The sequence below is a fragment of the Trichocoleus sp. ST-U1 genome, assembly GCF_039961835.1.
Lineage (GTDB): Bacteria > Cyanobacteriota > Cyanobacteriia > Cyanobacteriales > FACHB-T130 > FACHB-T130.
In genome coordinates this window covers 1-57,671 of sequence record NZ_JAMPJZ010000014.1, presented here as the reverse complement: position 1 = coordinate 57,671, position 57,671 = coordinate 1, and the positions used below count along the sequence as shown (strand labels likewise).

At 47.2% G+C, this 57,671-nt stretch carries 43 protein-coding genes (1 of these 43 running past the window's edge); 26 read left to right on the top strand and 17 right to left on the bottom strand.

The genetic code is table 11. The features are described from left to right. A protein-coding gene (locus tag NDA06_RS07985; protein WP_190686477.1) for a D-Ala-D-Ala carboxypeptidase family metallohydrolase crosses the window boundary here: on the bottom strand, positions 1-310 show its 5' portion. Its footprint begins 323 nt before the window's first position; only the first 310 of its 633 coding nucleotides appear in the window; the start codon lies at positions 308-310; the stop codon falls past the left edge of the window. Between the two features lie 123 nt (positions 311-433). Then, on the bottom strand, positions 434-1,873 hold the full coding sequence (locus tag NDA06_RS07980) for a radical SAM protein (RefSeq protein WP_190985997.1): 1,440 nt from the start codon (positions 1,871-1,873) through the stop codon (positions 434-436). Between the two features lie 107 nt (positions 1,874-1,980). Here NDA06_RS07980 and NDA06_RS07975 point away from each other — a divergent pair, with 107 nt between their 5' ends. The 3 genes from NDA06_RS07975 (at position 1,981) to NDA06_RS07965 (ending at position 4,851) form a co-directional block, all read left to right on the top strand. Next, positions 1,981-2,451: an ABA4-like family protein gene (locus NDA06_RS07975; RefSeq protein ID WP_190985998.1), complete on the top strand. Its 471-nt coding sequence runs from the start codon at positions 1,981-1,983 to the stop codon at positions 2,449-2,451. A 125-nt stretch (positions 2,452-2,576) separates the two neighbouring features. Then, positions 2,577-3,263, top strand: a complete 687-nt coding sequence (locus tag NDA06_RS07970; protein ID WP_190985999.1) for an ROK family protein — start codon at positions 2,577-2,579, stop codon at positions 3,261-3,263. A gap of 79 nt (positions 3,264-3,342) precedes the next feature. Next, complete coding sequence (locus tag NDA06_RS07965; RefSeq protein ID WP_190986000.1) at positions 3,343-4,851, top strand: TldD/PmbA family protein; 1,509 nt, start codon at positions 3,343-3,345, stop codon at positions 4,849-4,851. A 137-nt stretch (positions 4,852-4,988) separates the two neighbouring features. Here NDA06_RS07965 and NDA06_RS07960 read toward each other — a convergent pair whose 3' ends face one another. Together NDA06_RS07960 and NDA06_RS07955 are read right to left on the bottom strand one after the other, a co-directional pair. Continuing rightward, a complete protein-coding gene (locus NDA06_RS07960; RefSeq protein ID WP_190986001.1) occupies positions 4,989-5,474 on the bottom strand; it encodes a type III secretion system chaperone in 486 nt (161 codons plus the stop codon). A gap of 98 nt (positions 5,475-5,572) precedes the next feature. After that, a complete protein-coding gene (locus tag NDA06_RS07955) occupies positions 5,573-8,056 on the bottom strand; it encodes a DUF4157 domain-containing protein (RefSeq protein ID WP_242047466.1) in 2,484 nt (827 codons plus the stop codon). 323 nt (positions 8,057-8,379) lie between these two features. Here NDA06_RS07955 and NDA06_RS07950 point away from each other — a divergent pair, with 323 nt between their 5' ends. The 3 genes from NDA06_RS07950 (at position 8,380) to NDA06_RS07940 (ending at position 12,745) form a co-directional block, all read left to right on the top strand. Next, on the top strand, positions 8,380-9,726 hold the full coding sequence (locus NDA06_RS07950; RefSeq protein ID WP_190986002.1) for a metallopeptidase TldD-related protein: 1,347 nt from the start codon (positions 8,380-8,382) through the stop codon (positions 9,724-9,726). A gap of 409 nt (positions 9,727-10,135) precedes the next feature. After that, entirely contained in the window at positions 10,136-11,569 is a 1,434-nt protein-coding gene (locus NDA06_RS07945; protein ID WP_190986003.1) for an alkaline phosphatase D family protein, read from the top strand. Positions 11,570-11,749: 180 nt separating this feature from the next. Then, the gene (locus NDA06_RS07940) at positions 11,750-12,745 is read left to right on the top strand and encodes an L-lactate dehydrogenase (RefSeq protein ID WP_190437067.1); all 996 of its coding nucleotides are present in this window, start codon (positions 11,750-11,752) and stop codon (positions 12,743-12,745) included. Between the two features lie 325 nt (positions 12,746-13,070). On the opposite strand, the gene NDA06_RS07935 is transcribed toward NDA06_RS07940, so the two are convergent. Then, positions 13,071-13,196, bottom strand: coding sequence for a hypothetical protein (locus NDA06_RS07935; protein WP_277878396.1), 126 nt, complete (start codon positions 13,194-13,196; stop codon positions 13,071-13,073). 401 nt (positions 13,197-13,597) lie between these two features. On the opposite strand from NDA06_RS07935, the gene NDA06_RS07930 reads away from it, so the two are divergent. Beyond that, a complete protein-coding gene (locus tag NDA06_RS07930) occupies positions 13,598-13,792 on the top strand; it encodes an NblA/ycf18 family protein (protein ID WP_190412666.1) in 195 nt (64 codons plus the stop codon). 564 nt (positions 13,793-14,356) lie between these two features. Here the strand turns inward: NDA06_RS07930 and NDA06_RS07925 are convergent. From NDA06_RS07925 to NDA06_RS07915, 3 genes are all read right to left on the bottom strand, one after another. Further along, entirely contained in the window at positions 14,357-15,895 is a 1,539-nt protein-coding gene (locus NDA06_RS07925) for a serine/threonine-protein kinase (RefSeq protein ID WP_190412665.1), read from the bottom strand. 273 nt (positions 15,896-16,168) lie between these two features. Then, complete coding sequence (locus tag NDA06_RS07920) at positions 16,169-16,624, bottom strand: hypothetical protein (RefSeq protein ID WP_190412887.1); 456 nt, start codon at positions 16,622-16,624, stop codon at positions 16,169-16,171. Between the two features lie 244 nt (positions 16,625-16,868). Beyond that, the gene (locus NDA06_RS07915; protein ID WP_199300607.1) at positions 16,869-17,450 is read right to left on the bottom strand and encodes a hypothetical protein; all 582 of its coding nucleotides are present in this window, start codon (positions 17,448-17,450) and stop codon (positions 16,869-16,871) included. Between NDA06_RS07915 and NDA06_RS07910 the strand changes: the two genes are divergently transcribed. Continuing rightward, the gene (locus tag NDA06_RS07910) at positions 17,449-17,619 is read left to right on the top strand and encodes a hypothetical protein (protein WP_190437060.1); all 171 of its coding nucleotides are present in this window, start codon (positions 17,449-17,451) and stop codon (positions 17,617-17,619) included. The two genes, NDA06_RS07915 and NDA06_RS07910, sit on opposite strands and share 2 nt — an antisense overlap. A 58-nt stretch (positions 17,620-17,677) precedes the next feature. On the opposite strand, the gene rpsU is transcribed toward NDA06_RS07910, so the two are convergent. From rpsU to patD, 5 genes are all read right to left on the bottom strand, one after another. Beyond that, positions 17,678-17,860 carry a 30S ribosomal protein S21 gene (rpsU, locus tag NDA06_RS07905; protein WP_190412664.1) on the bottom strand — a complete coding sequence of 61 codons (183 nt, stop codon included), beginning with the start codon at positions 17,858-17,860 and terminating at the stop codon, positions 17,678-17,680. 33 nt (positions 17,861-17,893) lie between these two features. Further along, the gene (locus NDA06_RS07900) at positions 17,894-18,241 is read right to left on the bottom strand and encodes an RNA-binding protein (protein WP_190412663.1); all 348 of its coding nucleotides are present in this window, start codon (positions 18,239-18,241) and stop codon (positions 17,894-17,896) included. A 183-nt stretch (positions 18,242-18,424) separates the two neighbouring features. Beyond that, positions 18,425-20,083: an ABC transporter ATP-binding protein gene (locus NDA06_RS07895; protein WP_190986004.1), complete on the bottom strand. Its 1,659-nt coding sequence runs from the start codon at positions 20,081-20,083 to the stop codon at positions 18,425-18,427. 64 nt (positions 20,084-20,147) lie between these two features. Continuing rightward, positions 20,148-20,717, bottom strand: a complete 570-nt coding sequence (locus tag NDA06_RS07890; RefSeq protein ID WP_190412661.1) for a zf-TFIIB domain-containing protein — start codon at positions 20,715-20,717, stop codon at positions 20,148-20,150. Positions 20,718-20,883: 166 nt separating this feature from the next. Further along, a complete protein-coding gene (gene patD, locus NDA06_RS07885) occupies positions 20,884-21,273 on the bottom strand; it encodes a heterocyst frequency control protein PatD (RefSeq protein ID WP_190986005.1) in 390 nt (129 codons plus the stop codon). Positions 21,274-21,648: 375 nt separating this feature from the next. Here patD and NDA06_RS07880 point away from each other — a divergent pair, with 375 nt between their 5' ends. The 11 genes from NDA06_RS07880 to NDA06_RS07830 all read left to right on the top strand — a co-directional run bounded on the left by NDA06_RS07880 (position 21,649) and on the right by NDA06_RS07830 (position 39,067). Next, complete coding sequence (locus NDA06_RS07880) at positions 21,649-23,955, top strand: bifunctional (p)ppGpp synthetase/guanosine-3',5'-bis(diphosphate) 3'-pyrophosphohydrolase (RefSeq protein ID WP_190986006.1); 2,307 nt, start codon at positions 21,649-21,651, stop codon at positions 23,953-23,955. 105 nt (positions 23,956-24,060) lie between these two features. Then, the gene (locus NDA06_RS07875) at positions 24,061-25,047 is read left to right on the top strand and encodes a YegS/Rv2252/BmrU family lipid kinase (protein ID WP_190412886.1); all 987 of its coding nucleotides are present in this window, start codon (positions 24,061-24,063) and stop codon (positions 25,045-25,047) included. 487 nt (positions 25,048-25,534) lie between these two features. Then, positions 25,535-30,217: a response regulator gene (locus tag NDA06_RS07870; RefSeq protein WP_199324102.1), complete on the top strand. Its 4,683-nt coding sequence runs from the start codon at positions 25,535-25,537 to the stop codon at positions 30,215-30,217. Positions 30,218-30,279: 62 nt separating this feature from the next. Next, positions 30,280-31,212: a PleD family two-component system response regulator gene (locus tag NDA06_RS07865; protein ID WP_190986007.1), complete on the top strand. Its 933-nt coding sequence runs from the start codon at positions 30,280-30,282 to the stop codon at positions 31,210-31,212. A gap of 172 nt (positions 31,213-31,384) precedes the next feature. Continuing rightward, positions 31,385-32,218, top strand: coding sequence for a FecR family protein (locus tag NDA06_RS07860; protein ID WP_199299675.1), 834 nt, complete (start codon positions 31,385-31,387; stop codon positions 32,216-32,218). A 250-nt stretch (positions 32,219-32,468) separates the two neighbouring features. After that, on the top strand, positions 32,469-32,819 hold the full coding sequence (locus NDA06_RS07855; RefSeq protein WP_190412657.1) for a hypothetical protein: 351 nt from the start codon (positions 32,469-32,471) through the stop codon (positions 32,817-32,819). Beyond that, the gene (locus NDA06_RS07850) at positions 32,759-34,654 is read left to right on the top strand and encodes a diguanylate cyclase (protein WP_190986008.1); all 1,896 of its coding nucleotides are present in this window, start codon (positions 32,759-32,761) and stop codon (positions 34,652-34,654) included. The genes NDA06_RS07855 and NDA06_RS07850 overlap by 61 nt, the downstream gene beginning before the upstream one ends. A 492-nt stretch (positions 34,655-35,146) precedes the next feature. Then, entirely contained in the window at positions 35,147-35,761 is a 615-nt protein-coding gene (locus tag NDA06_RS07845; RefSeq protein ID WP_348251701.1) for a hypothetical protein, read from the top strand. Between the two features lie 184 nt (positions 35,762-35,945). Then, positions 35,946-36,119 (top strand): hypothetical protein, encoded by a 174-nt coding sequence (locus NDA06_RS07840; RefSeq protein ID WP_190528492.1) that lies wholly within the window; start codon positions 35,946-35,948, stop codon positions 36,117-36,119. Between the two features lie 95 nt (positions 36,120-36,214). Then, complete coding sequence (sir, locus tag NDA06_RS07835; RefSeq protein ID WP_190986742.1) at positions 36,215-38,197, top strand: sulfite reductase, ferredoxin dependent; 1,983 nt, start codon at positions 36,215-36,217, stop codon at positions 38,195-38,197. 300 nt (positions 38,198-38,497) lie between these two features. Then, positions 38,498-39,067, top strand: coding sequence for a general stress protein (locus NDA06_RS07830; protein ID WP_190528488.1), 570 nt, complete (start codon positions 38,498-38,500; stop codon positions 39,065-39,067). Positions 39,068-39,232: 165 nt separating this feature from the next. On the opposite strand, the gene NDA06_RS07825 is transcribed toward NDA06_RS07830, so the two are convergent. After that, complete coding sequence (locus NDA06_RS07825) at positions 39,233-41,686, bottom strand: ATP-binding protein (protein ID WP_347277056.1); 2,454 nt, start codon at positions 41,684-41,686, stop codon at positions 39,233-39,235. Between the two features lie 1,147 nt (positions 41,687-42,833). Between NDA06_RS07825 and NDA06_RS07820 the strand changes: the two genes are divergently transcribed. The 4 genes from NDA06_RS07820 to NDA06_RS07805 all read left to right on the top strand — a co-directional run bounded on the left by NDA06_RS07820 (position 42,834) and on the right by NDA06_RS07805 (position 50,593). Next, entirely contained in the window at positions 42,834-47,768 is a 4,935-nt protein-coding gene (locus tag NDA06_RS07820; RefSeq protein WP_199324202.1) for an ATP-binding protein, read from the top strand. A 759-nt stretch (positions 47,769-48,527) separates the two neighbouring features. Next, positions 48,528-48,707, top strand: coding sequence for a hypothetical protein (locus NDA06_RS07815; RefSeq protein ID WP_347275937.1), 180 nt, complete (start codon positions 48,528-48,530; stop codon positions 48,705-48,707). 191 nt (positions 48,708-48,898) lie between these two features. After that, complete coding sequence (locus NDA06_RS07810) at positions 48,899-49,936, top strand: alcohol dehydrogenase catalytic domain-containing protein (protein ID WP_190528484.1); 1,038 nt, start codon at positions 48,899-48,901, stop codon at positions 49,934-49,936. Positions 49,937-49,999: 63 nt separating this feature from the next. Continuing rightward, positions 50,000-50,593, top strand: coding sequence for a hypothetical protein (locus NDA06_RS07805; protein WP_190437029.1), 594 nt, complete (start codon positions 50,000-50,002; stop codon positions 50,591-50,593). A gap of 161 nt (positions 50,594-50,754) precedes the next feature. Here the strand turns inward: NDA06_RS07805 and NDA06_RS07800 are convergent, their stop codons facing one another. Continuing rightward, entirely contained in the window at positions 50,755-51,015 is a 261-nt protein-coding gene (locus NDA06_RS07800; RefSeq protein WP_190986744.1) for a hypothetical protein, read from the bottom strand. Positions 51,016-51,368: 353 nt separating this feature from the next. Here NDA06_RS07800 and NDA06_RS07795 point away from each other — a divergent pair, with 353 nt between their 5' ends. Beyond that, complete coding sequence (locus tag NDA06_RS07795) at positions 51,369-51,860, top strand: hypothetical protein (RefSeq protein ID WP_190687890.1); 492 nt, start codon at positions 51,369-51,371, stop codon at positions 51,858-51,860. A gap of 142 nt (positions 51,861-52,002) precedes the next feature. Here NDA06_RS07795 and NDA06_RS07790 read toward each other — a convergent pair whose 3' ends face one another. Both NDA06_RS07790 and NDA06_RS07785 read right to left on the bottom strand, forming a co-directional pair. Beyond that, positions 52,003-52,971 carry a polyphosphate kinase 2 family protein gene (locus NDA06_RS07790; RefSeq protein ID WP_190986745.1) on the bottom strand — a complete coding sequence of 323 codons (969 nt, stop codon included), beginning with the start codon at positions 52,969-52,971 and terminating at the stop codon, positions 52,003-52,005. Between the two features lie 382 nt (positions 52,972-53,353). Continuing rightward, positions 53,354-55,156, bottom strand: a complete 1,803-nt coding sequence (locus NDA06_RS07785) for an ABC transporter permease subunit (protein ID WP_190986746.1) — start codon at positions 55,154-55,156, stop codon at positions 53,354-53,356. Between the two features lie 415 nt (positions 55,157-55,571). Between NDA06_RS07785 and NDA06_RS07780 the strand changes: the two genes are divergently transcribed. Next, on the top strand, positions 55,572-56,639 hold the full coding sequence (locus NDA06_RS07780) for a restriction endonuclease (protein WP_190986747.1): 1,068 nt from the start codon (positions 55,572-55,574) through the stop codon (positions 56,637-56,639). A gap of 34 nt (positions 56,640-56,673) precedes the next feature. Further along, complete coding sequence (locus tag NDA06_RS07775; RefSeq protein WP_190986748.1) at positions 56,674-57,561, top strand: hypothetical protein; 888 nt, start codon at positions 56,674-56,676, stop codon at positions 57,559-57,561. The last annotated feature ends 110 nt before the right edge of the window (positions 57,562-57,671 follow it).

Genomic DNA, 57,671 nt, shown 5'->3' with positions numbered 1-57,671 from the left:
GATGGCGATCGCCATTAGGAATCGCGTCTGCCCACGTCAAGTCACCACCCGCAATGATCGGATCGTTCAGATGAATTTCTGACGAAGACGAATAGGTTGCCAAAGCCAACGGTTGACTACTTTTGAGTGTCAGTTTCTCCATCGCCTCCGGGGCAAGATCGGGGCTTGGGCCATTTAATAAAGCTTGGTGAAACTTCTCTAACTGCTCTGGGTGATTATCTTTGAACCATTGCTCAAGCTCATCAATCGCTTGATTTTGATGCTCTAAATTCTGATAAAACTTAAAGGCATTTGTTAGTTTGAACTCCATATCGGTCGCTCCCTCCAGCGGGCAATTCCCTAAATACCAGCCTACCGCGCAACCTGTACCACTATTCTCTTGTTTCCCAGCTGTAGGTCAGGGAAAACCCGCTCTGGAAGATTATAGAGACTTTTATAAAACTGGCATCTGCTCTTGTAGAACAGCTGCCTCCTCCTTAAGAGGTAACTTTTCTCGGGGTTGCGGGGATGGATGAGCGCCAAAACTGGTTAAAACACTTTCCAAAGTTGGCAGGCATTGAGTCACCTTCTTTGCCCGAATGATCCCGTCCCAAACTGGCTCCAACTTCTTCCACGCCCCAGCATAAACCAAATGCCGCATCCGGTCAGACCAACGATCCTTAGCCCAAGCACCTTGGAAAATATTACTCCAACGGTAAAAATCTCGATACGCTTGCCAGTAGCCTGCCTCTAGCACCTCCGGCGTCATCTTAGTTGGCTTGTAGACAACATGACGAGTATCGTATAAATCCCAGTTGGAATGAGTAATTCGTCCCTGCGCTGCCATGCGTTTGTACAAAGCAGTATCGGGATAAGGCGTCAAAATGTGAAACGTGGCAGTTTCTAGCCCTTGCTGCACCGCCCATTCAACGGTGCGCTCAAACACGGTTTCATCATCGTCATCCATGCCAAAAACGAAGCTAGCATTCACCATCACGCCCAAATCCCGCAAACGGCGAATCGCAGCGCTGTAATCTCGATTAAGATTTTGATATTTATGCTGTTCTTTGAGATTCGTCGGGTTAAGGGTTTCAAAGCCAACAAACAAGCTGCGTAAGCCACATTCGACTGCTTTTTCCAACAATCCCGGCTGCAAGATAGATTGTACCGTTGCGGCTGCTTGCCACACGCGCCCCATCCCCTTCATCCCCTCAAACAACGCGGCGGCGAATTCAGCGTTGCCAAACAGATGATCGTCGAGAAAATAAAGATGATGCCCTGGTAGCCGCTCAATTTCAGCCAGTGCATCGTCTACAGGTTGCGTATAGAAAGATTTACCGCCTTTAAAGAAAGCTTCTTTGTAGCAAAAATCGCAGGTGTGAGGACAACCCCGCGAAACGACAATGGAGTTCGGAATTAGGTAAAGATGGCGTTTAATTAAGTCGCGGCGAATGGGAGGAACGCCGAGGAGCGATCGCAGCTTCGACTGATACACTTTACCAGGGTGTCCCGCCCGGAAATCCTGGAGAAATTCAGGCCACGTATCCTCACCAGGGCCAAGAAAAATGGTATCCGCATGAGTCGCAGCTTCGTCTGGAAGTGAGGTAACGTGCAATCCACCCAGACAAATGTATGCGCCTTTTTTACGGTAATGGTCGGCTAATTCGTAAGCTCGGTAAGCTGAGGTGATATAAACCTGAATCACCACTAAATCTGGCTCATCATCTAAATCCAGTCGCTCAACGTGTTCGTCTTGCAGGATAATTTCATCATCTTCGCTGAAAAAACTGGCAATCGTCGCTAATCCCAGTGGCGGAAACAGCGAATATTTAATCGGTCGCCAGTGGGGGCTGAGGGCTTCAGTCAAAGCCGGTAAAATCATTTTGACCTTCATTCAGAAAGCTCCTGCGACGATTGGTAGGTTTCTGGGCACCGATTCTAACCGGCAATCTGCTTAACAGTCGCTTACGATGACGATAGTCAGGTTAATTCTTCATATCTATGACAATTGCTCAACTATTCAACGGCGCGAATCTGTTTGTTCTGCCTTTCTGGGCGCTAATGATTTTCCTACCCAACTGGGGCGTGACGAAGCGGGTGATGGAATCTTATCTCCCCTTTGTAGCTTTAGCAGCTTTATATGTGTATTGGTTTTTTACATCGATTACCCCAGAATCTGCTCAAGCCATGTCCAATCCTCAGCTAGCGGATATTGCTCGATTCTTTGCAGACGAAAAAGCTGCTGCGATTGGGTGGGTTCATTTTCTGGTAATGGATTTGTTCGTTGGTCGTTACATTTACTGGGAAGGACAGCGTACTGGTGTCTGGACAATCCACTCGCTGGTGCTGTGCTTATTTGCAGGGCCAATGGGACTGTTGTCTCATATTTTGACAAAGTGGGTGACAAATAAATTTTTCTTTCCAACTGGAACCGATTCCGTAGCTGCCTCGACTCCAACTTCACAGGCGTAAGAGAATTTTGGATTTTGGATTACAATCTAGCGGTGTAAAAAGGTTAGTTTTAACATTTGCACGAGTCGTAAATTGTCAATCTAAAATTCGCAATCAATTCATTATCAAATAGAGAGAATAGATGTATGCGTACCCTAGCGGTTGACATTGGCGGCAGTGGCATCAAGGTGATAGTCTTAGACGAAGCTGGAGAGCCACAGACCGAACGTAGTCGAGTAGAGACTCCAGCTCCAGCCAAACCGGAGCCTGTGATTGATGCGATCGCAAGTCTTGCTGCCGCAGCAGGTGAATTTGACCGCGTATCTGTTGGTTTTCCGGGTGTCGTGCGCGACGGGGTAACGAAAACGGCGGTTAATCTAACTCCAGAGTGGATTGGATTCGATCTGGCAACCGTGCTAGGCGATCGCTTGGGCAAGCCGGTACGGGTGGCAAATGATGCCGATATTCAGGGAATGGGAGCAATTTCCGGGAAGGGTGTTGAGTTGGTCATTACCCTCGGCACCGGCTTTGGTTCCGCCTTGTTTGTAGACGGGACACTGGTACCCAATCTGGAACTGGGTCATCATCCGTTTCGCAAAGGAGAAACTTATGAAGAGCAGATGGGGCGGGCTGCTTTGGATAAAATCGGGAAGGAAAAATGGAATAATCGTCTAGAAAAAGCGCTTGCATCTCTTCAGCATTTGTTTAATTACGATTCCCTTTATATCGGCGGCGGCGAAGCGAAAAAGATAACATTTGAGTTACCGTCAAATACGAAAATCGTGCCCAATGTGACAGGTTTATTGGGTGGAATTGCTTTATGGCGGGATTAGAATGAATTAGAAATGTAAAATTAAAAAAGAGTCTTTTTGCATTTAATTTTACATTTTTAGTTTTTAATTGGAGATCGCTATGGTACAAGCTCCTGCACCCATTTCTGAGGTTAAAACCCCAGGCTATACGACTGAATTGAGCGAACTCGCGATCAACCTGATTCGGAAAGCTGGGTGCGAGTACGGAGATGTCCGCTTTTGCTCCTACCGAACTCAGAATCTTTATGCACGCGATCGCTCTTTGAGCAATTTGTCAGACAATGTCAATTCTGGTTTTGGGGTGCGGGTGCTGCTAGATGGCGCTTGGGGTTTCGCTGCCAGCCATAACAAAACTCCGGCAGAAGTTGCCAGAATTGTTGCCTTAGCGGTAGACATCGCCAAAGCCAGTCGCCTTTCCCAACTAACGCGGGTGCAGTTAGTTCCTGTTGAAGCGCACCGGGATACTTACATCACTCCGATCCAGATTGACCCCTTTACGGTGCCAATTGCTGAAAAGGCAGAACTGCTGCTGAATGTGAACGAGCAGTTGTTGAATTATGGCGATCGCGGCATCAAAAAAGCCTATTCTTACCTCAGCTTCAGCCGCGAAGACAAAACCTTCGCTTCTACAGAAGGCTCTCTCATTCACCAAACAATCTACCGTAGCTATCCGGGATTTGGCTGTACAGCGATCGCTAATGGCGATGCTCAAAGCCGCAGCTACGAACGCCCACCTTTGAATATCGGTTATGAGCATATCGATAAATCAGATATCCTTAGCCAAGTCGAGCGGGTTGCCGAAGAAGCGATTGAGAAAGTTCACGCGCCTGTTGGCCCTTCTGGGATTCGTTCTACATTAATTCTCAAGCCGACTAACTTGTTTTTGACCATTCACGAATCAGTCGGACATCCTACAGAACTCGATCGCGTGTACGGCTACGAATCCAACTTTGCAGGCACTAGCTTTGCCACAACTGATAAATTAGGCAAACTGCAATATGCCGCACCTTGGGTGAATTTTAAATGCGATCGCACCCAGCCGGGAGGACGCAGTACCGCAGGCTACGACGATGAAGGAGTTGCTTCACAAGATTGGTATGTTGTCAAGGATGGCATTTTAGTAGACTATCTCACAGACCGCGAAACTGCCCATCGACTTGGACGCCCCAGCAGTAACGGTTGCGCCTATGCTGATAGTTGGTCAAGCGTGCCGATGGTTCGCATTCCTAATTTAGGGCTAGAACCAGGGCCAGAGGGAGGCAGCCATACCGCCACTTTAGCCGAGATGATTGCTGACACCGAAGACGGGATTTTAATCGACGGAATTGGTAGTTTCTCCATCGATCAACAGCGCCGCAATTTCCAATTTGGCGGCGATGCTTTCTGGAAAGTCGAGAAAGGGAAAGTTGTAGGGATGCTCAAAAATGTTACCTACCATTCAATGACAACTGACTTCTGGAATAGCGTGGATGCAGTTGGTTCCGCCTCAGAATGGATGCAGTGCGGTGCTAACAATTGCGGTAAAGGCGAACCGATCCAAATTGCCCAAATGACTCACGCCTGCGTACCCGTGCGAGTGCGCGATATTCAGATTGGCAGTTCCTCGTAATTTGAAATGGAGATGCGATCGCATCCCTATCATCTTCAATTTCTAAGGCGATCGCTATCTTCCTACAGAAAAAGTAGATTATTTTTTCTAATTTTAGATAATTTAACAGCAAAACTCCCGAAAACTCTGCCAATAATTTAATAATTTTGCTCTGAATGAATCGGTGCTAGCGATATTTCAGAACTAGCCATATTATTAATTTCTGGAAGAGCAGATAAAACTGCCGAGATAAATTTTTGAAATAAACGTTTAAATTCCTCTGGTGCGATCGCATCCAGCATCCAATGATGAACTGCCACCAGCAGATCGCTATCGCCGACAACTGCGATCGCAAAACTCAGACTAGAAACCTGTTCGGCATAAAATTGCCTGTGCAATAAAGCGTCTAAAAATTCTCGGCTTAGTTGACCGTGAACCGCTGCTAAAGGTGATAACAAAGTAAAAAATTCACCCGTTTTTGCCATTCTTATTTCTACCTGCAACTGTCCTCCCGACAACTTAACGATTGAAGGAGGAAAGGGGAGCGAAATAGTGCAGCCACCCGATTCATTTAAAATTAATTTAGATGAATTATCTGGTTTACTTATTGCTGCTAAACCAGCATTTACATCGTCTTTCAGCAAAATTTTGACCTGAATAAAATATAGTTTTCCCTACTATTTACAGCAGAAAAAGCAAATTCAAATCATTAAGTAGAGATGCGATCGCTAATCGAACGAACCTACCTACCCCTACGCCTTCTAGAGTTATTACCCATTTGCTCTAATTCTGCTAACCTTTCGGGATCAATATTAGATAAAGCTTGGTTAGCTTGCTTGTCTTGGATATCTTCCCGTCCGCTTAAGTCTTCAGCAATTTTATCGCTAACAGCGGGAACATAATTCCCGACAAAACCATGTCCCTTAGTTTTACCCACGCTATGAACTGTTGATTTAGCGTGTCCTCCGGTACCAATAGCAGAGTCTATCCTGCTACCAATATGGCTATAAGTCCCGACGGCAAAACTAACTGGGTCAAATCCACCCACATATAGGTCGGTTTTTAATATTGAAGACGGATGCTGTACAGCATTTCCGGCAAAAATTAATTGGATATAAGTATTCATATCCTCCTTAGCGCGATCGCTAGCCATCCTCTTAGCGGCTTCCTCTCGCGCCGCTGCCGCTAACATTTCTGGGTCTATACCTAGTCCCATATCATTTTCTTGATAGAACAGAGCAAAATCTTGATAGATTTTGAGAACTGCGGGGTCTTGTCTTGCTAATAATAGATATTCTTGTTTCAAAACTTCGTGTACATTTCTAACTGCATTGTCAGTTTTAATCGTTCCTCGGCTGTGAGCAGAAACAGTAACCCGTGTTTTGCGGCGCACCGCATCTAGCATGATTTCTTCCTGCTTCTCTGTTGCTTCGTCGTCAACTTGGACTTTTCCTTTGAGGCAGTCAATCAGATCGGCTACCACACCACCCCGTTGAGCGCTATAGGTGTAAAGAACATCTATGGCATTCTGTCCTAATGCGGCATCGTCTTGAGCATCTAGCGCTTCGTTGACTGATTCTTGCAATGCTGCGGCGCTTAAAAGTCCCGATTTTGGCGCTACTTGCATACCATTGATATGAGTGACAGAGGGGTACCAATCTCCTAGAGAGACGGGTTGTGGATAGGGTGCTACGCGAGGTGCTTTGCCGTTAAAACCAGTCACCAAACCCATTGCGAAATAAACGACTTTCCCATTTCCTAATTGCGTGCGCTTAACCTCCTCAATTATCCGATTTGGCGATCGCCCTGACACTCGATATTGCTTGCTGTCAAAATCACTAAAATTGCTGCCTTTGCCAACACTTTGTTTCTCAGCAGAAAAAGCTCCACTTCGGCTTCTTCCTTCCGCTGGAGCCTGCTGGTCATTATCTTGAAGGTTCAGGCTAATTTCTGTCTGCTGTTCTATAACTTGGTCGCGCAAGCTAATAACGCCCGATCTTCTAGGATGCAGATCTGAGAATTTATCTAGACAGCGATCGATTGCCTCTAATAACTCACCCAGCAGAATGCTATCTGCACCTGCCTGTTGTACTTTCTTCAGTGCTTCATCAACTTTTTTTAGTTCGGATGGACGACGGGAGAAGGAAACCGAAGTTGCTGCTTGAAACGCTTTCACTCCCATAATTTCTTTTGCTTGAATGAGTGGCAGTTCCCCAGTCTGCGTATCATTCAATCTCATGATTTGAGAGCCAGGGGACAATTCAGATGATTTCTGTATTTGCCGCTGTACCTGACCCCCATTCTGCTGCACCACATGAGTTAACTCGTGCGCCAACAATTCTTGTCCCCCGCGGCTCCCTGGATTGTATTCCCCCTGCCGAAAAAAGATATCTTGACCCGTAGTGAAAGCTTTGGCTTGAATTGATTGATTTAGCTGGTGAGATTGGGCATCAGTATGGATTTTGACACTGCTGAAGTCTGCGCCAAATGCCTTTTCCATTGGTTCTCGGATGCTTTCCGAGAGGGATTGTCCGCTACCTTTGGCTTGTTGGATGGATGTTTCCAGATCCGCTGTTGCAGCCATTCCATCCGCTCCAGACTGACGCTGCACTATTGGCTTCATCTGGAGTTCGTCTTCTTCATCGAGTTGGGGCGTATCTTGCCGCTGGATGCTGCCTTCTGGTTTCTGCTGGAGTTTTTCCTCCTCATCCATCTGGGGCATTTCGTCTCGCTGGACAGTTTCACCCGAAGCTGACTGTTTAGGCGCAGGTGCGTTATTAATCTGACTCACGACTTGAGCCGCTACTCGATCTGCCTCTTGTTCGTACCGATCCCCTGGTTCTCCAATCGTCAGTTTTGCCTGAATTGGTTGGGGTGTCGATATTTGGCGGGGAGCAAATAGGTTGGGGATTTCTAATAAGTTAATGCCTTGGCGTTGCGTACTTTCTCTTTTCTGCTGCCAAAAGGCATCCATCTTTGCCTGTAATACCGTTAGTCGTTCCTGTCCCTCTGGCGTTATGCTGCCGTGTTTTGCCTGTATTTCTAGTCCCGTCGCCTCAAACTTATGCTGGTCAAATGCTTGATTTTCTATTTCCTGCTGGGTAGGAGGCAGCTGCGAATCAGGTTTTGGTTGGATTGCAAAAGGGCGCGACTGAATGCTGTGGCTGTTTTTCTGGCTAGAAGCGGGATTCCAGGAGGAAATTTTTCGCATTCTCTCGTAGGTCATATTTCGCCTCTATGCCAGGGTTGCAAAATAATATTGTTTCTTGTCAATATTATCTTTAGTTCCCTGTTTTAGCATAAATGTAATATTTTGTAACCGGAGTAGAGCAAGCTGGGATAACCTATTGAGATGTAAACCTAGAAAACTCACGTACATCAGAACTACTGACTGTTGCAGCGTTGCTGAATTTACGAATAATCTGGCACTCTGGAATAGAGCTTTTAATTATTTTGTTAATTGGCATTTGAAAAGCCTCGCACCCGAAATCTAAACGCGATCGCATCGCTTCATCCCACACTCAACCATCCACAAATCTCAGGATTATCGTGACTCTAGCAACAGCACCCAGTTTAATCAGTAAAGATCGGGCGATCTCTCTATTAGAAGAAGTTATTAAACAGTCGGAAGCCGAGGAGGTATTTGTCAGTCTCAGCACTGGTGAAGAATCCCTCAGCCGCTTCTCGGAAAATCAAATTAGCCAAAATATTAGTAGCACTCAGTTTAAGCTCACCATCACCAGTTACTTCGGACGCAAGAGTGCCTCTAGTTCTACGACAGATTTAGATTCAGATGCGATCGCATCTGCCATCAAACGCTCGGAAGAACTTGCCCGTTTCGCCCCAGAAGATCCGGAGTGGGTGCCACTGCTAGAACCTCAAGTTTACGAAGAGCGCACCCCAGCCTTCGATCGGGCAACGGCAACCCTTTCACCGCTAGCACGGGGCGAAATTATCCAGCGTGTCTGCGCCATGAGTGCGAAGGCGGGAGTGGATGGTTCGGGAACGTTGAGTACAGAGACGAACTTATATGCGATCGCAAACTCGCGGGGACTACGCGCCTGCAATCAAACTACAGAGGCAGATTTCAGCTTTACAGCTCGAATTGGCGATGGTTCCTCCTGGTGTAATCGCTCCGCGTGGGCGCTTGAACAGTTGCCAATTGAGGAATTAACCCAGCAGCTAATTGAGCGGGCAATCAAGTCGCGCCAACCCCGCGAAGTCCATCCTGGCGCGTATCCAGTTGTCTTTGATGGAGCCGCTTTTGCTGCTTTGCTCCCTTGGATCGTCTGGAATTTGGATGCACGCGCAGCAGATGAAGGGCGGTCGTTTATGTCTCGCACTGATGAGTCAGGCAAACCCGCTGGTAACCGTTTGGGCGAAGCAATGTTTAGCCCCATCGTACAAGTACAGCGAAATGCCGCTCATCCTCTGTTGCAGTTAGGTACTTTCTTTGGCGATGGATTAAGCAATGACTACAAAGAAGTCATTCAGGACGGCATCCCTCAAACGCTTTCCTATAGCCGCTACTGGGCGGCACAGCAGGGCAAAAAGCCGACAGGCGCGATGTATCCAATTGTGATGACTGGCTCAGATCGAAGTCTAGCTGACCTAATCGCCCAGACAGAGCGAGGAATTTTGGTGAGTCGGGCTTGGTACGTGCGCTATGTGAATCCTCGGTCATTAGTCGTAACGGGAATGAGTCGTGATGGCACCTTCTGGATCGAGAATGGTCAAATTGCTTACCCGATTAAAAACTTGCGCTTTAACCAGAGTTTGCCTGAAATGCTGCGGGATGTGGATGCTCTGAGTACAGTCCAACGCTACGGCAGCAGTGTTGTGCCTGGGGTACGAGTGGGGGTGTTTAATTTTAGCAGCGTGACTGACAGCGTTTGATTTATAGGGGTTCTGGGCAGCAGTTTAGAAGCCAAAAAAAGCAGCCAGAGGAATAACGCGCGATCGCAAAGTATATCGCGCCGATGATTCGGTTCCTTGTGTTTGTCGCCTAAATGTCCGCTAAACCATCAATATCAACCGTTTCTAGTTAATATTGAAATTCGCAGACATTCTATCAAAGCCGAGTTTCAATTTGACCTTGTCCCACCTCAATTTTTATGACCCCGAACAGCGCCCCTGGCCCAATTCCCGTCTCGATTGTGCCAGCATCATTGGACATACTACTCCCACTAGCACCCGCCTGTGGTTCCGGGCGTCTTCCCCTGGAGATTACTGGCTAGTATTTTCTCGCCATCGAATTCCTACCAATGGCACTCCGGAGATAATCAACGACGAAAAAGGGCATTGGTTGCGATTAACCTCTCCAAGTATTTCCCAAGAAATTTATAGCGTTACTCTTGTCCCACTCCAACTCAATCAAGAGCATGACTTAACAGGTGTAGTAGACCTAAAAAATCTCCAACCCGATACTCGCTATTATTACGCTCTATTTCACTTGGATAGAGAAAAACCCTGGGAATTGGGCAACGAACAAAACCTGTCATTTCAAACCTTTCCAGAACATCCCACAGAGGTGAATTTTGGGATGTTCAGTTGCCATATGCCTTACGACGAGCATCAGCTCCTCAATTTGGAAATGTGGGACAAATTTAAGCAAGAATTATTGGATACAAATGCAAATTTTTTGATAGGTACTGGCGACCAAGTATATGTGGATGGAGAAGGAAATAAACAATTAAATATCTGGAGCTGGTTAAAGAAGAACAAAAAACAAAACCCTTCTAAAACCGATATGATTTCCTGGTATCGAGATATCTATCGGGGTTATTGGGGCATCCCCCAGGTACAACAACTTTTTAAAACTTTTCCCACGTATATGATATGGGATGACCATGAAATTATGGATGGCTGGGGTTCTTATACACCCAATGAATTAGCCGCACAGCTAGATACTTCATGGCAGTTACGAAATACTCAAGAACATTTGCGGCTAGCAAATGAAATGTTTGAGGCTGCTAAGCAAGTTTATCAAGAATACGAACATTCTCATAATCCTCCTACAGATACCAGTATTGATCAATTTGACTATCAGTTCAATTGTGGATTCTGTAGTTTTTATGTATTAGATATGAGGGGACATCATGATTATAATCGGCAAGAGCTGCGTCTTTTAGGTGCCGAGCAGTGGAAACGTTTTGACGGTTGGCTAAATTCCCAATATGATTCTGAATCCCGCGTTTTATTTATTGTGTCGCCAGTTCCAGTCGTTCACTTTAAGAGCTTTGCTGTTAATAATTTAGACATCCCCTATTGGAAGTACACTGATGATTTACGAGATCATTGGGATCATAAATCTAATTGGGCAGAACGAGACCAACTATTGAAGAAGGTTTTTGAGATTTCACAAAAAACCAAGAAACCTATAGTATTTTTGAGCGGAGATGTACACATGGGAGCCGCTTTCAAGTTATCCCACGAGGAATCTCCATCGGCTAAAGTGTTTCAGCTTACTTCTAGCGGTATCGCCTATGCATCTTTAAGTAAATTTGCTATGAACATATTACAAAAGATAGTCATTGATGAAAATTTTATTGAAAGTAATGAAACTAAAATTCCCTACAAAATAGAAAAAATATATGTATGTACTAAAAATAATTTTAGCTTGCTTCATGTAAAACAACTTGCCGATGGAGAGTTATCTATTATTTTTGATTTGTTTAGTATTGACTACGATAATAAAACTTTTGATAGAGAAAGAATCGAGTTAAACAAGGTTTCATAGAAGTAGCGACTTGTTTAAATTAACGCCGTGGTTTAGCGTTTCCAAAACATTCTGGAGACGCTAAAAGCGTGTTGTTGAGACACAATGATAAAAATAATTAAAGGAAAAGAAGGTTAGCTTTATCTGAAAAGGATTGGTTTTCGATATCATTACATCAACGACATTTTCCATCAGATAGATATGTTTGAAGAATTATTTACAACCCCTACCGAGACTAATCTTGACTTAGCGATCGCTCGTCGTCCCCGGAAGGGAGTCATTATTGGTGCAGGTCAGGTAGGAATGGCTTGCGCTTACTCAATCCTGATTCAAAACACCTTGGATGAAATGGTGATTGTTGATGTTAATCGAGAAAAGCTAGAAGGGGAAGTCATGGATTTAGTCCACGGGCTACCCTTTGTCGAACCCAGCCTAGTACGAGCGGGAACCCTAGAAGATGGGGAAAATGCCGATATTGTAATTGTCACAGCGGGAGCAAAACAAAAGCCTGGAGAAAATCGGTTAAGTTTGGTGCAGCGCAACATCGAAATCTTTAAAAATTTGATTCCAGAAATCGTGAGATGTTCTCCAGGAGCGATTCTCTTGATCGTCTCGAATCCAGTAGATATCATGACCTATGTTTCCTGGAAGCTTTCTGGGTTGCCTAGTTCTAGTGTGATTGGTTCGGGCACGGTGTTAGATACAGCTCGTTTTCGCTATCTGTTAGCCCAAAAGTTACAAGTTGACCCGCGTAGTTTGCACGCCTATATTATTGGGGAACATGGAGACAGTGAAGTTCCCGTTTGGAGCAAAGCCAATATTGCGGGAATGAATTTATTAGATGTTCATGACAATAATGATTTAACGAAAACTGCACAAATTGACGAGATTTTTCAACAGGTCAAGAACGCCGCCTATGAGATTATCCAACGCAAAGGAGCAACTTGCTACGCGATTGGTTTAGGGGTTACTCAGATTGTGCAAGCAATTTTACGCAATCAAAACCGAGTTTTGACTGTTAGTAGTTTGATAAATGGTCTTCACGGAATTAATGATGTTTGTCTGAGTTTGCCTGCGGTCGTAAATCGTCAGGGTGTTACCAGGGTTCTGAATTTCTCTTTGACCCCTACAGAGTCAGAACAATTGCAACGATCTAGTCAAATCCTGCGCCAAACGATTCAGCAAGTCAACCTTTAATCTCTCAGCTATCAGTTTAAGAGGATATTTGAAAAGTAGTATAGCCATCTTAAATCGAATGGCACTGACATAAGAGCCTTGAGATAAATCCCTCACCTTAAAGCTTTCAACGTGTTTTCACAGGTTGAAAGCTTTTGTTCTGGCAGTATTTTAGTCAGTTTTAACTGACCTTAGCTCTTAGCCCAAACTTTAGTTTAGGGTTTTAGTTCAGGGCTTAAGTCAGCGCCATTCATCTTAAATCATTCATGAAATCTTCCATCTCTTTTCTTCCTCTTCCTTAGCGCTATGCAGTGCGAAGGCGCGAGCTGAGCGCCATACAGGCCCACTACGAGATCGCCAACGCGATTAATTCTGACAACCCTTGAGGATTGCTCGATGAGCCTTTCGTAGGGGCGGCTACCGCATAAGTCGCCCAAATGCAGAAAAGGCGGTACCGACTGGATGGTGCCATAACCGACTTCTCAGACATCCTCTGGGTGGGTAGAGTCACTTGAGAGAGCAAATGTGTTGAATGCAATGTGTTTAGGGAACTGCATTGCGTCTCCACTGGTTGAAGAGCGGCACTGCTATGGTTTAGTAAGTATATTTACTTAGCCGTTTGTTCGTGATGAGCAATTTTCCCTCCAACAACTTGCTAAAACTACCTCAACCCTAGATGAAACTTTCTGGGTGCATATTCCATCTTTGGGATCAACTGAAGTATACACAAAGAAAGATGGGCATTTTGTCAAATTATTGTTATCTTTCGTAATAACAGGGAAATGGTTAGACGGTTCAGCGATGTTCAGCCCTTACCCTGTGAGTGCTTCAGCGATTGATAAACATACACTCTCTCTAAAGTCGGAGCTTACCATGAACCAACCTATCGAACTGTCTCTCGAACAACAATTCAGCATCCGTTCCTTTGAAAGCCAAGTGGAGAATATGAGCCGCGAACAAGCTCAGCACTTCTTGGTCAAACTCTATGAACAAATGGTGATGCGCGAAGCTACATACAAGCATCTTCTGAAGCACCAATGGGGCTTAGAGCCAAATCCTCAGGAATAGAGTATCCGTGTCGCAGTGGGCGACCTCCGTCTCTTGCTTTGTTCCTCAGGGGAAAGAAGCTGGGGGTGCTGGGGCGTCAACTTCAGTTTCAAGAACGTTGAGTTTTAGGAAATTGCTTACGGTTGGAAGCGTTGTCTATTTAAATATCCGAAGGACAAAGATAATATCTTGTAGTAAGGAAGCGTGTTTAAGTAGATGAACGTAGACCAAGATTTCTCGGTTGGCGTGTCAAGCTTGCTGAATTGGTACCGATTTTTCAGAGTTTTGACATGAAGTTGAATAGTTTATGACAAGTTTGGCAGTACTGGCATAAGCGAAATTGGTTTTTTGAGTTTAGGTTTTCGTACTACAAAAATTTTCATACTACAAAAATAAATGCGACAGCTTGATCGCTGTGCAGACATGAGCGAAAGCGAGAACCGCTAGCGAATAGACGCTTTGCAGGCACTCCTGCGGGCATAGGCGACGCGATCGCAATCAAGTGTAAAATTAAAAATAATCAAGCGCGAGTCTATTGGACTCTCCATGAACTCCTGACTCTCTTGCCCTAACTCAGCACCCAGACTAGCCTGAGATATCCGAAGAATAATCTCCGGTCTGAACAGATTCCAGCTTCATCAAAATCTTGGGCTTTAGCTTCTCAAACTCTTGCTTGAGCAGACTTTTACTCATTTGGGGCTGAGCCACTGAGGGTAAGGTTTGGCTTGTATTTGCCCACTCTTGCAACATTTGGCGTTGGACCGGGGCAATTGTGGAAATCATTACATTCGCGCACCGATGCGGTTCTTCTAAAGCAAAGAACAAAATCCGGTAAATCCCGTTTTCTCCCAGTTGTCGCACAATATCCTGACCCATAGAAGTTTTTAGATCCAGGTAGCAACTGAGCCAGCGAGGGCCTTGTTCGCGGTTGTGCAAGGCGGTAATCCACAGCAGCATAGGATGAGGAGACATCAAAAACAGAAACTGATTGTAGCGAGTGCTGATCAGGCGATTCTGAATTTCCGGTTTGTGAAGCATGACCCACAGGGTAGGCAAAACTTCGCGGCTAGTGCGAAGTAGATGGGGAAATACAATCTCTGCAATTGGTTTGTTTTTAGGCCAGGAAGTTAAGCGGCAGACTTCATCGGCTGTCGGGGCGTTCTTAGGTTTGGGATCGGCTACGACGGGCAGTTTAGATAAAACTTCTCCAATCCGCTGACCTAATTGCCGACCTTGACCAAAACGTTGCTCCAATGGCTCTAATGCTTGCAACACTTGAGCCGCATTTTGGGGGCGATCGCTAGGGACTTTTGCCAAACAGCTCATCACTAAGCTTTCTAGAGATTTTGGCAATTTTAGATCGGGATTAACCGAATCAAAAGTTCTTGGGGGGATAAAGTGATGAGCTTTATACCAGCCGCCAAACGAGTGAGTCTCTGCCATTAAGGGCATCTCAGCCGTCAACATCTCAAACATCATTACGCCCAGACTATAAATGTCAGAGCGTTTATCCAGTTCTCTGCCCTCCATTTGTTCTGGAGAACAATAAGCTAAAGTGCCCATAAACGAGTTAGTCTGAGCGATGTCGGACTGGAGCAGCTTGGCGATGCCAAAATCCAGAATCTTGACTAACTCACCTAAAGTCGTATCTTGAACGACTGTAATATTACTAGGCTTTATATCCCGATGAATAATCGGACAGACTTCACCATCTATGAGGATGCCCTGGTGAGCGCATTGTAGCCCTAAACAAATTTGGCGAGTGATATTCAAAAATCGGGGCAAGGACAGGGGCCGGTCTTTGAGAACCTCGCTCAGACTCTCCCCTTGGAGAAATTCCATGACGTAGAACGGGATTTCGTTCTCGTCCACGCCATAATCCCTGACTCGGACAATGTGAATACTTTTTTCTCCCAAAACAGCGCAGATGGTTGCTTCTCGCTCAAAGCGATCGCGCATTTTTTGGTTTAGTAGCGTCTGAGAGAGGAACTTAACCGCGACGGTGACACCTCCCAGTAACATATCCCTGGCTTGATACACTCGACCCATTGCGCCTTTGCCTACCAACCCTAAGAGTTGATAGCGATTGGCGAGTAAGCGATCGGTGTTGGGGTCTGTCATCATAATTTGGCTCCTAAAATCGGGAGCATTTGTAATATTTAACTATAGGGAACTATTAACTTTATCTCAAAGGATGAAGTCTTATGTCTTCAGGATGGAGTTTTAAGCCTTCAAGCGAAAACAGATATTGAGTTCCACGCAAGAAACCGGAAAGACCAGTAAACGTTCTTTCCTACTTCATACCTCTTACTTTATATTTCCCAAATTCCGCTTCATATTTCACACTTTATACTTCTTACTGACCATCTAGAGCCTGAAGCTGAATTTCTAGAGCGATCAAGAATATGATTGTGGCTGACGCTCCATCGTTGCTTCCATCGTGCTAGTCAAATAATGACCCGCCATGATGCCACTAGAAAGGTAGTAGGTATTCTCATTGAGACGGTGCAAGGTATCGAAACCAGTGCGCCGCTGGCGATCGCCTAATACCCAGTAACGCTGAACGATCGAATCTGGCGTAACCCAGCCCTCGCCCTCAACACGACCTAAAAGATTGTGCTGTAGTACATAGGTATATTGGCGTTCCCCAGCATCAAATCGCCCACGATATTGTAAAGAAATTTCCTCGCGGGCGCTGCCTGGAAAGCTCAGCTTTGTCACCATTGTGAACCAGTTTTCTCGACCCCAGGCCACTAATGTTCTGCCACTCACGGTGATTGGCATCTCGTGACGCTCCAGCCAATTTCCTTGGAGCGTCCATCGTCCTGCCTCCATTAAAAAGGTGTGACCCACGGTTGTCACCTTGCTGCCTGCTTGAAACGCCGCCTTTAAACGATTCTTCCCTTCCAGGATGAATATTCAAGGCGACAAGTAAGTTTAGTATAACCGGAGTCTTGGGACGTAAAGTGGAATACGCTTGTGCGGCTTTATCCCAAAATCAAACTAAGGAATCTTTTATAATTCTAGTCCCTCGCTCCCCAGGACAGTTTATCAATGTTATCTATGATATCGAAAGATTTTCAGGTGAAATCCGGCCTTATATTCCGGCTCTTCTACTCCTAGACACCTCTGCACCTCGGTTCTTCGGTTCCGGAAGTATCGCGGGAACGAAAGATTGAGACTTTGAAGAGTCTGCAATCTTCAAAGCAGAATGAGTCCAAGCATCATTGGACAAAGGCCCTTCGGATACTTTAAATTCAAATGGATGAGGGGGGTCTTGAACAAGCGACAGGGAACCCCGGTCGTGCGCTTTCACCAAGCTGACGACCCAAGGTAGAAAGTCTAAGATTTCCTCTGGTAGTACAGTTAACTCGAAGTACCAACCCTGATTAAGTCCTCGACATTCTCTTCCCCATTGTGCCGTTGTAACTCTACCAGCGCTCTTATTAATCGCCACTCGTAGAAGAAATGGGCGTTGAGGAATTAACTTGTCTGGTGCAGTGTATGCGTAAATACTTATATAGTTCACTTGGCTCCGATTGTCTATCCAAGATGCAATCGGAAAATTACTACTATAGGAACTTCCAGTAACTCTCACTGGCACATTCATAGCAGTAGCAAAGAGAGAATAAAACTCACGCCTTAGGTCAGCGATAATACGTATTGCTTCTGGGGTCATGCTTGCTAAAATTTGTAGAGAAAAATACAAGAAATGGCTCTATTTCAAAACTTGTGATGGTGATGCCTTTAAATTTTGCTTTAAAGCCTCACCAGCTTTTGAAATAGAGCCTAAGCAAAGATCGCTTGATAGCAAGCTGTTAAACGCTCTTGAGGCTGCGTTGTGCTGAAGAATGTTACAGATGAAGTTATTAATCTGTCTTAAACTCGATTTTCGGACGGTAAGACTTAATAACGGAAACGCTTCTTACGCCTTCTCGCGATCGCTTTGCGCTTGCGTTTTTCCAAAGGAGTCTCAAAGTGACGTTGCCGTCTTATATCTGGAAAAATCCCTGCTTTAGAGACTTGACGCTTAAATCGGCGCAGGGCTGACTCAATGCCTTCATTTTCGCCTACAACTACTTGGGTCATCCGGTGTCCTCCTAAACTATTTGATTAATTGCATTAGTAGCGTCGATAGCCGCCACCGCCACCGCCGCCGCCGCCACCGCCACCGCCTCTATTGTTGCCGCCCCAGCCACCACCAGGACGACCTCCGCCTCCTTTATCCTCACGAGGCTTAGCTTTGTTCACTTTTAGCTCTCGTCCCATCCACTCAGCGCCGTTGAGAGCTTCAATGGCGGCAGTTTCTTCAGTTTCTGTATCCATTTCCACAAAAGCAAAACCACGCATCCGACCTGTCTCGCGATCGGTTGGCAACTGAACCCGCTTAACGGTTCCATACTCAGCAAAAACATTACTGAGGTCGTCTTGCGTAACTTCGTAGGATAGGTTGCCTACATAGATTGACATGGAATGTCTCCAGAATCAAAAAAGTGGTGTAGAGAGTTAGATCCGGAGAAACTGCCTGTCAGTAGAAATAACAAACACTACAGCCGAATATAAGTCTATGTTTAAGGATTTTAACACACCATTTAGTCCCTGACTCTGAAGCCGATCGTAGATGCCATGTTGTGCTGACCAGTCAAAACAATTCTATTTTGGCTGCTGCGATACCAGTAAAGGGGCGGCTTGTAGCAACGTCTGGGTGTAGGGGTGCTGGGGATTCGTAAAAATCTCGTGGGTTGAGCCGAGTTCGACAATACGACCAGCATTCATAACTGCAATGCGATCGCACAAAAATCTTGCCACAGAGAGGTCGTGAGTAATAAACAAATACGTTAAATCGAATTCCCGCTTTAACTCTAACATTAACTCTAGTACTTGTGTCTGGACGCTAGCATCTAGCATACTCACTGGTTCATCGCAGATTAGCAGTTTGGGTCGAGTAATCAAAGCACGAGCGATTGCGACCCGTTGCTGCTGTCCCCCCGACAAATCCGAGGGATACCGCTGATAATACTCGCTTGTAGGCGTTAAACCTACTCGCTCTAGCATCTGCATTACCTGCACTTTCGCTTCATCGGGGCTAGCCAGTTTGTGGATAAACAGGGGATCGGCAATACTTTCACCGACTGTCATCAGCGGATTGAGACAAGCATGGGGATCTTGAAACACCATTTGCATTTGCCGTCGCGATGCCCTCACGGCTTTAGTAGACATCTGAGCTAAATCCTGTCCCAGAAACTCAACGCTTCCTTTCGTTGGGCGAATTAACTGCAAGATCGTCCGGGACAAGGTACTCTTCCCGCATCCGGATTCTCCCACTAAGCCTAAAATTTCCCCTGGATAAAGTTCCAAGTTGATATCATCTACCGCTTTAATAACGGGGACATTCTTGGAAAGAAACTGTCCGATGAAATTGCTCTCTAAGGTATAGTACTGCTGCAAATTTTTGATTCGCAGAAGGGGAGTTGGTAATGAATGATTGCTCTTCGGCTCCTCAACTTCCGTGTCATATTTCCTGATGTGAAAAGCCGCGTCCAAAAGCGATCGCGTATATTCGTGTTGCGGTTGCCGAAAGATAGACTGGGGTGAGCCAGTTTCTACCATCTTCCCGGCATACATCACTGCAATGCGATCGCAATACTCTCCCACCATTGCCAAATCGTGAGAAATCAGCAACAATGCCATCTCTCGTTCCCGGCACAGTCGCGTCAATTCTTGTAAAATCTGTGCGGCTACGGTTACGTCCAAACTGGTCGTAGGTTCATCTGCCACAATTAGCTTTGGGTTGAGAAGCAAGGCCAGCGCGATCGCGACTCGTTGCCGCATTCCTCCACTAAACTCATGAGGATACTGCGACCATCGACTTGCCGGGATCTTCACCGCATCCAAGGTTTCGAGTACCTTTTCTTTCATCTGTTGCCGTGACAGATGAGGTTGATGACTCCGGAGCGTTTCCAGACAGTGCTTCCCAATCGTCATCAGGGGATCGAGGCGCGTCATCGGATCTTGAAACACCAGCGCCACCGCTTCCCCCCGAAACCGCCGTAACTGTGCCGGAGTCAGATCGAACACGGAATTCCCAGCAAACGTCACCCGCCCCTCAATGCGAGACGAAGCTGGTAACAAGCGCATCGCCGCCCTTCCCAGAGTTGATTTACCGCAGCCCGATTCTCCCACTAATCCCAGTTTCTCTCCAGGTTCTAAAGTGAAAGAGACATCATCCACTGCCCAAGAAGGCATGACAGTAGATCGACGGCTGGGATAAGCAACCCGCAGATTTTCTACACAAAACAGGCTCTCAGTCATTCGGTAACGGGGAATAAGTAATGGGTGATGAACAATTAGTAATCCAACAAGGTCGCAATTTCCGCTATTTTGTGACGCCTACTTGCCGCATCAGATAAGCGACACCAAAATCTCCATTCGGATGTTTTGCTAACTGTTCCGCCAGCTCAAACACACGCGCTGCCAATTCGGGACCGAGTTTTTCCATTGTGGCTTCACGTTCTTTCTCGGATTGTTGCTGTTTTTCCACCTTGATCTGCCATTCACTGGAAAACAGCTGCTCAATCGTGGTGTGCAACCCTAATTGAGATAGTACCTCCCACTCCCCGCGATCGCACCAAATCCCATTACAATTCAGGCAACGCTCTACATAAAACGGCGTTTTCAGCCTTACCTTGGCGCGAGATAAATAACGACCGCACTCTGGACACAGTGCTGCTTTGGTATCAAAGGGAGACTGCACAAAATCCACATTTAGGATTTGAGCGATAGATTCCGGATCTGCGGGAGTCAGTTCCGGTTGCTGTGCTTGCCATGCTTCGTATTCCGCAGAGGGAATCCAGGTTCCCTTGCAATCGGTGCAGTGTTTTACAGCTAAATTTCCCGCCAGGGTGCCATCGAGTAGCGATACACTCTTACATTTTGGACAGTTCACCAGTTTTTCTTCCTCTCCTAGTTTAATTTTTTATTAATTTACTCTGTTTTTTCGGACATCTTGCACTTGCACCAGGACAGCGACTCCTGCGATCCCTTACTGTCAAAGCGGGTGGGTTTATCAAGGCAATCTGCGAGATACCAGAGAAAGCCGGTGAAATCCGCCCCTATATTTCTCCCTGGCTTTCCCGATCTCCGTCTGCTTGCAGGAGGGCTTGACAGTAGCCAATCAGGGTTGATAAGCGATCGCTTATCGCCGCTTGTCGAGGATTAGCGGTTACCGAACGGCGAGACGCCTGCAAAAATGTCATATCCATCTCTAAAAGTCGCAGCGCCCGATAGATTTCCGTCTGGAAAGACCTCCACCGAGGCTCAATCTCTGGGTCTAATTCATCACCCGTCAAACTGGTAATTTGCTGTGCAAAAACTTGTTTGACGTGTTGAAATTTTTCACCGATCCCTTCTTGTTCTTGATTAGCGGCTGTCATTGTATGCAGCAGCTGTTCTAGAGCTGTCAAAAGTTCCTGATAACGTTGTTGGTAAGACTGAGGCAACATTGGCACGTTGTTCCGCTAGAATCAATGTAAAGAATTTTGTCTATTCAACAAGGCAATTGCTAAGCACCAGCTAACTGGTGTAGGCTTGCAATCTTCAAGCAAGCTTTAGGTAAGGGCAAGAGCGATACGTCGCACCGGAAGCGCGACGCGCAGTAAGCGTAGGCATTAGCCAAGCGGTATCTTGGTGGATCGCTCTATTTCTGACAATATTCTTACCCTCGACCCTTGACAATTGAAAATCCAAAATTCAGCGAACCTAGGGACTCTTCAATGCAGACCCTAGGAGATGCCCTTTTAGCCTCTAGACAAAATCATTTTCCACGTCAGCACAACTCCTCGCTATTTTTACTCTTTATGCTCGACCTGCTCAACACTATGAACTCACAAGCTCCAACTTCTACAATTAGTTGTGTCATTCCTGACTGGCTACAGGAATGTTTGATTGCACGCCATGAGGACAATCAAACCACCAAACAGCCCACAACGTCCGAAGGGGGAAGTGTCAAAGTTTTCCCAACGCCTGCGGACGCTGATTTAATCTGTCGCGCCTTTGAATTTGCTTATCAGTTACACGAAGGTCAGACTCGTAAATCCGGGGAAGCTTACATCTGTCACCCGGTCGCCGTTGCTGGTCTTTTGCGAGACCTAGGCGGTGGCGCTGCCATGATTGCGGCTGGCTTTCTGCACGATGTGGTAGAAGATACGCCCGTCACCCTCGACGAAATCGAACAGCGCTTTGGCTCAGAAGTGCGGCTGCTGGTAGACGGTGTCACCAAACTTTCTAAATTTTCAGAAACCTTTTCCAGCAAGACCGAACGCCAAGCTGAGAACTTCCGCCGAATGTTTTTGGCAATGGCTCAAGATATTCGGGTAATTGTGGTGAAGCTAGCCGACCGGCTGCATAATATGCGAACGCTAGAACACCTGCCTGATGCCAAACGGCGGCGAATTGCCCAGGAAACGCGAGAAATCTTCGCACCGCTGGCAAATCGCTTGGGGATCGGACGATTTAAGTGGGAACTGGAAGATCTGACGTTTAAGTATCTCGAACCCGAAGCCTACCGACAAATACAAGAGTTGGTGGCAGAAAAACGGGCAGACAGAGAGATTCGATTGGCGAACGTCAAAGAAATTCTGCGGCAGGGACTTGCCTCATCTAGTATTACGTGCCTTGACATCAGCGGGCGTCCCAAGCATTTGTATGGGATTTACCAGAAGATGCAGCGGCAACAGAAGGAATTTCACGAAATCTACGACTTGGCAGCAATTCGGATGATTGTTCAGACGAATGAAGAATGCTACCGCGCCTTAGCTGTCGTTCACGATGCCTTCCGACCGATCCCCGGTCGGTTTAAAGACTACATTGGTTTACCTAAGCCCAATCGCTATCAGTCTCTGCATACGGTAGTTCTCGGAATTACGGGTCGTCCCTTAGAGGTGCAAATTCGGACTTTGGAAATGCATCACATTGCCGAGTACGGGATTGCGGCTCATTGGAAATATAAGGAAACCGGGAGTTCCAACCGTACCCAAATGACCGCAACCGATGAGAAGTTTACCTGGCTGCGGCAGCTCTTGGAATGGCAAAGCGATCTCAAGGATGCTCAGGAATACCTGGAAAACGTCAAAGACAACTTATTTGACGATGATGTTTATGTGTTTACGCCCCAAGGGGATGTGGTGCCTCTAACTGGGGGTAGCACTCCCGTCGATTTCGCTTACCGGATTCATACAGAAGTGGGGAATCACTGTGCGGGGGCGCGGGTCAACGGACGGATGGTGACGCTGGACACGCTGCTGAGGAATGGAGACATTGTTGAAATTATCACTCAGAAAAATAGCCGTCCCAGTTTAGATTGGCTGAATTTTGTGGTGACAACTGGGGCGAAAAACCGGATTCGTCAATGGTACAAGCGATCGCATCGGGATGAAAATATTACTCGCGGTCGAGAACTCCTAGAAAAAGAATTGGGCAAAAGTGGCTTTGAATCTCTGCTGAAGTCAACCCCCATGCAGTCGGTCGCCGAACGATGTAATTACCACAGCGTCGATGATTTATTGGCTGCTCTGGGTTACGGGGAAGTCACTCTCAACCTGGTAGTCAATCGCATTCGAGAAGCCGTGAAAGCAACTCAAACGATTGCGACTGCCCCCGACCCAATAAAAGATTTTGCAGCGGCTGTTGCACTTCCAACCTCGAAAAGTCCCATCCCAACTCCCAGCACCAAAACGCCTATCGCTGGTGTGGAAGGGTTACTGTATCATCGTGCTGGATGTTGCGGGCCGCTCCCCGGTGAAGCGATTATTGGTGCAGTCACACGCGATCGCGGAATTTCCATTCACCGCCAAGGGTGCAATAATGTGGCGAATGTCCTAGGCGATCGCTTAGTCCCCGTTAGCTGGAACCCCACCGACTCAAGCGGACGTCCTCAAACCTATCAAGTTAGCATTCAAATTGAAGTGCTTGACCGCGTCGGAGTCTTTAACGATATCCTGTCCCGTTTAAGCGATGACAATATTAATGTGCGGGGTGCAGGCGTGAAAACATCAGACGGGCGACCGGCAATCATCGACCTATGCATTGATATCCGCGATCTCCAACAACTGGAGCGGTGTTTTACCCAAATTCGCCAAATCAGCGACGTTCTCAATTTACGTCGCTTCGGTCAAGGATGTGAATAGAGATACTGCGGTGATTCGTCATTCGCCACTGGTAATAGACTCATACAGTGGGCGAATGACGAATCACCGCTGATCACAACGGACTAATGACTAATGACTAATGACATAAAACGCTCTGCCTGTCTCATCTTTAATCCAGTTGCCGGTCAAAGCGATCCCGATCAAGATTTGGCAAAAATCCGGGCACTTTTAGAGCCGGAAATTGACCTAGATATTTATCTGACAACGCCTGAAATTGACGCTGCTCAACTGGCAAGAGAAGCAGTGGAACGCGGTGCCAGTACCATCATTGCCTCTGGTGGTGACGGTACCCTCTCAGCCGCCGCCGATGCCTTGGTGGGGACGAACATTCCAATGGGCGTGATTTCAAGAGGAACCGCAAATGCCCTGGCGTCTGCTTTAGGGCTACCGGATACGATAGAGGCCGCCTGCGAGACAATTTTGGGGGGTATAACGCGGGTCGTGGATGCCGCCTACTGCAACGGCAAACCGATGATATTACTCGCGGGGATTGGTTTTGAGGCAGAAGCCGTCGAACGGGCGGACAGAGAGACGAAGAACCGCTTGGGGATGATGGCATACATCCTGGCAGGAATTCAACAGTTGCGGCAGTTCAACACGTTTGAGGTTGAGATTGAGACGGAAGACAAAATCGTGAAACTAACCGCTGCTGCTGTAACAATTGCCAATGCTGCACCCCCCACATCCATTTTGGCTCAAGGTCCAGCGGGCATTCTTTTTGATGATGGGTTGCTCGATTTAACCGTCGTGGCACCGAGTAATGTTGCCGGAGCGATCGCGGCCTCCTATCATTTACTTCAAACTGCCTTAAGCGGCAGTGCCACAGAACGAGACGACATCGGCTATCTGCGAGCCAGACGGATTCAGGTACGAACCAATCCACTGCAAAAAGTTGTCGTAGATGGGGAAATTATCGGCACCACTCCGATTGATGTCGAGTGCATTCCTGGCGGCTTAACGCTCTTAGTCCCCCTTCTCGAAGAATTGCCAGTTACAGAAAAACTTGAAGGTTTACCCAGTGTAATCATTGAATCCAAGCAGGACTTAATTCCCCCTGAAGAGGTTGATTAGTCAGTCATTCGTCACGATAGTGGTTCTCGGTTTGTTGCAATATATCTTCGTAACCTCACCCCAAAGCCCTCATCGAAAAGCAGTGAAGGGTTTGGGGTGGGGTTAAACTCTTAAGACGTTGAGGAGCATGGGTTTGAGGGACGAAACTCATCATTAACAAGGGTTTGATGTTAACGAAACGCGCTCTACCTATCCTCCAAATCATTAACTTTGTCTGTTAGGGCAGTCGTAACCAACCAAGGACTCGTAACTAAGCGCTAAAAACGACTCACAAGTGAGCGATCGCCAGCGCCAACGAATATGCTTTCTTAAATGTAAGGGCAGCTTATATTGGACACAGGTTTAAGTGGGAGTTATCTGCCTGCCCGGAAAGTTAACCTGGAAGCCGAACAACCGCTCGCAAAAGCCAGACAGACCTTCAGGGGATGAAAGCCCGCAAACATCAAAGGAAGAGTTTCTGGGGCTGTATCGGCTCTAGTTCATATTGATGATGAAAATCCTCCGTCCTATCCTGCGATCGCTATCCAGACACCTTAGCAAGCCGCCTCTAAGGTATTTGCTGTTTCAGCAACCAAAAAAAAACCCAAGCCTTCTGCCTCAAGGGGAGAGCGAATATTCTTCTTTTGAGCGGCAACCATTCTTTCCGCTAAACAGCGACGCAGCCAGCCTTGACGCTGAAGCAAATCGGCTCAAAGCACTTTATCGCTATGAAATTCTCGATACTCCGGCAGAACAAGCATTTGACGATCTGACTGCACTGGCTTCCCACATTTGTAACACTCCCATTGCTCTCATCGGCCTGGTTGATGGCAATCGCCAGTGGTTTAAGTCAAAAATTGGTCTGAAAGCAACAGAAACAGCAAAGTATTTAGCGTTCTGCGCTCACACAATTTTAAAATCAGATGAATTATTAATTGTACGCAATACGTTAGTTGATGAACGCTTTGCCAGAAATCCTCTGGTGACATCTGACCCTTATATCCGGTTTTATGCCGGAGTTCCCTTGGTAACGCCCGATGGCTTTGTTTTGGGCACCTTATGCGTAATTGACCAGATTCCTCGAAAGCTAATGAGCCAACAAATTGAAGCGCTCAAAGCGTTGGCGCGGCAAGCGATCGCTCAGATGGAACTCCGAATTCATCTCAATCAATTAGAACGCACCGTTTCTCAGCATCAACAGGTAGTGGAAGCGTTAGGAGAAAGCGATAAAAAATATCGCTCTGTCGTTGATAACGTCAAAGAAGTAATTTTTCAAACAGACGTCACAGGTTTGTGGACATTCCTGAATCCGGCTTGGACAGAAATCACCAAATTCTCGATTGCCCAAAGTCTTGGCACTCATGTTCTAAACTACGTTCATCCTGAAGATCGCCAACGCAATATAAAACTGTTTCAAGCTCTGATTCAATGCCAAACAAAATTTTACCGACAGGAGATCCGCATCCTAACCGCTGATGGCAGCTTTTGCTGGCTTGACGTTTATGCCTGCGCGACACTGGACGCTAGCGGAAGTATCGTGGGTATTTCCGGCACCTTAAATGACATTACGGATCGCAAGCAAACTGAAGAGGCACTCCAAAAGACAACCAGCTTGCAGCGGGCAATTTTGGATAGTGCCAACTACACGATCGTTTCTACAACACCAGATGGCACAATTTGTACCTTTAATGCCGCTGCCGAGAGATATTTAGGATACGCTGCTGCTGAAGTCGTGGGCAAAACAACACCCCTGCGATTTCACGATTCACGCGAAGTATTCCGGCGTGCCCAAGAATTGTCACAGGAGTTGGGAATCCCCATCGATCCAAGGTTTGAGGTTTTTGTTGCCAAGGCGCGTCGTGGAGAAGTGGACGAGCGCGAATGGACGTTTATCCGCAAAGATGGTAGTCGTTTTCCCGTGCTGGTGTCGATGACGGCGTTACGGGATACTGAGGGCAACATTACTGGGTTTCTCGGAATTGGCAGCGACATCACGCAGCGCCAGCAAGCGGAACACGAACTGCGAGAGAGCGAGGCAGGGTTACGAGCGCTGTATGAAGTGACGGCAGCTCAAGGCGGAAAAGGAACGCCGCTACACTTCGACCAACGCATCCAGCGGATGCTGAAAATGGGATGCTGGCGATTTGGCTTAGAAATCGGGACGCTAGCGAAGATTGAAGGGGATAAATATTACCTGATTGCTGCTCAGGTGCCCGAAAACTCACCCATTCATCTTGCCAAAGGAAATCTTTTCGATGTTAAGCAGACTTATTGCGGTGAAGCACTGCGCTGCGACGAACCGATTTGCTTTGAGTCCGTTGAGCGATCGCAATGGTACCAGTATCCGGCAAATACCCCTTTCAGAATAGAGGCATATATTGGTACCAGGGTAGTGGCAGGCGGGATTGTTTACGGTACCCTCAGTTTCTCCAGTTTAAAAGTGCGATCGCAACCATTCACGGTGGTAGACAAAGAGCTAGTGAAGCTCATGGCACAGTGGGTAGGAGGTGAAGTTGAGCGGGCAAAAGCCCAAGAAGCCCTACAACAGCAAGTTACCAGGACTTTGCTGCTTAAACGGATTACCCAAGAGATTCGCGCCAAGCTAGAAACACAAGAAATTTTTCAAACGACTTGTAAGTTATTGGGCGAAACATTCGCCGTGAATCGCTGTTTGATTTACTCATACATCGCCACCCCTAAACCACAAATTCCCCTAGTGGCGGAGTATTTGGAGCCTGGGTATGATTCGATAATGGATGTACAAATCCCCGTTGTTGGCAATCCCCATGCCGAACAAACAATTGCTCAAGATCGCGCGATCGCTTCCTCAAATGTCTATGCCGATCCGCTGCTCAAAGAAACTGTTTCTCTGTGTCAGCAAATTCAACTCAAATCGATGCTGGCGATTCGCACTTCCTATCAAGGAGAAACTAACGGTGTGATTGGCTTGCATCAATGTAACACCTTCCGTGAGTGGACTAAAGAGGAAATTGAATTACTCGAAGCAGTGGCAGATCAAGTCGGTATTGCTCTGGCTCAAGCTTGCCTATTAGAGCAAGAAACCCGCCAACGCGAACAATTAGCTCAGCAAAATGTTGCCTTAGAAAAAGCAAAACAAGAGGCAGAAGCAGCTAACCGTGCTAAGAGTGAATTTTTAGCTACCATGAGCCACGAAATCCGCACTCCCATGAATGCGGTAATTGGCATGACTGGGTTACTACTAGATACCGAACTCAAGCCACAACAGCGAGACTTTGTAGAAACTATTCGCAACAGCGGCGATGGCTTACTCACAATTATTAATGACATCCTTGACTTCTCTAAAATTGAGTCCGGTAAGCTGGAGCTGGAACAACAACCTTTCAATCTGCGAGATTGTATCGAAGAATCGCTTGATTTGCTGGCTCACAAGGCGGCAGAAAAAAACTTGGAATTAGCGTATTTGATAGATCCTTCTGTACCGAAAATGATTGTGGGGGATGTGACGCGACTCCGCCAAATTCTGGTAAATCTAATTGCGAATGCAGTTAAATTTACACACCAAGGGGAAGTTGTGATTTCGGTAAAAGCTCGTCAACTGGGAGAACGAGGCAGAGGGACAGGGGGGCTGGCGAGCTGGGGAGCGAATTTAGAACAAGAAATTGCTCATCTTACCGATGAGACGAACAAACCGATTTCTGTTGAAGAACTAGAAGAAAAAGCTGCAATCCAACATCGAAAACCCAAAATAAAAAATCACAAATATGCGATTCGTTTTGCCGTTAAAGATACCGGAATTGGGATTCCTTCTGACCGTATAGACCGTCTATTTAAACCCTTCAGCCAGGTTGACTCCTCTACAACTCGCAACTATGGCGGTACGGGGTTGGGATTAGCGATTAGCCGACAATTAACAGAAATGATGGGCGGGAGAATTTGGGTGGAAAGTGAAGGGGGTCAGGGTTCCACATTTTATTTCGCCGTTGTCGCCACCTCCGTTCCCACTTCAACGCTTGCTGACAGCCGCGACTCCCAACAACTATTAGCTGGAAAACGGTTGCTGATTGTGGATGATAACGCGACCAATCGGCAAATTTTGACTTTGCAGGCGATCGCGTGGGGAATGATCTCCCGCGCCGCCACCTCTGGGGAAGAAGCCCTGAACTGGCTGAGCAATCAGGAGACCTTTGATATTGCGATTCTGGATATGCAAATGCCGCAGATGGATGGCTTGAATTTAGCCGCAGAAATTCGCAAACTACCCAATACTCGGACGTTGCCAATAGTGATGTTAACTTCTCTAGGCAAGTCGGAGATAGAGCTACAAGCACAGCAAGCAAATTTTGCCGCCTTCCTGAATAAACCGATTAAACAATCTCAGCTCTACAATGTCTTGAGCGGTCTGCTTGGCGAACCCGCTGCGCTGCCAAGTCCGCGTCCCCATCCCGAACCGATTGACCCAAATCTAGCGCAACGGCTACCACTACGAATTCTGTTAGCCGAAGACAATGTCGTCAACCAAAAGGTGGCGCTGCATCTATTGGGGCGTCTGGGATATCGAGCGGATATCGCCAGCAACGGTTTGGAAGTGCTGCAAGCGCTGCAACGCCAGCCCTATGATGTTGTTCTGATGGATGTGCAAATGCCAGAAATGGACGGATTGAGCGCTACGCGACGGATCTGTGAGGAATGGCCCTACGAGCAACGTCCCTGGATTATTGCCATGACGGCGAATGCGATGCAGAGCGATCGCGAGGAGTGTTTGAGTGCGGGGATGGATAATTATGTCAGCAAGCCGATTCAGATGGAGGCGCTGCTGAAGGCACTCGCTGCTTTGCAGCCGCTTCCCCGCCTCCCCATCTCCACCTCTGCCGTTGATTTCCAGGCAATCCAAGGGCTTTGCGATATGTTTGGAGAGAATGCTTCATCTGTTCTGGTGGAAGTCATTGATAGCTTTTTGGAAGATACACCCCAAATATTGCAAGTCATTCGGAATGCAGTAGATGCTGGAGATGCCGTGGCGCTGCGACAAGCGACCCACACGCTTAAGTCAACCAGTGCGACGCTGGGTGCTATGACCCTATCCAATTTGTGTAAGCAACTCGAAGCGATCGCGAAAGACGATACTCTAGCAGGGGCACCGGAAATCGCATCGCAGATGGAGGCGGAGTATGAGCGCGTGCGCTGTGCGTTGCAAGATTTCCATCTTTGATCGAGATTGAAACCTCCGTCCGGAGTACATCCTATACCAATTTACGGATAGGTCTAATAAAAATGCTTTCCCTTCCCCAAGAACCCTCTATCGTCCTCGTGGTAGACGACGACAGAATCATGCGTCAGCTACTGTGTCAAGCAATGCAACAGGAAGGATACCAGGTTGTTGAAGCGAGCAATGGAGAGGAGTGCTTGAGTGCTTATGTTCGCTTTCAGCCGCATATTGTCTTGCTCGATGCCATGATGCCGGTAATGGATGGCTTCACTTGCTGCTCCAGGCTACAAGAGATCCCTTCATGCGATCGCACTCCCGTATTGATGATTACAGGTCTTGACGACAAAGAATCCGTTGACCGAGCTTTTGAGGTCGGAGCCATTGATTTCGTTACCAAACCTATTCACTGGCCCGTACTGCGTCAGCGGGTGCGGCGTTTAATCCAACAATTTCAACTTTATCAACAACTGGAGGTGGCAAACCGAGACTTGCAGCGACTTGCGACCTTCGACAGTCTGACGGGACTGGCAAACCGCCGTCGATTTGATGAGTATCTTGGTCAAGAGTGGCGGCGAATGTTACGCGAACAACTGCCCCTGTCTCTCATCTTCTGCGATATCGATTTTTTCAAAACCTACAACGATACTTACGGGCATCAAGCTGGAGATATTTGTTTACAAACTGTCGCCGGTGCCTTGTTTCGGGTTGTCAAGCGCTCGACAGATTTAGTCGCACGCTATGGCGGCGAAGAGTTTGCAGTAATTTTGCCTAATACCTCTGCTGCGGGTGGGTTGCAAGTCGCAACGGAAATTCGACAGGCTGTGAAATCTTTAGAAATTGTTCATGCCAAGTCTGCTGTTAGCCAGTATGTAACGCTGAGTTTGGGTGTTGCTGGCGCGATTCCTTTGCATGACGCCTCGCCAGAAGCGTTACTTAAGGAAGCTGATGAGGCGTTGTATCGGGCAAAAGCAGGGGGACGCGATCGCGTATGCTCCTAAACGCAGCTTCTTGCGACGATGCATCGGTGGATACAATCAGCCACGCAGATATAAAAGGTGATATAAAGTGCGATCGCTTAATCAAGTTAATATGCACAAATCATCTGAAAAAATTAAAACTGCAAAATCAAATTAGTAATTTTTAATTTTTAATTTCTACAAGAGGTGAGCGGTGAAAAGTCGTAGAGCATTCGTGTCTCTCCTGCTGTTGGTGGCTCTCTTAAGCATCGGTACAGACTCAGTGGCAAAACCTTTGCAGGTTCGACTCAACCGACGGTTAGAAGTCGTTTCCTATGCAGGTAAAGTCACCTATAAACTTAGAGACGCTGCCGGGTCGGTTAGAGTCGGCTTGCGCCTTGAGGATGTGGGGGATACTATCACGACGGGCGACGAGTCTAAAGCCGTCCTAGCCGTCGATACCGGCGTTGGCTTCGTGAATGTCTCAGAAAATACCACTCTGCAAGTACAACAATTGCAGACAATGCCTGATGGGGGAAGAATTACGCGACTTCAAGTAAAGGGGGGACAAGCTCGCCTGGAGGTACGACCGTTTACGAATCCTAATTCGCGGTTTGAAATTGAAACACCTGCCGGTTTGAGTGGCGTTCGCGGGACGCAATTTGGTGTGAGCGTCAAACCCAATGGCAAAACGAGCGTTGCCACCCTAGAAGGGAGCGTGGTCGAGGAAGCTCAGGGGCAAGCGGTAGAAGTCAATGCTGGGTTTCGGACTTTAGTGATTCCTGGCGAACCCCCTTCCCAACCAATTCCTTTGAAAGAAGAGGGTGAATTAGAGATCCGAGTTCTGGCGGCGATAGAGGGCGATCGCGTACGCATTCGCGGTCTAATCGATCCGTTCAATCTGTTGATCGTGGCGTCTACTTTACAGAATGTGGAGCGCACGGGTGAATTTGATATTACAGTCCCACTGCCTAAGCAACGGAAAATTCAAGCGGTTGTGGTAACTCCTTTGGGACAACGGCAGGCGTATGAACTGCTGGTTCCGTAAGGTTGCTCGTTAGACTTGCTCAGTGCATTTTATCTGCAACCCTTCTCCCTAAAATCGCCTCGCTTTTGCCAACGCATTTTATGTTCGCAAAAGCGAATTACGCGATCGCTTAAACCTTTCGACAATAATAGGATTTAGAACCTTGGGGCATCTCAACTGACTTTTTTGGATGACCGGGGAGTGTCGTTTTGATTTAAACCCCCGGTAGATTGAGACTCTTTAAAACACCCCTCTTAAACAACAAACTCAAATGCGCTTTGATTGCCCAGCTTCCTGGCATGATTTCCAGGATGAAGCCTTCGTGCTTACGTTCCAGCAACCCCAATCGCATCTAGAACGTCGCCAACTAGAGAAAGCGCTGCGTCAAAAGGTAGGGAAATTGAAGCAATATTTTAGCACCCTCTTCCAACCTGCCTCGATGTACTTCATCCCAGTGCAGGTTGGGACAAATCAACCGCAAGTTTGGAATGCAGGCACATTCGCAGCCGAAGGCAGGAAAAATAAAGCATTCTTCACGGATGCCAACAAAGCGTGCGGGCTGTGTTGGGACAACTTTTTAAAAGTTTTTGCCGATTTATTTACGGGCGCGATCGCTTTATGACGGACATGACTCCTGCTCACCAGGCAGAGGAACGCTATGTCCTAGCCGTTAATGCCGGTCAAGTAGGACTTTGGGACTGGGATCTCCAAACTGGTGAAATGTATCTCACCGCTAGCTGGAAAGCGATGCTGGGCTATCGCGAAGACGAAATTGACAACCGTATAGAGGCTTGGCTCCATCTGGTACATCCGGATCAGCGGGAATGGGTGATGACGGCTGCAAGTATTTATCTCGAAGGGTTGACACCCCAGTATGAAATCGAACATCGGATGATCCACAAGAATGGCAATATCCGGTGGTTTCTCTGTCGGGGGATTGCATTTCGAGATGAGCAAGGCATACCTTATCGTATGGCAGGGTCAATCACTGATATCACCGAGCGCAAGCGAACCGAGGAAGCCCTTCAGGAAAGTGAGTATCGGTATTACACCTTAGCTAAAATGTCGCCGGTAGGGATTTTCCACACAGATGTAGAAGGGAACTGTTTGTATGTCAACGAGCGCTGGCGCGAACTGGCAGGATTGACCCTGGCGGAAGCACTCGGAGAAGGTTGGACGAGAGCGCTGCATCCCGACGATCGCGAGCGCGTCATCAGCGAATGGAAGCAGGCGATAATAGAAAACCGGCGATTTGCCTCAGAGTATCGGTTTGGGCGTGCGGATGGAGTAGTCACCTGGGTGTTTGGTCAGGCGGTGGCGGAACAAGGAGTAGCCGGTACGACGGTTGGCTTTATTGGCACGCTCACCGATATCACCGAACGCAAGCAGGCGGAGGAGGCACTGCGACTGCAAGTTCTCAGGGAGCAACTGATAGGGGCGATGCTAGAGCGCATCCGTCAGTCTCTCAATCTCAGCGAGATTCTGAACACGACGGTGGCAGAAGTGCGGCAATTTCTAGCCTGCGACCGGGTGATTATTTATCGTTTCGAGGCAGGCTGGCGCGGGGTTGTGGCGGTGGAGTCTGTAGACCCCAATTGGACTTCGATGCTGGGAACTCCCGTCTACGATCCCTGTTTTAAGGAAAAGTACGCCCAGCTGTATCAGCAGAGTCGGGTTCAAGCAATCGCAGATATTTACAACTCAGGACTGGGTCAGTGTCATATCGATGTGCTGGAGCAGTTTCAGGTTAAAGCGAACTTAGTCGTTCCGATTCTGCAAGGGCAACAGTTGTGGGGGTTGCTGATTGCTCATCATTGTTCGCAACCCCGACATTGGCAACCGTGGGAAATCGATCTGCTCTCTTCTTTGGCGATGCAGGTGGGTATTGCGATTCAACAAGGGCAACTCTATGAACAATTGGAGGCAGCTAACCAAAAGTTGCAGCGCCTTGCGACTTTGGACGGTCTGACGGGTCTGCCGAACCGACGCCGGTTTGATGAGTACCTAGATCAGGAGTGGCGGCGTCTGAGACGAGAAAAAGTCCCCCTGTCTCTGATCTTGTGCGATATTGACTTTTTCAAACTCTACAATGACACCTATGGTCATCAAGCCGGGGATACTTGTTTAATTACCGTCGCCAGTGCGATCGCTCAAGCTGTCAAGCGACCAGCGGATTTAGTCGCTCGATACGGGGGCGAAGAATTTGCCGTAATTTTGCCCAACACTACACAAAATGGGGCATTGCAAGTGGCAGAAGAGATTCGAGTGGCAGTGCAAGACTTAAAGATTGTCCATAGCCATTCTTTAGTTAGTCAGTATGTGACGCTGAGTTTGGGCGTTGCGACTACGGTTCCCGACTGCGATACTTCACCAGAAATATTGTTAAAGACAGCGGATGAGGCGCTTTATCAGGCAAAAGCTCTGGGACGCGATCGCGTTAGCCGATGCTGCTCTTAGCCACTCTTCGGGTTAGTGTCTGCGGTTCTTAACAGCTATAACCATCCGGCACTTTCCCGATGACCTGTGATGAGTGAAGTTTAGTCTATTTTTAAAAATATCGTTACAATTATAACTTTTTAAAGTTGTTTTCCCTAATCCAGCCAGCTCCCAACTTCTTAGCTTTATAGAGCAATTTTATAGAGTTATGAGACTTTACGATTACTTTTTTTTGATGAAAATTGTCCTTAAATTTTAGACTGCTAAGACAACAAAATAGTTCCTTGAATCTTTCATGGATTTGTGCCACTTTCCAAACAGTCCACTGGCAGGAAGCCTCTATTTGAGGAAATGCTACTTCAACCCATTGCCAGAGGTAGAAACATTATTCAGGCACTAAAATATTTATTGTTATTTTGGAATTTAAAGAGCTTAAAGCCATTACCTGTAGGGGAATGCTGAGACTTAAAAGCTTTAGCAATCCTTGATTTGGGCGGGGGGGGGAAATTTTTTATGGATTCCTGGAACCTTTTGCTTTGGCTAACGACTTTGAATGTAACAAAGCAACTGAAAACCAGAGAATTGAAGGAAGTAATTATGAATCGCGCTCTCAAATCCGTAGCTAAAATTTCCGTACTATCTGCACTAGCGATCGCTCCTGTTTTAATGTCTAGTTTGGATGCTTCTGCAAAACCCACTGGAACACGAGCAAATTATATCGGAGTTGGTGGTTCTGCTAGCGTTACAAATGGCGGACAAGATGGCGATGCTGCCGCAGTCGGCGGTGTGATTCAAGGCCGCTATGCGGTTCCCAAGACGCCAGTTTCTATTAGAGGTTCCGTACAGTTCACCAACGAAACCAGCACTATCATTCCGATGGTTACTTATGATGTGCCTGTTACCAATAAAGCTAACTTCTACGTTGGTGGTGGCTACGGTTTGCATGAATCGGAAGGCAAACCATCTACCTTCGGCAACCGCAATGCGCCTGTAGTCACGGCTGGCGTCGAAGCAGAAGTTGCCAAGAACGTTGTAGTCTTCAGCGATGCCAAACTGGGAATCAAGCCTTACGAAAACAGTCCTGCTTCTTCTGTTAGCGTCCAGCTAGGAGTCGGCTACGGATTCTAAGATTAACGCTCTCTCTATCGTTCTTGGCGGTGTTTGGTTCGAGATATTTTGACTTAACTGACTTCTAACAAAGTGGGACAGGTTGATAAAGCCTGTCCCACTTTGTTTTTATAGCGGTTCTCACTTGGGTTTGATACACCGCACAGTAGGGTAGCTATGCTAACCTACCGATGGAGCTGATTCAATGGACGGCTTAAGATTGCTAGGCTCAAAAATCGGGTTAGGCGCGAAGACTCGACGCTCTTACTTGCATCACTGCATCCCTGCATCACGGTGTGGCGAACCGAAGGGCGTCCTCTGGGGATATCCCTTTCTGCAAGAATTGTTAAAATCTAGGGATTTTCTCACCTATCGCTAAAGATTAAGAATGGTGATAGTACCATGAATGTATACGCCGTAATCCCGATAGATTTTCCGGTGATCCAGTTCAACCGTTCAGCCCCCTAGTTTCCGATGGTTAAATCTCCGATTTCCCCTGTTCAAAAGCTTTCTAAAGTAGAAGGACTCAAAGAACGCAGCAACTTTTTACGCGAACCTGTGGCAACTGAGCTACTGGAAGACACCAACAGCTTCACAGAAGATGCCACCCAGATTCTCAAATTTCACGGATCGTACCAGCAGGATAACCGGGACAACCGGGTGAAGGGTCAGGAAAAAGATTACCAGTTCATGCTGCGTACCCGTAATCCGGGGGGCTTCATTCCACCACAACTGTATCTGACCTTAGACCGACTGGCTGAGGAATATGGCAATGGAACGCTACGCGCTACGACTCGCCAGGGTTTTCAGCTGCATGGAATTTTAAAGAAAAATCTCAAAGCATCCATCGCTGCCATCATTAAAAACATGGGGTCAACGCTGGGAGCCTGCGGCGACCTCAACCGCAATGTGATGACGCCCCCAGCGCCTTATAAAAATCGCCGGGACTACGAATATACCTGGGAGTATGCCAACAATATTGCTGACCTACTGGCACCGCAAACAGGTGCATATTATGAAATTTGGCTAGATGGCGAAAAGTCCATTAGCGCGGAAGAAAACCCAGAGGTAAAGGCGGCGCGGCAACGCAACGGCAACGGCACCGTCGTTCACGGGAAAGAAGAACCGCTATATGGTGATCGCTATATGCCCCGGAAATTTAAGTGTGCCGTAACGGTACCGGGGGATAATTCGGTTGACCTCTATTCCCAAGATGTCAGTTTGGTGGTGATGACCAACGCCGAGGGAGAACTAGAGGGATTTAATGTCTTTGCGGGTGGTGGTTTGGGACGCACCCACAACAAAGAAGAGACATTTCCCCGGATGGCAGATCCCATCGGGTATGTAGAGAAACAAGATATCTACGATCTGATCAAAGCGATTGTCGCTACTCAAAGAGATTATGGCGATCGCACAAACCGCCGTCATGCGCGGATGAAATACTTAATCGAAGATTGGGGCGTTGAGAAGTTCCGCGCCAAAGTCGAAGAATACTTTGGCAAACCGCTGGCAGCTTTTAAAGAGTTACCGCCGTTTAAATACAAAGATTTCTTGGGATGGAACGAACAAGGCGACGGCAAGCTGTTTCTAGGAATTCCGATTGAAAATGGTCGGGTGAAGGACGAAGGTAACTTTAAGCTCAGAACTGCACTGCGGGAAATCGTGCAGAAGTTCTCGCTACCGATTCGCCTGACACCCAACCAAAACTTGCTGTTTTACGAAATTGACCCAGCGCAAAAAACCGAAATTCAGCAGATTCTTGACCGCTGTGGCGTTCAGGCAGACCCCAATCAACTTGACCCGTTGGTGCGCTATTCAATGGCTTGCCCCGCCATGCCGACTTGCGGCTTGGCAATTACCGAATCTGAACGGATCATGCCGGATCTGTTGAATCGGGTTCGGGCGCTGCTGAAAAAAGTGGGATTGGAAAACGAACACTTTATCGTGCGGATGACGGGTTGCCCGAATGGTTGCGCTCGTCCCTATCTGGCAGAATTAGGATTTGTCGGGAGTGCGGCTGAATCTTATCAGATTTGGCTGGGGGCTTCACGCGACCAAACGCGACTCTCTAGAGCCTATATGGATCGGCTGCACATTAACGAGCTAGAAACCGAATTAGAGCCGATTTTCGTTTACTTCAAGCAGTCGCGGCAACCCCAAGAAGGTTTTGGGGATTTCTGCGATCGCGTCGGTTTTGATGCGATTCGTCAATTTACAGTTGACTATGAGTCGGAAGCAGTCTCTCCTCAGTCAGATACTGGGTTGATAAATGAGGTGGTGCTGCCAGAAGAATCAGAAATTGCAGTTGCAGCTAAAATCCGTCGTCGGATCAATGTCCGGGATGATGTTTACAGCCGCTTGAAAGCAGAAGCAGCCCGTCAGGGTAAGCCCATGACTCAATTGGCAACTGAGGTAATCGAAGCTTTCTTACAGGCGAATCAAAAGCCTAACGAGTAATCCGGCTGGCGACTCAGTAATCTTAAAGTCTGGTTGATTCCCCTAATTTCCCAGAACCCCAACCCTTTCCTGCTTGCGGGGAGGGGTTCTTTATATGATGGGCAAGTAGACGGATTTGAAATGAGTCTTCAATCATTCAACTCAGCCGTAACAAGACGCCCGGAGAGACTCTACCTCCGAGTTACATCTAGGGATTGATGGATCTAGTAGCAGAAAATACCAAAATTTCAACATCAAGGATTAAAAAATCAATTCTGCATTTGTGGATTCGCGATGCAGATATGGCAATCGGAGGGAAAAATGACTGTAGCTGAAAATAAGCGTGCTGTGGGGGTATTTTCTAATCGTCAAGATGCAGAAACTGCACTCGATGAAGTTAACAAAGCTGGCTTCCCAATAGATAGGGTTTCGGTAATTACCACACAAGCAAAACCTGACGATCAACTTGCCGGTGCGAATATGAGCGATCGCATTGGTGATGAAGCTAGCGTCACTGCTGCCACAAAAGCTAACGCAAATACGAACGTCGGGCTGTTTGGCGGCATATTCACCAGTCTTAGCACTTTAGCCGTTCCTGGTGTGGGGGCTGTAATGGCAGCGGGTGGTCTGGGCTTGACACTAGCCGGTACGATTGCTGGTGTTGGGATTGGAACAGCGGCAACGAATCGCCTGATTGAGGCATTAACCGATCTCGGCATTCATGAAGATGACGCTAAAGTTTATAGCGATCGCCTGTTCTACAATTACTATTTGGTAATTGTGGATGGAACAGACGAGGAAATCGCCAAAGTTGAAGGAGTTTTTCGCGAGCGGGGAATTCAGGATTGGGCTGTTTATAACCGACCCAACGATTCACCTGTCTTGTCCTAAATTTCCAAGAATACCAAGATCCAATTTTCACCAAGTTAGGTGAATCTAGATTTGAGAAAGTTTCACTAAACTTTTCTCAAATCTATTTTGTCCTTACTTTTTTGTTGATCGGTAGTGGGGAATTGTGCCCTAACTTTCCCCCTAAACTGATTGCTCAATCAATTCCTACGATGGTTGCGGTGATTGTTGGATCGGAATCTCGATCGCAAATTCTGCTCCTTGTCCGGGTGCCGAAATGCACCGCAACTGTCCCCCATGTGTCTCTGTCACTATCTGATAGCTAATCGCTAATCCCATCCCGGTTCCCTTTCCAACCGCCTTGGTGGTGAAGAAGGGGTCAAATAACCGTTGCTGAATATCTTCAGCAATCCCCGCTCCATTATCTGCAATCCGAATCGCAATTTGTTTTGATGCCAAAACTTGCGTGCGAATTGTAATTCGACCGGGGTTGGCTTGCCGGTCTTGATAGCTACGCTTGAAGTTAAACTCCTCTATAGCATCAATCGCATTGCTGAGGAGGTTCATAAATACCTGGTTGAGTTGTCCGGCATGGCACTCAATTTTAGGTAACTGACCATACTCCTTGACAACTTCAATGGCTGGATGATCTGGCTTCGCCTTAAGACGGTTTTGCAAAAGCATCAGCGTGCTATCAATGCCCTGGTGAATATCCACATCCTTGACTTCTGATTCATCCAAACGGGAGAACACGCGCAGCGAGTAAACAATATCACGAATACGCTGAGCGCCAACTTGCATCGAGGCAAGGAGTTTGGATAAATCTTCTTTGAGAAATTCCAGTTCCATGTCCTCTGCTTTGTCTTGAATCTGGGGCGTGGGCTGAGGATACTGCTCTTGGTACAGCTGAATCAACTCTAGTAAATCTTGGATGTAAGAGCTGGCATGAGTGAGATTGCCGTAGATAAAGTTGACTGGATTATTGATTTCGTGGGCAATGCCTGCCACCATCTGACCCAAACTAGACATTTTCTCGCTCTGCACCAGATGGAGTTGGGTCTGGTTAAGTTTGCTCAGCGTTTGGTTGAGCAGTGTAATCTGTTGTTGGGTTTGGTTGTAAAGCTGAGCCTGAGTAATGGCAACTGCTAACTGATCGACAACTGCTTTGAGTAATTCCCGATCTAGTGGACTTAGGGAATGAGCGTGCAACCCAATGAGATAGCCGCAGCAGCCATCTAAAAGCGGGATAGGGAGTGCAAGGTAGGCGTGAGCTTTCAACTCTAGAGGTGTTTGCTCTAACTCAGCATCAACAAACAACAGATGAAGTGCTTCTGTCTGCTGTAGACAAGCTGCTATGTCTATACACGAATTGGACTGAAACTTTCTTGGCTGAATCGTCAATGTTTGGGCGTGAGAGTCGCCAACCAGCTCAAGGGTTTGGGATTGGGGATCGTACCAGCCAAACAGCACTCTATCAAGCTGTGTTAAGGTTGCCAGTTCTGTAACCGTCGTCTGAACAATGGTTTGTAGCTCTAAAGATTCTCGAATGCGACGCACCAAACGGTTGAGTAGAGCTTCCTGTTCGGCACGAGTGCGAGTTTGCTCAAACAGCTGCACCTGTCGCCATGCACCCATTAGGGCAATCAGCAACAATCCGCCTAAAACGGTCGCTAGGAGGTTGAGTGCGCCTAAGTTAGATTCGATATTCTGGCGAGGAATAACCAGTGCAATTGACCAATCCGCTTCTTTTAGGGGTACGTAGGCAACGTAGTTCCAGCTGTCATTGACTCGTATTAGTTTAATCCCTGCTTGTTTGGCAACCATTGACTGGGCGATCGCTGCCAGTGCCGGATTGGAAGATTGTAAGAAGCTGGGTGCCTGATGCTCTGCGGAGCCAATCATCTTGGGGTCAGGATGGGCAATCGCCACCCCTGTGGAGTTGAGTGCAAAGGCATAGCTGCCAGCTCCCTCTTGGAGCCTGCTGACTACCTGAATCACTCGGTCAACTTTAATCGCTCCACCCATTGCTCCCAGCACTTGAGTCCCTGCAACCCCCATAATTGGAGCGCTGATATTGATTTGTAGAAGGCCTGTGGTGCGACTGACTACGGGATTCGCGGCACTGACTTGCCCTGACATTGCCTTGATAAACCATTCCCGGTCTTTAATATTTTTGCGATGAGGACCGACGCTGGTATTTGCACCCCAACCCTCGGAGTTGACAATTGACAGCTGGTGAATTTCTTTAAACCGTTGCAATTCCGACTTTAAATAAGGCTGGGCGACTGACCAATCTATAGAGCGCACGAGGGGACTGTTCGCCAGCATCTCTACCTCAGTCTTCCGATTAGATAGCCACTGGTCAATCTCATCTCGTCCCTGCTGGACTTTCAGTAACGCTTGTTGCTGGAGGTTCTCCAGAATCAGTCCCCGCACAACCTGATAGCTAACTACAGCGATCGCACTCACCCCCAAAGTTGACCCTGCCAGTATCGATAAAACAATTAGGTCACGAGGTTGCCATCTTTGCTTGTAGCGATGCTGCTTTTTTGGCAGCCTTAACCAAAACGCTTTAGAAAAATTGAATTTCCCCAATTTGGGAAATGCTTCCCGGCTACTTTTTTGGCTAGCTGAGTTAGCCTGGTTGTTTAGGATGGACACTCTTACTGCTACCTGCTATCGACTTGAGAAATAGGAGATTTCCAAGGAATTTAAGATTGCAAAAGTTGAAAGAGTTCAATGTTATGCTCCACAATCAGCTAGTTTTCTCTAAGAATCATATGGAGATGTTCTGCTCTCGCAACTCTTTTACCTGTAAATTTAGATACTACCACCGGATAATTGAACCAGCATTGGCACAATTGCTGAATCTTCATCCTGTTAAAAATCTCAAGTTTAAAGGTCAATTGAATAAATTCGATTCTTCCTCAAGTCGCGAGCAATGAGCGTGTCGAGGGAACTCAAGCTCAGTGCGGCTTAGGGCTAACAATGGATTCGCAAGTTAAGCTCGCATCTTTTCCCTTTTCGGGCAGGGTATTGGGAAAGGATACCTATATTTTCCAGCTTTACAGATATATCGCACATTCTGCACCCCCTACTGTCACAATCGGTTATTTCGGTTTTTTTATCTAACAAAGGTGATTTATGATACAAAAAAATGTAAATATGTTTTGCGATCGCAAGCCCAAAATTTTTAAATGTCGAAAATTCGGAGTATGGCAGTTTAGGTTGTGGAATGGAGGTTAAATCAGCGTGCAGATAGCGGCTGGTTGTGCAAGCAGCATTCTTCCGCTCCAGGGTCGCCTGCATTAGATGGTACGGGGAGAGATCGCCTGTGAAAATTGACCTGTTCAAAGACAGTTACGTAGTGATAAAAATCCTTTCTGTCAATGACTAGGAGGGGAAGAGAATGAAGAGAAACTAGCCCCATTCTGGCTAATAGATGGAAGGATATCGCACCGGCTATCGTTCAATTTTACGCATTAAGATAGAGGGATTTGTGCCCAAGAACCACACTTGAACAGCTAGAGGTGGCGGGGTTAGTCCGCGAGACTCGCCCGCGGCTTGAACTTTCACAGGAAAAGTTCGCAACGCTACTTGGGTATCGTTCCATAGTGTGAATCGATGGGAAAACAAACGAACGTGCCCCTTACCACTCGGTTGGAAGCAGATTGAAACACTGCTGCAATCATAATGGGGGAACAGGTCGAAGACGACTAGCCAGGTATTTCGAGGAGCAGGAGTTGCGCCAGTGACATTTGCAGACAAAGGAAGGGCTGCTGACAGCATTTTTGTTGCAGGCGGCGAAATGGGGAATTTGATGCGATCGCTCGATTGGTCGCAGACTCCCTTAGGAGATGTAACCTACTGGCCCCAAAGTTTGCGGAGCGCTGTCAGCATTTTGCTGCCTTCAAAAGCTCAGATTTGCCTGTTCTGGGGAACTGAATTGATCGCGCTCTACAACGATGCTTATCGCCCTGCTTTGGCATCGAAGCATCCTTGGGGGCTGGGTCGCCCTGCTCGTGAGCTGTGGAGCGAAGTTTGGGACGCGCTCAAACCCTTGCTAGATGGAGTTGTCACGAGTGGAGAAGCATTCTGGGCGCGAGATCATTTGTTCTTTCTCAATCGCTACGGGTACAGCGAGGAAACTTACTTTGATGTATCCTATGACCCCGTGCGGGACGAGAGCGGGGAAGTCGGCGGCGTTTTTTGCATCGTCAGCGAGACAACCGGGCGGGTTCTGGGCGATCGCCGCTTACAAACATTAAGCTTACTGGCGAGCAAAACAGCTCAAGCCAAGACGGTTGAAGCTGCCTGTAGAACGGCAATTCAGGCTTTAGCCACCAATGCTCACGATATTCCGTTTGCCCTGCTTTATCGAGTGGCGGCAGATGGCAAGCAAGCGACTCTGGTTGAAACGGCTGGATTCGAGGCGGAAACCTCAGCAACGCCAGCAATCGTAGACCTGACTCAAGACAATGACGGATGGGGATTGAGACGAATTCATCAGACTGGGCAAGCCGTTATTGTTGATGTAGGAACTCGCTTCGGGGCGTTACCGAAGGGCACCTGGGACAAGTCGCCTGCTGCTGCCTGGGTTGTGCCAGTGACCCAATCGGGACAACCTCAGATTGTTGGGTTTTTGGTGTTGGGAATCAATCCCCATCGAGCCTTTGAGAATGAGTACCGAGAATTTTTTGATTTGGTGGCAGGCAATGTCACGAATGCGATCGCAAATGCCCGCGCGTTTGAAGAAGAACGCCAGCGAGTCGAAGCACTGGCAGAACTGGATCGCGCCAAAACGTCCTTCTTCAACAATATCAGCCACGAATTCCGTACTCCCCTAACGCTGATGCTATCGCCGCTAGAGCAGACGCTAGCCGAATTAGAGGGAAACATTCCGACCAAAGCGCGATCGCAACTCGAACTGGTGCAGCGCAACGGGAAGCGCTTGCTGAAGCTCGTCAATACCCTGCTCGATTTTTCGCGCATTGAAGCCGGACGCACTCAGGCAAACTACCAGCCAACCGATTTGGCAACCTATACGGCTGAATTAGCGAGTCTATTTCGTTCTACCGTTGAGCAAGCGGGACTGCAACTTACGGTTGATTGTCCTCCCTTGCCAGAACCGATTTATGTAGATCGGGATATGTGGGAGAAGATTGTGTTGAATCTGCTCTCGAATGCCTTTAAGTTCACGTTTGAAGGAGAAATTGCGGTGGTTCTGCGTCCGGTCGGAGACCATGTGGAACTGATGGTGCGCGACACGGGGACGGGTATCCCAGCCGCCGAGCTTCCCAAACTGTTTGAGCGGTTTCATCGCGTTGAGGGCGCACGGGGACGCACCTTTGAAGGTACAGGAATCGGGCTATCGTTGGTGCAGGAACTCGTGGATTTGCAAGGTGGAGCGATCGCTGTTGACAGTACGCTGGGTCGGGGCAGTACCTTCACTGTGCGGCTGCCAATGGGAACGGCTCATTTGCCGAGTGATGACATTCACGCCAGCCGCGCCCAAGCCTCCACCGCTTTTGGTGCAATTCCTTATGTTGAAGAAGCTTTAGGTTGGCTACCCGAAGAAAATGCAGCGCCGAGGTTGCAGACCGCAGAAAACGCTCAACGAACCTCAGATGCTCCAATCTCGACAGCTACCGCCCGGATTCTGCTAGTCGATGATAACGCCGATATGCGCGACTATCTGCACCGCCTCCTCAGCCAGTTTTATCAGGTGGAAATGGCGAAAGATGGCGAAACCGCTCTAACTGCCGTATATAATCGTGTGCCTGACCTGATCCTCAGCGATGTGATGATGCCAGGAATGGATGGTTTTGAGTTGCTCAGGCGGTTAAGAGCTGATGCCAAAACTCGCGAAATTCCATTTTTGCTGCTATCTGCTCGCGCCGGAGAAGAATCGGCAATTGAAGGACTGGAAGCTGGAGCCGATGATTATCTGGTGAAGCCCTTTAGCACCCGCGAATTGCTTGCCCGCGTTGCTGCCAATATAGAACTTGGGCGATCGCGCCAAGCAGCTAGTCAGCAGCGCTTTCGCTTCCTGGCTGAATCTATTCCCCAAATGGTTTGGACGGCTGATGCCAGCGGTTGGGTAGATTATTACAGCCCCGGCTGGTTTGACTACACCGGATTGACGTTGGAGCAAATCCAGGGGAGCGGTTGGCAAAACACACTCCATCCAGACGATCGGCTCCGGACTATTGAGGCGTGGACTCAATCCACTGAAATGGGCACAAACTACGATATCGAACATCGTTTGAGAAGGGCAGATGGAATTTATTGTTGGCATCTCACCCGCGCCCTACCCATGCGCGACGAAAACGGTCAAGTCATTCGCTGGTTTGGTACCTGCACGGATATTACCGAGCGCAAACAAGCAGAAGAAGCTTTGCGAGAAAGTGAGGAGCTAAAGCAAAGCATTCTAGAGAGCAGTACTGACTGCATCAAAGTCTTAGCGTTGAACGGTGAAATTCTCTACATCAATCCTGGTGGGCTGTGTCTTTTAGAAATCGACGAGCCGAAATCTATCCTTTATCGCGTCTGGGCTGATTTGTGGGAGAGCGAAGATTATGAAAAAGCCCAAGCCGCGATCGCTGCTGCCAAAATCGGCAACATCTCTCAATTTCAAGGCTATCGCCCTACCACCAAGGGCACACCGAAATGGTGGGATATCATTATTACGCCGGTGCGAGATGCTAAGGGACAGGTGGTGCAACTGCTTGCTATTTCACGGGATATTACGGAAGCGAAGCGCATTGAAGCCGAACGCCAACAAGCTGAACTAGCACTGAGAGAAGCCCATGTGCAGTTAGAATCTGCTTTGGCAGCAGGAGCCGTCTACACTTGGCGCTGGAGTATTCCCGGCGATCGCGTCAGGGTCAATGCTGCGTTTGCTCGCCTGTTTGCTGTAGACCCGGTGAGTGCGACATCAGAAGGCTTGCCGATCGAGTTCTTTATCAACTCCATGCACGAGGAAGACCGTCCTCGCGTTTCAGTTGCAATTGAGCAGGCGATCCACACAGGTGAGGAATATGCTGCTGAGTACCGCGTTCGGACTGTCAGTGGTGAGGAACGTTGGCTAACGGCACGGGGTCGAGTTGAGTATGATGCAGCAGGGAAACCTGTTTCTTTTCCTGGCGCACTCGTCGATATTACCGAGCGCAAACAAGCAGAAGTGGCCTTGCGCCAATCAGAGGAACGCTATCGAACGCTGTTTGAGTCCATTGACGAAGGCTTTTGCCTCATCGAAATGCAGTTTGATGCAAATAACAAGCCGATCGATTACCGCTTTTTGGAGACTAATCCGGCGTTTGGGAAACAAACGGGACTCGAACAGGCAGCGGGCAAAACGGCGCGTCAGCTCATTCCAAATCTTGAAAAGCACTGGTACGAGATTTACGGCAAAGTCGCCCTAACAGGTGAATCCATTCGCTTCGAGAATGGTTCCCAAGTGATGAACCGTTGGTTCGATGTTTATGCGTTCCGCGTTGGGCAGCCGGAGAGCCGAAAAGTTGCCGTACTGTTCAAAGATATTAGCGATCGCAAGCGTAGTGAAATCGAACGAGAACAAATTCTGCAACGAGAACAAGCCGCACGGGAAGCTGCCGAACAGGCAAATCGCATTAAAGATGAGTTTCTAGCCGTACTGTCTCACGAGTTGCGATCGCCTCTCAACCCGATCTTGGGCTGGTCTCAGCTACTGCAAAACCGCAAGATGGATCAAGTGCGAACGACTTATGCCCTACAGATCATCGAACGCAATGCCAAACTGCAAGTGCAGCTCATTGATGATTTGCTCGATGTTTCTCGAATTCTCCAAGGCAAACTCAGCCTCAATGTCGATCCGGTCAATTTAGCAACCACCATCACCGCCGCACTAGAAACAGTGCAGTTAGCCGCCGCCGCCAAATCGATTCAAATTCAAACAATCCTGGAACCAGAGGTTGGGCAAGTTTTAGGCGATTCAGGTCGCTTGCAGCAAGTCATTTGGAACTTGTTATCCAACGCCGTCAAGTTTACCCCGTCAGGAGGACGAGTTGAAATTCGCTTAAAGCAGATAGAGGCTGAAGCTCAAATTACGGTCAGCGACACAGGTAAAGGGATTCTCCCCCAATTTCTGCCCTATGTCTTTGAATACTTTCGCCAAGCTGATAGCGCCACGACTCGACAATTTGGTGGATTAGGATTGGGCTTAGCGATCGTCCGTCAAATCGTTGAATTACACGGTGGCAGTGTTCGTGCAGATAGCGCTGGGGAAGGGCAGGGAGCCACTTTTACGGTGAAATTTCCGTTGATGTCGCAGCACTCAACCATTCCTCAAATCGTTCGCGAGTCCAAACCTCTCTCAGGCTTGCAAGGTATCAAAGTGTTAGTGGTAGATGACACGACAGATATGCGCGAGTATGTCGCCTTTGTCTTAGAACAGGAAGGGGCAGAGGTTGTGGCTGTCGGTTCAGCAGCGGAAGCTCTTGCCACGTTAGCTCAGTTTCAGCCAGCGGTGCTGGTGAGTGACATTGGGATGCCCGAAATGGATGGGTATATGCTGTTGCGGCAAGTGAGACGGTTGCCCGCAGAGCAAGGTGGTGAGATTCCGGCGATCGCTCTCACGGCGTATGTGGGGGAACTAAATCAACAACAAGCGATCGCTGCCGGATTCCAGCGGCACCTTTCTAAGCCGATCGAGTCAGCCGCGTTAATTGCAGCGATCGTCGATCTCATCAAGAATGCAAATTAAGACTGCTTGCTTAGTGGTTCAATACTGCCCCTTCTGGGCTTTTTGGTGAGGGATTAGGAGTAAAGTTTCAAATGTATTTCACTCAAGCGACTGCTATCGCAATCCTATTTAAGTTGTGAGCCAGCCCTTCCGATCCCCGACTTCTATCTCGAAGTCGGGGATCTCGGCTTTAGGAATTCTTTAGGAGCGCTATATATATTTTCTTTTATCTGGATGAGGATAGCAGAGGATTGTAGATATTAGATGTCGGTAAAGTTTGTTGCGACAGATTTTCTAGAAACCTGGGTGTGTCAAGTGCCGGTTTAAAGACGAGGGGGGAAAATCAAAATTTTCTTCTATTTTTGTTTTATTTAGGCGATGATTCGCACTCTTTAAAGCTTCCTTTGTCGGGGGGTGAGTGCAGGTGTCTTAGAAACCTCTTGCCATGAGCTTAATCTGGTTTACCCAGGTTAAACACCTGCTAAAAATTTTTGCCCCCCGGAGTCCGGATACCGTACCAGGAGATGATCCCCAGGATAGATGAACAAAACCTATGTTCAGTTCTATCTTTATTTATCAGAGCGGTCAACACGCTTAATATTCGGTCTTAGGGCATTAGCATCTCGCAACCAAAAAGTTTCATTAACCACATCTTTTTTTAAGGTTCGGGAAGCTCAAAGTTAATTTATTTTTTCAGATTGTGTTCGCCTATACATTCGCTTGAGTGACCAAGGCTTCAGGGGTGTACTTTTTGTGAATAAGGAGTTTAATAAAATGCGAATGAATACTTGCCATTGTTGCGGCAGTCCTCTTCTACGTCATGCGCGACAAAATGGGGTTTATTGGTTTTGTACTTCATGCCGACAAGAAATGCTGCCTGTAGCCCTGGATCAAACACTTCCACTTCATCAAGCGGTTCAGGGAGCGCGATCGCTTTCTCTGAAACTGGTGAAACCATAAAACAGTTCCCTTCCCTTATTTGGGAAGGAAGAAATACCTAACTGTTAGATAAAGAAAAACTGAAAAGTCCGTTTTCAGCCTGGTGCTACTGTTCCCAAGCTGAACCTGGAAACCAATTTGCCGTCATGTCAGGCGTCAAAATTCATCTGCCCTGATAAAATCAGCTTGGACTCGGTTAGGGGCAGTGTATCATGCTGGCAGCGGTACTTTACGGACAAACGGATCTACGCCTAGAACAGGTCGCTGACCCTACACCCTCTGCTGGTGAGGTGGTGATTCAAGTGGCTGCGGCAACGACTTGTGGCACCGATCTAAAGGTTTGGCGGCGCGGCGGTCATGCAAAGATGCTGAAGCCTCCTACCTTGTTTGGTCATGAAGCAGCGGGGCGGATTGTGGCGGTAGGAAGCGGAGTCCAAGGTTGGCAAGTGGGCGATCGCGTCGTTGCTAATAATTCTGCTCCTTGCATGAATTGTTTCTTCTGTCAACGTCAAGAATATTCTCTTTGCCCTAACTTGACGTGGAATAACGGCACGTTCGCACAGTATTTAAAAATTCCCGCCCCGATTGTGCAACACAACCTGTTGCCCATCCCAGATGACTTGCCCGATGCCTTGGCATCGATGACTGAACCGTTAGCCTGCGTGCTGCATGGGGTAGCACGTTCTAATGTAAAGTCGGGCGATCGCGTTGTGGTGCTGGGAGATGGGGCAATTGGGCTAATGTTTGTGGCGGTACTGGCGCATCAATCGGCGTCGGTGTTGCTCTTTGGGGGAAATGACCAACGGCTGGAAATTGGGAAAAAGCTAGGCGCTGTAGAAACGTTTAATTATCATCATCTGACAGATATACCGAGTGCGGTAAAAGAGCGAACCGACGGCTGGGGCGCAGATGTGGTGATAGAAGCGACGGGTGTACCCGCAGTTTGGGAGAGTGCGATCGCGTGTGCCCGTCCGGGTGCTACCGTCAATCTATTCGGGGGATGTCCGCGCGATACCACCATCACCGTCAATACCGAACAACTCCACTACAGCGAACTCACTCTAAAAGGCGTTTTTCACAACACCCCAAAATATGTACGAGATGCTTTATCTCTATTGGCGAGTCGCGCCATCCCCTTGGAATTGCTCATCAGCGAACATCAGCCTTTAAAGCATTTAGAGCAAGTGTTCCAAGATATGAAGAATCGTAAGGTAATTAAGGTTGCTATCGACCCCAGCATGGCATCTTAAGAATAGGGATAGCTAAGAACAGGGTGCTGATTGGTGAAGTGTGTTTGCAGGTTTAAGGTCTAAATGAAAAGCGTTAAATTTTGGTCAGTTCTGTCATTGGGAATTTTACTAGCATTAGGAGCCACGAAAAGTGCTGACGCCCTACCCGGACAGAAAACAGAAGAAGTGATTGCCTGGATTAATTCTAATCCCACCCTTCGACCTTCTACAGGGGATGGGCTATTAGTGCAAAAGACCAATACAGCCGCCCAGCGATTTACTTTTCTCGCAACTGTCCTTCCTCCCGGCAGAGTCACTTTTCTTAAAGATCGGGGCACGATTCGCAGCGAACGCTTTTCTTTTTTTGACATGGTTAATGGCGTTACGCCACAACGTCTAAAAGAATCGCTGCGGGTAATTTATGGCCCAGATATCTATCAAGACTACGACCGTTCCCGAATTGTCTACGAATATCCCACACCACAAACTGTAGACTTAGCTCGTCGGCAGCGGCTTCCGCTTTTGGCGGCTCAACAGGGTGAACTGCGCTTAGGAGAGCGATTTGGCTACTGGATGGAAATTGCCCAAACCAAGGAAGGGAAGGCGTATAACGGTCAAATGGTCATTTTCTTGAGAGAGGATTTAGACAAGTTGGAGACGGAACTGCGCGATCGCTAAATTATAGGAATGGCAAATTGCTAATGATTAACTAAATTCAAAAATTAGCAATTTGTCATCTGAATTTAGTTGCGACCGACCTAAAAAAATAGAGACGCGATTTATTGCGTCTCTATTAAATCGTGAGTGCAATCTGTAGCGGCATTGGTCGTTTACAAGGACTACTTATTTTTACCCTTATCTTTGTTCTTGCCTTTTCCGTTGCCATCAAATTGTGTAGTGCCAGTGTTTTCAGGAGGCGATACCTGTTGGCTTGGTGCCTCTATCGATGGCGCAGTGGATGCGGCTGGTGATGGCTTTGGAACTTCCGCTGGCTTTAGCGCTACAACCAAGCCGGTTACAGCAGTGAGAATGGCAGCAGTTGCGGTCATAATGCCCGGAACGGTATGAAACCATCCCTGTGATTTTGGTTCTTCAGACATCGGTGAATTTCTAGAATTTCCTGTTAATTTAATACGGCTAATTACTCGGATTTCCGAATAAACGGTGCGAGTATAACAAATGCGATCGCGTCCGGCAAACGGGAAATATACCAGATTTCACGCTATCTATCGCTTTCCTCTCCCGCCTGCAAATCAGGGAGATGCACGCCAAAACTTGATTTTGTTTTCTGGTTCTTCGCGGCTACTGCCAACAGTGGGGGTGAAACTCTCTCCGAGGGTCGCTAGAGTAGATGGTATCCCAACACAGCTAAATCAGGATAAAGCGACAAGACTAGGAATCGCTAACCAACGAGAAGACCTGATATTTTTGGGTTCTGATAGAAGGTGTATTCATGAGCAGCAAACAAGACTACACTGCACAAATGCTTGACGGATGGATTTACCAAATCGTACCGGGACGCTACGGGCATCATCTGGAAATTTGGAACCCGCAAGGCAATCCATATCGCAGCTTAAAGGCTTTTGTGCAATACGAGGAAGCTGTAGCATTTGTCGAATCTCTAATTGCTTTGAGTAATCACGAAAGCCATTGGGTTCCTAACAACGAGGACAGCGTTCGCTTTGACCGGATGATGCAACAGCTAGTTTGCGTCGAATGCGACGATTTTATCTATCAAGAGTGGCACGTTAAACCCTATGAAGATTCTGACAACAACTGGAATCTTTATGCCATTAATCCAGTCATTGGGAAAACCGAGATTTTACTGAAGCGACAAGCAGATTTACAGGAAGCGATCGCTCTGGTTAAGGCTAAGATTGATGCAATTGAGCCGGGTGGCGTGCCAGCAAGCGATCGCGCTAACGTCGTAGCTACCAGATGCTAAGCCTAAAGCCAAGAGAGCACCGCTACACCAATCCAAAACCAGAGCTATTTCGCTTGTTTCGTTTATTGCGTTCGTTTCAAAATGTTGTTCACGCAATTCTATCACTCTGGTAAAATAATAATAGGAGATTGATAGAAGAAAGTTAATCAGAAATCAAAATACTTTCTAAGCCCATTTCTGGTTTTGGATATTGTGGATTCATTGCTTCAAGAGTGTCAGCAATTGTACGAGCAATAACTAAATTGCGGTACCACTTATTGTTAGCAGGCACCACATACCAAGGGGCATACTCAGTCGAGCAATTAATAATTGCATCCTCAAATGCCTTCTGGTATTCATCCCAAAATAGACGTTCTTTCAAGTCGTTGCTTGAAAATTTCCAATGCTTATCTGGATCTTCTAAACGACTTTGTAACCGTCGTTTTTGCTCGTCTTTAGAAATGTGCAGAAAAAACTTGATTACCGCAATGTTATTAAGCGTGAGCATATGCTCAAACTCATTAATAATGTGATAGCGCTCCCGCCATACATTCTCTGGTACCAGTTGTTTCACCCGGACGATTAATACGTCTTCGTAATGCGAGCGATTGAAGATAGTAATCATCCCTCGTAACGGCGTCCGCTGGTGATAACGCCAGAGAAAATCATGACCTGCTTCTTCTTCACTAGGTTTTTTGAATGACCAAACCTGGCAACCTTGCGGATTTACACCACCAAATACGTGTTTAATGGTGCCATCTTTGCCTCCTGTATCCATCGCTTGCAGGACAATGAGTAGGCTGCGCTGATGTTCAGCATATAGACGTTCTTGTAAATTTTGAAGGCGTTGGCGCTGATGTTGCAGTTCCTGTTCAATATCTTTCTTATTTTTATAGTCCTCCGAAGCATTCGGATCGACAGATGCTAAGACAAACTTCTCTCCAGGATGAACGCGATAGTGGGGATAATTGGGTTTTGGGGGTGGAGAGTCAACGACAATTTTTTCGGGTGCCATTTCAAAAGCAACTTTGGCTGTTGCTTTTGCAGCCGCTTGTTGAGTCTTATGTTCTTCTCCTGTAGATGCATCGGTAGTTGTCGAACTATTGTTTGGTAGATTGCTTGATTGGCTCATGGTATCTCCTTATTAAAAAGCTTTCACAGCAGCACATTTAATCTTCAGAAAATGGACTTGACAACGTCTGGTAAATTGTAAATTTTGAAATTTTCATGAAATTTTTTGCCTATTCGGTTTGGTTATTTACCAGACGGGTAATGCTTCCATAAGGGATATCAGGCTGCTATTTCCGTTTTCATCTCTAGAGATTCTTTAAAATTAGATAAGCACCGTAAATACATTCAAAAGTGATGTAAAATTCCGCAAGAAAACGATTTATTCCATCAATCTGAGTTGATGGTGTAACTGGGAAATGTTTTGTTTGTTACATTATCAGTGTTGAACTTTTACCGGGTGTCTACATCAGTCTGACGGTGTAAAGGTTGAGTTTTCCTCAGCATCACCTTAATGTCCGTCGTACTGAGGCACTAATCATATCTACGATAAAAGTGAGGGCGAGAAAGACGATTAGAGTGGTTAGGAGACCTTTGTAGTCAAAGCTACTCAGTTGTTCCGCGAGCAAGCGACCTAATCCACCCGCACCCACTAATCCGACGATGACGGTGGCGCGGATGCAGACTTCCCAACGGTAGAGGATATAAGCGATAAAGCGGGGCAAAGTGCGGGGTAAGACGCCGTAGAGGAAGACTTGGGAACCAGTCGCGCCCAAAGCTTTAAGCGATCGCAAGGGACGTTCATCTAGATTTTCCGTTACTTCCGCCATCAGACGCCCTAGGATACCTAAGTTGTGTAAACCGAGGGCGATCGCTCCCGGTAAGATCCCTGGAAACAATACAAATAGAAAGATTAACGCCCAAATAGGTTCGGGGACGGCACGAGCAAATAGCAGTAGGAAGCGGCTAAAAATTAGTACAGCAGTTGCTCGTAGATCCCCCCTAGCCCCCCTTAAAAAGGCGGGTATTAGAGTCGCTGTCCCCTTTGATGAGGGGGGTTTGCTGGATCTTCTGCCAGTATCGAAAATCCCTCCTGGCAACAGGAAATTATTCGCTGCTGGGAAAGATAATAGAATGCCACCTAATCCAGCCCCAGCCATTGCCAGGATGGACATGGCAAGGGTTTGGGCCGAAAGGGTAAATAGTTGACTTAGCTGACTCCCATCCGGTGGGAAGACATCCTGAAACACTCCTGCCAATCGCTGTGCGGTTCGCGGTGCCCAAAGTTTTGAGAAATCAGCTTGGACGTACCAGAAGGAGAAGATGACTAAAACAATGCCGCCCAGAAATGACACCTGCACGACTGGATCTTTTTGATAAAACCGCTGTTTGCGCCCTTGGAGATTCAGGACGTTCAAATCCAGGCGACTCGGCGCACCCAAACGACGGCGCAACAAAGCACTCCAAAAATCCGTAGCACCATTTAATAAAATTAGGGCAATTAAAAACGTCCACATCTGCTCATAGCGCAGAGATTGGAGGCTGAGGAGAATTTGATACCCCAGTCCACCTGCACCAATAATCCCCAGTACAGCGGCGGAACGAATCGAACACTCAAACCGATAAAAAGCGTAGGACAGCAGATTTAGAAAAGCTTGGGGAATCAAGCTATAGGCAAAGGCATTCAGAGGGGGAACGCCGCTATTGAGGAGTGCCATGAGTGGCTGGCGGGGGGTTTCGTCTAAAATCTCCGAGAAGACTTTGGCAGTAATCGCACCAAAAGGAATTGCGATCGCTAGCACGGCTACTAGGGGATCGAGTCCAAAAATATTGAGGAAAAATAATCCCCAAATTAACTCGTGAATTGCTCTGGGGATTGCTAAAAGTCCTCGTACTACCACCCAAGGAGGCTGAATTTTGAGTTTTAGAAACGCGCGCGATCGCGTCTGAGTTTTGAGTTTTGAATTTGAGACAGATTGCCACCATATCTCAGAAGAAAAAACACCCCCTACTAACCCAATTAGCACGCTGAAGAAAGTACCACACACGGCGTAAGCGAGGGTTTTCAGGGTGGAATCTAGAGTGAGTTGGAGAAATTCCAGGCTGAGATCGGGTGAGAATGTAGCAGTGATAAAGCGCCAAACAAGGTTCCAGCCGCCTTCGTTGATTAAATCTCCCTGGAATACGCCCGCTAAGTGCAACGACCAAATGAGGGATGCGACAAACAGCAATCCCCACACAGTACGCCAGTTAAGCGGTGAGGGGCGCTGAGGGAGAGTAGTTAGTTGGCGATTTAAAGTTTTTTGCATATCAAAGGCAAGAACCCTCTCTTATTTAAAGGGCACTGACATAACCATAAGTCTTCTGTTAGAACCTTAGTAAATTTGTAGCTAACGCTGTTTAATTGCCCCTTAAGTCAATACCCTTCCTCTGTCGCTGCCATATATCTAATCCATAAATCTTGTTATTTCTAATCTAGAGTTTTATCGGCTTATGTAAAACTTAGGTAGTTTGCCCTCTTGCCAATCTTGATAGCTCGTGTATTGAGCCAACCCTTGAGAGCATCAAGTACACTAAATAGTAGAGTTCTCTTGACGCACCTCGTACCGTGTCAGGGTCACAGGTCAGTTCTTCCGAACCTAGCCAGTGGCAAAGGCGTGGCATTGGCTTGTACTCTACACAAACTTAACTACACAGAACTTCGTCATTATTAGCTTAACGATCGTGAAACTCCCCATTCAGAAAATCCTATTTGGTAGCCCCGGAACCGGGAAAAGCCACAGAATTGATTACACAATCATCCCGGAGGATTTAAAAATCACGAATCCGAAGGATAATGTTATCAAAACGGTTTTCCATCCAGACTATACCTATGGCGACTTTATGGGAAAACTGGTTCCCCTTACTAGGGCGGGAAAAAGTGTAGAGTACAACTACTATGAAGGACATTTTCTCAAAGCTTTAGGACGGTCTTACAAAAACATTCAGCTCACAAAACCCAAAAGTTTTGAGCAAATTAACTGGAAGTATGTAAATAATGTTGCATTAGTTATTGATGAGATCAATCGAGGAAATTCTGCTTCAATCTTCGGCGTTTATTTTCAATTGCTTGACAGAGAAAATACAGGATGGTCAAGTTATAGCGTAAATCTTACAGAAATTGAGTTTTATAAATTTATCGAGTTGATAGGAGTAACAATATCTCTGGTCGATGGCAACCTAAAATTTCAGTTTCCCGGCGACAGCCATTTTGTTTTTTTTGATGCTTTAAAAGATAAATTTACTCCCCTGGGAATAGATACAGAGAATAAGACAATAAGGCTCCCGCCTAATCTCTCAATCCTTGCCACTATGAACACCTCCGACAATTCCATTTACTTTATGGACAGTGCCTTCAAGCGGCGTTGGGATTGGGAATTCATTAACTGGGATGATAGTAAGCCTCCTGCTGCCACATATGGAAAAGGGGGAACTTTGGAGGAGAAGGACTGGAGAGAGCTAATTAAAAACCTTAATGGTTTCATAAAAAGTCATCACGCTTCCGTCCGTGGGATTGAGGACAAGCAGATAGGCTATTACTTCATCAAACAGCCTGTCACTACTGAACAGATACAGAATAAGTTAATGTTCTTTCTATGGGACAGCGTTTTCAATCGGGATAAGAAACCGCTTGTGGATCTTCTGGAGAAGGAAAGAGATGAGCTTGTCACATTCGGAGATTTCACTAAACTGCACAATGATTTCATCAAAAAAATAATGGATTTTAAGGTTAATTCTGCCTCAAAACCGTAAATGGGAAATACTAGCCTCTTTTTTTTTACAATCCGTGTTTGACTTTTCAAGCCTTAAGCTGGTAAAAGGTGCCAACAACTTTTTTGTTGGCATCCGTAAATCTGTATCCGGAGATGGTTTCGAGTTCTGTCTTCCAAACGGTTTTGATAACTTTCCGGAGGGAGACTTCGACGAGGTGCGAGATTTCTTTTTCAAGATGTACCGCACCTTTGGCAAGTTTGAGCGCGACAATAAAGATACCAGTCGATTCAAAATAAACACATCTGAATATCAGCGAGAGCAAGATCAGACAACCCTTTCCTCTGGCGGAGTTAGTATGCAGACCGAGGAAGGAGAAGTTTGTGTGCTATACAGCAAGATTAAAATGATTGAGCAGGTGCTGGAAGCTTACGATGACCTTGCTATCAACTCCATCCAAAAGAAAGTTAGACGCACTGAGGATATTGACTATTCCCAGATTCACAAATACTTAGATCGTGCTATTTACCTGGATGACGATGTAATTTACGTCGATGCGATGGATTTGCCGCGTCCGACGTTACGCTATGAAAGCAGTGACATAGTGAATCTGTATTGTTACATTCTCGATGAGATTGTGCAGCAGTTGCAAGCTGATGTGTCGGAGAACATTAAAGCACACACTCAGGATATTCGTTTTCTTGCCCAGCGCTTCAAGGACAACTACCTGACTAGCAACCAATCTATTTTTGATAAAGACACTTTCGTAGAGACCATCAACATCCTTAAAGAAGCGCTCGACAACATAGACAAGAACACTTATTACAAGGACGCTGACTATTGGGGACTTTACGAAGCCATTGAGACATTCTTGTACGGCGAAATCAATCCCAACCAGAACGATGGTAACTATTGGGGAATGAGGGGATTTTCCCTGCTTTGGGAAGATATGTGCCACACCTAAGTAGCTGGGACTAATTAAATATAAGATGGCATAAAGCCCCTAAACGAAGTTTTCCATTAATCTATGCCTGCTCCCATTCGGATTATCTTAAGCGAAGCAGAGGACTCAAT

Excerpts from the sequence above, each read along its gene's own strand:
- NDA06_RS07840 (WP_190528492.1), top strand. The coding sequence starts at position 35,946 with ATGGACGGCTTAAGATTGCTAGGCTCAAAAATCGGGTTAGGCGCGAAG.
- NDA06_RS07915 (WP_199300607.1), bottom strand. The coding sequence starts at position 17,450 with ATGACCCCAGAAGCAATACGTATTATCGCTGACCTAAGGCGTGAGTTT.
- NDA06_RS07855 (WP_190412657.1), top strand. The coding sequence starts at position 32,469 with ATGCGCTTTGATTGCCCAGCTTCCTGGCATGATTTCCAGGATGAAGCC.
- NDA06_RS07795 (WP_190687890.1), top strand. The coding sequence starts at position 51,369 with ATGAGCAGCAAACAAGACTACACTGCACAAATGCTTGACGGATGGATT.
- NDA06_RS07955 (WP_242047466.1), bottom strand. The coding sequence starts at position 8,056 with ATGACCTACGAGAGAATGCGAAAAATTTCCTCCTGGAATCCCGCTTCT.
- NDA06_RS07970 (WP_190985999.1), top strand. The coding sequence starts at position 2,577 with ATGCGTACCCTAGCGGTTGACATTGGCGGCAGTGGCATCAAGGTGATA.
- NDA06_RS07785 (WP_190986746.1), bottom strand. The coding sequence starts at position 55,156 with ATGCAAAAAACTTTAAATCGCCAACTAACTACTCTCCCTCAGCGCCCC.
- NDA06_RS07935 (WP_277878396.1), bottom strand. The coding sequence starts at position 13,196 with ATGGCACCATCCAGTCGGTACCGCCTTTTCTGCATTTGGGCGACTTAT.
- rpsU (WP_190412664.1), bottom strand. The coding sequence starts at position 17,860 with ATGACCCAAGTAGTTGTAGGCGAAAATGAAGGCATTGAGTCAGCCCTG.
- NDA06_RS07900 (WP_190412663.1), bottom strand. The coding sequence starts at position 18,241 with ATGTCAATCTATGTAGGCAACCTATCCTACGAAGTTACGCAAGACGAC.
- NDA06_RS07845 (WP_348251701.1), top strand. The coding sequence starts at position 35,147 with ATGGATTCCTGGAACCTTTTGCTTTGGCTAACGACTTTGAATGTAACA.
- NDA06_RS07790 (WP_190986745.1), bottom strand. The coding sequence starts at position 52,971 with ATGAGCCAATCAAGCAATCTACCAAACAATAGTTCGACAACTACCGAT.
- NDA06_RS07925 (WP_190412665.1), bottom strand. The coding sequence starts at position 15,895 with ATGATGACAGACCCCAACACCGATCGCTTACTCGCCAATCGCTATCAA.
- NDA06_RS07930 (WP_190412666.1), top strand. The coding sequence starts at position 13,598 with ATGAACCAACCTATCGAACTGTCTCTCGAACAACAATTCAGCATCCGT.
- NDA06_RS07820 (WP_199324202.1), top strand. The coding sequence starts at position 42,834 with ATGGGGAATTTGATGCGATCGCTCGATTGGTCGCAGACTCCCTTAGGA.
- NDA06_RS07975 (WP_190985998.1), top strand. The coding sequence starts at position 1,981 with ATGACAATTGCTCAACTATTCAACGGCGCGAATCTGTTTGTTCTGCCT.
- NDA06_RS07980 (WP_190985997.1), bottom strand. The coding sequence starts at position 1,873 with ATGAAGGTCAAAATGATTTTACCGGCTTTGACTGAAGCCCTCAGCCCC.
- NDA06_RS07830 (WP_190528488.1), top strand. The coding sequence starts at position 38,498 with ATGACTGTAGCTGAAAATAAGCGTGCTGTGGGGGTATTTTCTAATCGT.
- NDA06_RS07870 (WP_199324102.1), top strand. The coding sequence starts at position 25,535 with ATGATGAAAATCCTCCGTCCTATCCTGCGATCGCTATCCAGACACCTT.
- sir (WP_190986742.1), top strand. The coding sequence starts at position 36,215 with ATGGTTAAATCTCCGATTTCCCCTGTTCAAAAGCTTTCTAAAGTAGAA.
- NDA06_RS07940 (WP_190437067.1), top strand. The coding sequence starts at position 11,750 with ATGTTTGAAGAATTATTTACAACCCCTACCGAGACTAATCTTGACTTA.
- NDA06_RS07815 (WP_347275937.1), top strand. The coding sequence starts at position 48,528 with ATGAATACTTGCCATTGTTGCGGCAGTCCTCTTCTACGTCATGCGCGA.
- NDA06_RS07895 (WP_190986004.1), bottom strand. The coding sequence starts at position 20,083 with ATGACTGAGAGCCTGTTTTGTGTAGAAAATCTGCGGGTTGCTTATCCC.
- NDA06_RS07800 (WP_190986744.1), bottom strand. The coding sequence starts at position 51,015 with ATGTCTGAAGAACCAAAATCACAGGGATGGTTTCATACCGTTCCGGGC.
- NDA06_RS07965 (WP_190986000.1), top strand. The coding sequence starts at position 3,343 with ATGGTACAAGCTCCTGCACCCATTTCTGAGGTTAAAACCCCAGGCTAT.
- patD (WP_190986005.1), bottom strand. The coding sequence starts at position 21,273 with ATGTTGCCTCAGTCTTACCAACAACGTTATCAGGAACTTTTGACAGCT.
- NDA06_RS07880 (WP_190986006.1), top strand. The coding sequence starts at position 21,649 with ATGAACTCACAAGCTCCAACTTCTACAATTAGTTGTGTCATTCCTGAC.
- NDA06_RS07805 (WP_190437029.1), top strand. The coding sequence starts at position 50,000 with ATGAAAAGCGTTAAATTTTGGTCAGTTCTGTCATTGGGAATTTTACTA.
- NDA06_RS07910 (WP_190437060.1), top strand. The coding sequence starts at position 17,449 with ATGCTTGCTAAAATTTGTAGAGAAAAATACAAGAAATGGCTCTATTTC.
- NDA06_RS07865 (WP_190986007.1), top strand. The coding sequence starts at position 30,280 with ATGCTTTCCCTTCCCCAAGAACCCTCTATCGTCCTCGTGGTAGACGAC.
- NDA06_RS07810 (WP_190528484.1), top strand. The coding sequence starts at position 48,899 with ATGCTGGCAGCGGTACTTTACGGACAAACGGATCTACGCCTAGAACAG.